We start from the raw sequence: 48,838 nt of genomic DNA, 5'->3' as shown, positions 1-48,838 counted from the left end.
CTCGCTCTTCGCCCGCTTCGCCTCCCGCCAGGACGACTCGCCGCAGATGAAGATGATCGCCGCACTGCGCAACCAGTTCGGCGGCCACGCGGTCGAGAAGAAGTAATCCACAGCCTGGGGGCGGCGATCCCCTGAGCTCCCCGGCCGTCCACAGCTGGGGACAACCCGCGCGGGCCGGCCCCGGCCCGCGCGGACGAGCCAGAAGCACCACATTGGGGAGGTCGGCGAACGACCATGCACGTCACGCATCTGTCGCTGGCCGACTTCCGCTCGTACGCCCGGGCGGAGGTCCCGCTCGAGCAGGGAGTCACCGCGTTCGTCGGGCCCAACGGCCAGGGCAAGACGAACCTCGTCGAGGCGGTCGGCTATCTCGCCACCCTCGGCAGCCACCGCGTCTCCTCCGACGCCCCCCTCGTCCGCATGGGCGCCGAGCGGGCGGTCGTCCGGGCCTCGGTGCAGCAGGGCGAGCGCCGGCAGCTCGTGGAGCTCGAGCTGAACCCCGGCAAGGCCAACCGCGCCCGTATCAACAGATCATCGCAGGTCAGGCCGCGTGACGTGCTCGGCATCGTCCGGACGGTGCTGTTCGCGCCGGAGGACCTCGCGCTGGTCAAGGGCGACCCCGGGGAGCGCCGGCGCTTCCTGGACGAGCTGGTCACCGCCCGTTCCCCGCGGATGGCGGGCGTGCGTTCCGACTACGACCGCGTCCTCAAGCAGCGCAACACGCTGCTGAAGTCGGCCGCGCTGGCCCGCCGCCACGGCGGCCGCTCCATGGACCTGTCCACGCTCGACGTGTGGGACCAGCACCTCGCGCGCGCGGGCGCGGAGCTGCTCGCCCGGCGTCTGGACCTGATCACGGCGCTGCAGCCGCTGGCCGACAAGGCGTACGAGCAGCTGGCGCCCGGCGGCGGCCCGGTCGCCCTGGAGTACCGCCCGTCGTCGCCGGGCGTCGTCGGGCACAGCCGCGAGGAGCTGTACGAACAACTGATCACCGCCCTGGGCGAGGCCCGCAGGCAGGAGATCGAGCGGGGCGTCACCCTGGTCGGACCGCACCGCGACGAGCTGCTGCTCAAGCTCGGCCGGCTGCCCGCGAAGGGCTACGCCTCCCACGGCGAGTCCTGGTCGTACGCGCTGGCCCTGCGCCTGGCCTCGTACGACCTGCTGCGCGCCGAGGGCAACGAGCCGGTGCTGGTCCTCGACGACGTCTTCGCCGAGCTGGACGCGCGGCGTCGGGAGCGGCTCGCGGAGCTGGTCGCCCCGGGCGAGCAGGTCCTGGTGACGGCCGCGGTCGACGACGACGTGCCGGGCGTCCTGGCGGGGGTGCGGTACGCCGTGTCGGACGGGGCGGTGGAGCGCGTATGAGCGAGCAGCCCGACCAGTCGTCCGGACCGCAGCCGCCCAGGACGCCCGAGCCCTCCGGCGTCGACCTCGCCCGGGTCGCCCTGCGGGCGGCCAAGGAGCAGGCCCGCGCGCGCGGGGACGCCGCGCAGCAGAAGAGGCAGGCGCGCCGCGGCGGCCTGCGGTCCGGGGCGCGCGCCGACGGCCGCGACCCGATGGCGCTCGGCGCCGCGATCAACCGCCTGATCACCGAGCGGGGCTGGGAGACCCCGGCCGCCGTCGGCGGCGTCATGGGCCGCTGGCCGCAGATCGTCGGCGACGACCTGGCCCGGCACTGCGTCCCCGAGCGCTACGACGAGGAGGAGCGGGTCCTCAGCGTGCGGTGCGACTCCACGGCCTGGGCGACGAACCTGCGCCTGCTCGCCCCGCAGCTGGTCGCCCGCCTCAACGAGGACCTCGGCCACGGCACGGTCCGCCTGATCAAGGTCCACGGCCCCGGGGGTCCCACGCACCGCTTCGGCCCCCTGCGCGCCCCCGGAAGCACGGGCCCCGGGGACACCTACGGCTGACCTGACCCGCCGGTAGCTACGGGTTGACACCCCGAAGCGCTGAGTGCCGTCTGGAGCCTCTTGGAGCCCCGCTCCGCATATGGGGAGTCGGCCGAGACCGGTTCAGGGCGGCACATGCGGACTCAGGTACCGGCAAACCCCCATCACTGTCAGCGCTACCGGTAGACTGGAAGCTAATCCCGCCCCACTTGTGGGACACACCGAGCAACGCTGACTAAGGCTTACCAACGCAACACGCCGCAGCCGCTCCGGCACCTGCCGGGAGCCTGGTCTGTGCTGTGCCAGAAAGGGCGCTTCGTGGCCGATTCCGGCAACCCCAACGAGAACAATCCGTCCACCGCCGCCGTCGAGACCAGCGGGGGCACCCCCTCGTACGACGCCAGCGCGATCACCGTCCTCGAGGGTCTGGACGCGGTCCGCAAGCGACCGGGCATGTACATCGGTTCGACCGGTGAGCGCGGACTCCACCACCTCGTCTACGAGGTCGTGGACAACTCCGTCGACGAGGCGCTGGCCGGCCACGCCGACACGATCGACGTGACGATCCTCGCCGACGGCGGCGTGCGCGTCGTCGACAACGGCCGCGGTATCCCCGTGGACATGCACCCCGTCGAGAAGAAGCCGGCCGTCGAGGTCGTGCTCACCGTGCTGCACGCGGGCGGCAAGTTCGGCGGCGGCGGCTACGCCGTCTCCGGCGGTCTGCACGGCGTCGGCGTCTCCGTGGTGAACGCGCTGTCCACGAAGGTCGCCGTCGAGATCAAGCGCGACGGGTACCGCTGGACCCAGGAGTACAAGCAGGGCGTCCCCACGGCCCCGCTCGCCAAGCACGAGGAGGTCCGGGAGTCCGGGACCTCCGTCACCTTCTGGGCCGACGCGGAGATCTTCGAGACCACCGAGTACTCCTTCGAGACGCTGTCGCGGCGCTTCCAGGAGATGGCCTTCCTCAACAAGGGCCTGACGATCAAGCTCACGGACGAGCGCGAGTCCGCCAAGGCCACGGCCGTGGCCGACGAGACGGCCGCCGATGAGCAGACCCCCGAGGTCAAGACCGTCACGTACCACTACGAGGGCGGCATCGTCGACTTCGTGAAGTACCTCAACTCCCGCAAGGGCGAGGTCGTCCACCCCACGGTGATCGACATCGAGGCCGAGGACAAGGAGCGGCTGCTCTCCGTCGAGGTCGCGATGCAGTGGAACAACGGCTACAGCGAGGGCGTGTACTCCTTCGCCAACACCATCCACACCCACGAGGGCGGTACGCACGAGGAGGGCTTCCGCGCCGCGCTGACCGGCCTCATCAACCGCTACGCACGCGACAAGAAGCTGCTGCGCGACAAGGACGACAACCTCACCGGCGACGACATCCGCGAGGGCCTGACCGCGATCATCTCGGTCAAGCTCGGCGAGCCGCAGTTCGAGGGCCAGACCAAGACCAAGCTGGGCAACACGGAGGCGAAGACCTTCGTGCAGAAGGTCGTGCACGAGCACCTCACCGACTGGCTGGACCGCAACCCGAACGAGGCCGCGGACATCATCCGCAAGTCGATCCAGGCGGCCACCGCGCGCGTGGCGGCCCGCAAGGCCCGCGACCTCACCCGCCGCAAGGGCCTGCTGGAGACGGCGTCGCTGCCGGGCAAGCTGTCCGACTGCCAGTCGAACGACCCCACCAAGTGCGAGATCTTCATCGTCGAGGGCGACTCCGCCGGCGGCTCGGCCAAGTCCGGCCGCAACCCGGAGTACCAGGCGATCCTCCCCATCCGGGGCAAGATCCTCAACGTCGAGAAGGCGCGGATCGACAAGATCCTGCAGAACCAGGAGATCCAGGCGCTGATCTCCGCCTTCGGCACCGGGGTCCACGAGGACTTCGACATCTCGAAGCTCCGCTATCACAAGATCATCCTGATGGCGGACGCCGACGTCGACGGCCAGCACATCAACACCCTGCTGCTGACCTTCCTGTTCCGCTTCATGCGGCCGCTGGTCGAGGCCGGGCACGTCTTCCTGTCGCGTCCTCCGCTGTACAAGATCAAGTGGGGCCGGGACGACTTCGAGTACGCCTACTCCGACCGTGAGCGCGACGCGCTGATCGAGCTCGGCCGGCAGAACGGCAAGCGCATCCGCGACGACTCGGTCCAGCGCTTCAAGGGCCTCGGCGAGATGAACGCCGAGGAGCTGCGCATCACCACGATGGACGTCGACCACCGCGTCCTCGGGCAGGTCACCCTGGACGACGCCGCGCAGGCCGACGACCTGTTCTCGGTGCTGATGGGCGAGGACGTCGAGGCACGCCGCCAGTTCATCCAGCGCAACGCCAAGGACGTGCGCTTCCTCGACATCTGAGTCGGTCACGGCTGACCGCACCGGAAAGGACCATCACCCGCAATGACCGACGCAAACGTGCCGGGAGCCCCCGTGGCGGAGGGCGACGACGAGTCCGTCCTGCGCATCGAGCCCGTCGGGCTCGAGACGGAGATGCAGCGCTCCTACCTCGACTACGCGATGTCCGTCATCGTGTCCCGGGCCCTGCCCGACGTCCGTGACGGCCTCAAGCCCGTCCACCGCCGTGTGCTGTACGCGATGTACGACGGCGGCTACCGGCCCGAGAAGGGCTTCTACAAGTGCGCCCGTGTCGTCGGCGACGTCATGGGCAACTACCACCCGCACGGCGACTCCTCCATCTACGACGCGCTGGTCCGCCTGGCCCAGCCGTGGTCGATGCGGATGCCGCTGGTGGACTCCAACGGCAACTTCGGCTCCCCGGGCAACGACCCCGCGGCCGCCATGCGCTACACCGAGTGCAAGATGGCGCCGCTGTCGATGGAGATGGTCCGCGACATCGACGAGGAGACCGTCGACTTCACGGACAACTACGACGGCCGCTCCCAGGAGCCCACCGTCCTGCCCTCCCGCTTCCCGAACCTGCTGATCAACGGCTCGGCGGGCATCGCGGTCGGCATGGCGACCAACATCCCGCCGCACAACCTCCGCGAGGTCGCGGCGGGCGCCCAGTGGTACCTGGAGAACCCCGACGCCTCCCACGAGGAGCTGCTCGACGCGCTGATCGAGCGGATCAAGGGCCCCGACTTCCCGACCGGCGCCCTCGTCGTGGGCCGCAAGGGCATCGAGGAGGCGTACCGCACGGGCCGCGGCTCCATCACGATGCGCGCGGTCGTCGCGGTCGAGGAGATCCAGAACCGCCAGTGCCTGGTGGTCACGGAGCTGCCGTACCAGGTCAACCCGGACAACCTCGCGCAGAAGATCGCCGACCTGGTGAAGGACGGCAAGATCGGCGGCATCGCCGACGTCCGCGACGAGACGTCCTCGCGCACCGGCCAGCGCCTGGTCATCGTCCTCAAGCGCGACGCGGTCGCCAAGGTCGTGCTGAACAACCTGTACAAGCACACCGACCTGCAGACCAACTTCGGCGCCAACATGCTGGCGCTGGTCGACGGCGTGCCGCGCACCCTCTCCCTGGACGCGTTCATCCGCCACTGGGTGTCGCACCAGGTCGAGGTCGTCGTCCGGCGCACCCGCTTCCGGCTGCGCAGGGCCGAGGAGCGCGCACACATCCTGCGCGGCCTGCTGAAGGCCCTGGACGCCATCGACGAGGTCATCGCGCTGATCCGGCGCAGCGACACCGTCGAGGTCGCGCGCGAGGGACTGCGGGGCCTGCTGGAGATCGACGACATCCAGGCCAACGCCATCCTGGAGATGCAGCTGCGCCGGCTGGCCGCCCTGGAGCGCCAGAAGATCATCCAGGAGCACGACGAGCTCCAGGCGCGCATCCGCGAGTACAACGAGATCCTCGCCTCGCCCGTGCGCCAGCGCGGCATCATCAGCGAGGAGCTCGCCGCGATCGTCGAGAAGTACGGCGACGACCGCCGCTCCAAGCTGGTGCCCTTCGAGGGCGACATGTCCATCGAGGACCTGATCGCCGAAGAGGACATCGTCGTCACGATCACGCGCGGCGGCTACGTCAAGCGCACGAAGACCGACGACTACCGCTCGCAGAAGCGCGGCGGCAAGGGCGTACGCGGCACGAAGCTCAAGGAAGACGACATCGTCGACCACTTCTTCGTGTCCACGACGCACCACTGGCTGCTGTTCTTCACCAACAAGGGCCGGGTCTACCGTGCCAAGGCGTACGAGCTGCCGGACGCCGGGCGTGACGCGCGTGGACAGCACGTGGCGAACCTGCTGGCCTTCCAGCCGGACGAGGCGATCGCCGAGATCCTCGCCATCCGCGACTACGAGGCGGCGCCCTACCTGGTCCTGGCGACCAAGGGCGGCCTGGTCAAGAAGACCCCGCTGAAGGACTACGACTCGCCGCGCTCCGGCGGTGTCATCGCCATCAACCTGCGGGAGACCGAGGACGGCTCGGACGACGAGCTGATCGGCGCCGAGCTGGTCTCCGCCGAGGACGACCTGCTGCTCATCAGCAAGAAGGCGCAGTCGATCAGGTTCACCGCGACGGACGAGGCGCTGCGCCCGATGGGCCGTGCCACCTCGGGTGTCAAGGGCATGAGTTTCCGTGAGGGCGACGAACTGCTCTCGATGAATGTCGTCCGACCCGGTACGTTCGTGTTCACCGCGACCGACGGCGGCTACGCCAAGCGGACGCCGGTCGACGAGTACCGCGTCCAGGGTCGCGGCGGCCTCGGCATCAAGGCCGCCAAGATCGTGGAGGACCGCGGTTCGCTGGTCGGCGCGCTGGTGGTCGAGGAGACCGACGAGATCCTCGCCATCACGCTGTCGGGCGGTGTGATTCGTACGCGAGTCAACGAGGTCAGGGAGACGGGCCGTGACACCATGGGCGTCCAACTGATCAATCTGGGCAAGCGCGATGCCGTCGTCGGCATCGCACGTAACGCCGAGGCGGGTCGCGAGGCCGAGGAGGTCGACGCCGAGGGCGTCGACTCACCGGACGAGGCGGCCGCGGCCACCGGCACGGACGAGGGCACTCCGTCCCCGGCCGAGTAGCGCGAGGAGTGAGTCATCGTGAGCGGAGCCACGGACGCCGGACCGGCCGGTAGGGACACGGACGGCGGCCGTGGCTCCGCTGCGGGAGGCGACCACTCCCATGACTCTCATGGATCCCAGGGGGGAACTGTGACGGACACCCGAGGTCCGCAGACCCAGCAGTACGAGGGAGCGGCCCAGGGCTCGGCGCTTCCCGGCGAGCGGGAGCCCCGGCAGCAGGCGGGGCAGCCGTACCGCCCGCCGCAGGCCTACGCGACGCAGGAGGAGGCGTCGACGGGCACGGTGCGCCGTCCCCGCACGGGGGCGCGCACGGTGCCGAGGACCCGCAAGGCGCGGCTGCGGGTGGCCAAGGCCGACCCGTGGTCGGTGATGAAGGTCAGCTTCCTGCTCTCCATCGCGCTCGGCATCTGCACGATCGTCGCGGCCGCCGTGCTGTGGATGGTCATGGACGCGATGGGCGTCTTCTCCACGGTGGGCGGCACGATCTCCGAGGCCACGGGCTCCAACGAGTCCAACGGCTTCGACCTGCAGTCGTTCCTGTCCCTGCCGCGCGTGCTGATCTTCACCACGATCATCGCGGTCATCGACGTCGTCCTCGCCACCGCGCTCGCCACGCTGGGCGCGTTCATCTACAACCTGTCCGCGGGTTTCGTGGGCGGGGTCGAGCTGACGCTCGCCGAGGACGAGTAGGCCGGCCGCCGGGCCGTCCGCGAAGGCGTGCGCCGGGCCTCTCCGGAGGCCCGGCGCACGCCTTCGTCGTTCCCCGGACCGGTCCCGGACTCGTCCAGGGCTGGTGAGGGCAACCCCCGTGACCACCGATTTTGGGACTGGCCGCCTCGTGCGCTAATCTTCAGAGGTCAGCGCGCGGGACACACACCGCAGAGCGCGGCGGGGCTATAGCTCAGTTGGTTAGAGCGCATCCCTGATAAGGATGAGGCCACAGGTTCAAATCCTGTTAGCCCCACCAGCGAAAAGACCCCCGGTCCGACAGGGCCGGGGGTCTTTGACATCTACGGCTGACATCAGCCGATCAGTGGATCTTCCAGCAGCTCGGCGAGCATCGCGACGGCCTCCCGCTCGTCGGAGCCGACCACGTGCGTGTAGACGTCCATGGTCATGCTGATCTGGCTGTGCCGGAGGATCGCCTGAGCGACCTTGGGGTGCACCTTCAGGAAGGCGAGCAGGGTCCCGCAGGTGTGCCGGGCGAGCCGGACTGTGATCCGACGCACACCAGCCCGCTTCACCAGCCGGTCGAAGGTCCGGGAGAAGCCCACCGGGTCGATCAGTCCGCCACGCTCGGACGAGAAGACCAGATCCTGGCCCGGCTCCTGGTGCCAGGTGTCACCGACGATCTTCCGCTCCAGCTCCTGAAGCTCCCGCCGCTCCTCCAGAGCCCGGATACAGAACTCGGGCAGGGGGAGCACGGCCTGAGAGGAGTCCGTCTTGAGGTCCTTGAGGACCAGGCCGACGCCCTTGACCCGCTGCACCTGCTTGACCGGCGTGAAATGCCGAGCCTCGAAGTCGATGTCCTGCCAGCGCAGGCCCAGGACCTCACTGCGACGCAGGCCGAGCACCAGGACCAGGACGCAGGCCGCGTACAGGCGGTGCGCACGGACGGACCGCAGGAAGGCGATCGCCTCGCGCGCCGACCAGGCCGTGCCCTTGTCCTTGGCGACCTTGGGCATGTCGACCAGGAGCGCGACGTTGCGCGTCAGCAGTTCCTCACGAACGGCCCGGTTGAGCGCGTTCCGCAGGGTCCGGAGGACCTCGAAGCGCGTGGCCGCCCCGACCTCCTCCCGCCTCAGCACGGCCATGAACGTACGGATCTGTGCCGGTGTGAGCTTGACCAGGGGTTTCTTACCGAGATGCGGCAGCAGGTAGAGCCGGACCTTGGACTCGTACTTCACGTACGTGTTGTGCTCGCGCTCCGGCTCGACGATGTGCTCCAGCCAGTAGGCCAGCCACTCGCCGAGCGTCCACGACCGGGAGGGGACCGGGACGCCGTTGCGCTCCTGGTCCTGGAGCTTGCTCAGCTTCTCGGCCGCCTCGTCCCAGGTCGCGCCATAGACGTACTTCCGGACCCGGTTGCCCTCCGTGTCGGTGACGTACGCGGCCCCGTGATAGCGCCCGTCCTTGCGCTTGGTGATGGTCCCTCCGCCATTCGGCCGGCGCTTCGCCATCAGGCAGCCTCCCCCATCTGGCCGACGATGTAGTCGTGCACCGCGTTGTCGGGGATGCGGCGGCACCCGTCGACCTTGATGGAGACCAGGCGGTGCGTGCGGATCAGGTCGTAGACCTTGGTCCGTCCGACCTTGAGCCGCGCCATGACTTCCGGCACGGTCAGCAGCTCGACAGGTGCAGTGGTCATGCTTCGGCTCCTTCCATGGCCAGCAGGCCGGGTAGTTCCTCGCGAGCGAGTTCGCGGTTGTGCTGGATGTCGCGGCGGATGTTGGCGGCGAGCCAGGACTCGCCGGGGGTGTGGCCGTGCCCGGCGTAGGTCCAGTGGGCGAGGGTGAGCGTGGTCGCCTCTTCGTCGTCGGGGTCGGGCAGGCCGAGGGCTTGGCGTTGCTGGGCGGCGCGGTAGTCGGCGCGGACCTGGCGCAGGGCGCCGAGGGTGGTGGAGTAGCGGCGGGACTTGGTGGAGAAGTGGCCGCGAAAGCCGAGCATGTGGGCCCAGTCGCGGAGCTTGCGGTCCGGGTAGAGCGCGTGCAGGTCCAGGCAGGCGGCGATGAGCCGGGCGGGGTGGTCGGGCACGTCGAGCAGGACCAGGGCCTCTTTGCTGCCGATGCGGCGGTCGACGGTGCCGGTGGTCTCGGCGGCCTTGGTGGCGTACTTGGCGACGTAGGAGGCCACGGCCTGTTCGGTGATCTCCTCGCCGTCTGCGAAGGCGCCGATGGGCTGGACGTCGAGCTGGGTGCCCCAGCCGAGGGTGCGGGCGGGCTGGTCCCCGGCGGCCGGCACGTCGACGGCGACCCGGGCGGCGGCGGCTCGGATGGCGTGGGTGAGCAGGTCGAGGGTGGCCCAGGCCGGGGGCGGGGAGCCGGGGCCTTCGGGGCCGTCGAAGCGGATCACGGCGTGGAAGTGCACGGCCCCGCGCTTCTGGTACTCGGCGACCTTGCCGAAGGACACCCGCGACTGCTCGTGAGCAGCCTTCTGGGTGATCCCGGCCGCTCTGGCGATCTCGCGGCGCAGGTAGATCGTGAAGTAGCGCCACAGCTCGGAGGCGTGGTTGTTCCACAGCACCGCACCCGCGTAGTCATAGGTGGCCGGGTCCAGGGCGGTGCCGAGTTCGGGCGCGTCCTCGGGGTGGCGGGCCCCGCAGGCGCACGGCCGGTTGCCGGGCCGGTTGTGGACCCGCCCGAACGACGGCGCGGTCAGCGTGGCGAAGACTCGCGGGTGATCCCGGATGGTGTCGGGGGTGCCCTTGGCCGGGCCGCCGACCAGTCCGGCGCGGATGAGGTGGTAGGTGTCGCCCGCGTAGGTCCAGGCGCAGGAGGGGCAGCGGGAGGCGCGCCGGTTGCCGCAGGCCACGCGGAGGCGTCCGCCGGGCTCGGTGTCGGTGGAGTAGGAGTGCAGGACGTGCCGGGTCTTCTTGTCCCGGACGACGACGGAGCCTTGCAGGTGGATCGGGTCGGAGCAGCCGCCGGTACGGCGGATCTGCTCCTGGATGCGGTCGAAGCCGTAGGACCCGGCCAGCCTCAGCACGTCGGTGAGGGTGGCCGGGTCCAGGCCCGCCATGGTGGCGGCGTCGTTCACGTGGTCACCGGCCCCAACGGCGCTTCTGCGGGGTGCTGGCGTCCTCGCTGGTCGGCCCGGACAGGTCCTTGGAAGGGCGGCCGCGCCGGGGCAGAGGCGTGTCCTGTCCGTCGTGCAGATTGTGGGCCTTGACGGTCTTCTTCAGGCGGTCGTACTCGCCGTCGATGCCCTCGTAGTGGAGGCGGTCGACGCCGAGGCATCAGACGCTCACCTCCTGCTGGCGCACCAGGCGGGTGCCGGTGCCCTTGCAGGCCGGGCAGGGGACGCGGAGGGTGGCGCGGGTGCCGTCGCGGTGGCGGGTGCCGGTGGTGATCGTGACGGTGGCGAAGCCGTCGCAGTCGCGGCAGATCCGCAGGGTCGGGGCGTGCTGGGGCATGATGGGGCTTCCCTTTCGGGTCCGCTGGATCAGGAATGGGTGCAGGCGCCCGGAGCGGCGGATACTTGGCGGTAGAGGCCACTCCGGGGGCCGTCAGCGTCGGCGGTTGCGGCCGGGGCGTGGGATGGGCGGGATCGAGTCGTAGGACTCCTGACCGGTGCGGAAGTCGCTCAGGTCGGTCACGTCCTTGTCGTTGCCGACCTCGCGCATGATCCGGTTCATGGTCCGGCGGTCGTTGTGCCGGTGGGCGATCGCGTAGTCACGGCCGAGTTCGACCATGCGCTCGTCACGGGCGGGTTCGTCGTTGTTCTTGCGGCTGAAGAGACCCATGTCAGTGCTTCCTTTCCTGGTTGACCATGGAGCGGAGGACGACGGCGCAGACGGCCACGGACGTAGCGGTGATGGCGACGGCCAGGAGCATCGAGACCAGGACGGCGCCGACGACCAGGACCACGGCCCCGCCACCGGCGGCGAGGGCGAGCGCGCTGCCCGGGGTGAGCTGGACGGTGGGCCGGGTCGACACCGCAGCCGCGGGGACCGGGGCCGGAGCGGGTGCGGTGGGTGCCGGCACCTCGGCGGCCGGGGCCGGGGCCGGAGCGGTCGCGGGCGGGGCGGTGGTCTGGGGCGGGTACTTCGGGGTGAACACGGGTGGTGTCCCTTCGGTGGGTTACTTGACGACCGCGCCGATGGCGGGGCCGAGGATGCTGTCGGCGACGAGGTAGCCGCCCAGGAGGAGCACGGCGACCAGCCACCAGGGCGGGCGGACGAGCTTGATGCCGAGGAAGCCGACGACGAGCAGGGCGAGCCAGAGCGGAACGTCCACGAGATCGATCTCCTGTCAGGCCTTGCAGCGGTGGGTACGGGCGGCGAGTTCGGCGGCGGCGCGGCTGTCGTAGTCGGCGGAGAAGCCACAGCGCGGGGCGGTGCAGGCGGCGGTGTGCTTCTCCCGGCCCCGGCCGTCGTAGGAGGTGCCGACCTGGACGGGGCCGATGCGGGTGACGGCGCGGAAGCGGCGGTAGGCGGTCACGGGTGATCTCTCCTTCCTGGTCAGGTGAGCTGGAGTTCGGCGGTGATCGCGTCGGTCATCGGGGCGGGCAGGCCGAGCCGGGCGGACAGGTCAGCCGCGGGCATCGGCGAGCCGGTGGCCGCGCGGTGGGCGTCGGCGAGCTTGCGAGCGTGATCGAGCAGGGCGGCCGGGACCGCCGGAGCGCCAGCCGGGGGCTTCGCCGGTGCCGGAGGCTCAGGGGGAGCCGAGGCCAGTTCCGGCACCGTGGGCGCCGGTTCGGGAGCTGGGGCGGGTTCGTCGGTGCGGTGCATCTCGACTTCCGGCGCGGCCTCTTCCTCCTCCACCACGGGAGCGGGCGGAGCAGGCTTGTCGGCGGGCGAGTGCACCAGGAGCGTTCCGCCGAGGAAGGCCAGGGCGGGCCAGCCTGCGACGAGGATGCGCAGCCAGGCCGGGACGGCGTTCAGGTCCAGGAGTCCGGCGGTGGCGATGTTGGCGCCGAGCGAGGCGGCCAGGGCGATCACGAACCAGGTCCAGGCCGAGCGGTCCCGACGGACCGTGCGCAGCCGACGCCAGGCGGCGACCAGCAGCAGGTCTACGGAGACCGGATAGGCCCAGGCTTTCCAGCCGGTCTGTCCGGCGGCTTCGGCCAGGTCGTGCAGGTGGGCGAAGGACAGGGCTCCGGCGATGACGGCCTGGACCAGGACCGCATCGGGGCGGATCGAGCGGGTCATGAAGGGCACCTCCCTTCGAGGGGTTCAGTCGGTGACGGGGTGGGGCTTGACCAGCGAGGGCCCGGCGGCCGGCACCTCGGCAGGGACGAAGGGCCGGAAGGGCTTCAGGGCGGGCAGGTCCGGGATGAGGTGGGCGAAGGCCCGGCAGACCGCGGCCACTTCTTCGCGGGAGGTTTCCGGGGTGCGGATCTTCGACCAGCCGCCCGAGGAGTCCGCCGCCACCGCGGTGCCGGGGCGTTCCATCGGGATGAGGCTGGCGACCGGCACCGCGTCCGGGGCGATGTCGGCGAGGCCCATTTCGGCGGTCTGCTTGTCGTTGACGCGGTGGACGACGCGGCCGGTGAGCTGGGCGCGGAGCATGGTGGCGCCCTTGCCCAGGTCGGAGCCGAAGCGTTGCCCGCAGATCTCCAGGTAGATGCCGACCGCGCGGGCCATCTGCGACAGCCGGATCAACGCGGTCACGATCTGCTCCCGGCGTTCCTCGTCCTTGCGCGAGGAGATCAGGAACAGCTCGGCGACCTCGTCGACCAGGACCACGACCGGCACCGGACGGGTGCCGGCGGGCAGCTCCCACAGGTCGGAGACGCCGTGGGTCTTGAGCAGGTCGAAGCGGTCTCCCATCTCCGCGACCAGCACCGCCAGCAGGGAGGCGGAGTCGTCCGGGGTGGTGGCCAGCGCCGACAGCCGCGGGGCGTAGGCGCTCTGCTCGACCCCGCGCTTGCAGTCGATGCCGACCAAGGCGACCGGCAGTTGAGCGAGTCCTTTGATGAGGTTGCGCTGGTACATGGACTTGCCCGAGTGGTTCGCGCCGAGGGTGAGCGCCATCGGGGCCTTGCGGTAGTCCCGCTCGAAGGCGGTGCCGTCCTCCCGCAACGCCACCGGCACCACCAGGTCCCGCGGCCGGGCCTTGCGCGGCATCCGCACCCGGCGGAGTACGTCGTAGCCGGTCATGCGCAGCTCGACGTATCCGGGCTTGGTCTCCGCCACGGTGACCGAGTGCACGCCCCAGGCGTGACGCAGCCGCTCCGTGGTGGCGATCAGGTCGGCGGGCTCCAGCCCGGCCGGGAGGCGCAGGGTGACCCGCAGGCCAGTGGAGGTGCCCCGCACCCGGCGGATCTTCGGCGGGACCGGCTGCACCTCACGGCGGGCGACGTTGCGGGTCATGAACGCCCGCAGGCCCGAGGGCTGCACCGTCAGCCCGCACACGTCCATCGTGGAGCGGTAGGAGAGGGTGAAGCGGCCCCAGGTGACCGGCAGTCCGACCAGCGACCAGTACACGCGCGGAGCGCGCACCTTGGCGTAGCCAAGACCACCGGCACCCGCGAGAGCTCCCGTGGCCTCCAGCCACAGCGTCAGGTCCGCCATGATCAGGCCGCCGGAGTGATCGCGGCCGCACGGAACGAGATCCCGTGCCGCTTCTGACCGTTGAACTCGTTCTCCCAGTCCCGTGCCTTGAGGCCGTGGACCTTGACCGGCATGCCCGGCGTCAGACCCTCGGGGTAGCCGTTCTCGGGGACGGTGACCTGGTAGAGGTTGCCCTCCCCCTCGTCCGAGACCAGCAGGCCCACCGTCGACAGACCCACGGCGGGGTTGTCCCGGTCCATGGCCCGCTCACCCGTCTTCTTGTTGGCCATCTTCGGTTCCGGCGCAGTCGCCACGAACACCACGGCAGTCGAAAGGTCGATCTTGAACGACGGCATGAGCACATCCCTCACTCATAGGAGATCGCCCCGTGCGGCCTCTCTAGACATCTTCATTGGAGCGCACTTCTTTAGAGAGGTCGGGAGAGATGTATAGAGATGTTGACGAAGCCGGATTGCGGCTAGATGCACGGGACGGGGGGCCGTGGGTACCCACTAGGCTGTCTAGAGAAGAGAGGAGGGCTCGGAATGGCCAGCACCGACAACGACCGTCGGCCGAAGTACCAGAAGATCGCGGACTCTCTACGTGAGGCGATCCAGTCAGGCGAGTACGGCTCCGGTGATCGGCTTCCGGGAGAGAACGAGCTGATGGCCACCCATGGTGTGGCCCGAATGACAGCCCGTCAGGCCCTGAGCGTGCTCAAGGATGAAGGCATCGCCGAGTCCCGCAAGGGTGCCGGCGTGTTCGTACGAGACTTCCGCCCCCTGAGGCGTCGAGGTATCCAGCGACTCTCCCAGGAGCAGTGGGGAAACGGCCGGTCCATCTGGTCCGCCGACATCGAGAACCGCACTCTTGAGGTGGACCAGGTCAGGGTGTCCGAGGAGGCCGCGCCGGAACACGTCGGACTGGTCCTGGACCTGGCCGACGATGACAGCGTGTGTGTAAGGCGCCGCCGGTTCGTCCTGGATGGGAAGCCCGTCCTGCTCGCCACGAGCTACCTGCCCACTTCCGTGGTGGCGGGCTCAGCGATCACCCAGGAGAACACGGGGCCAGGCGGGACGTACGCCCGACTTGCCGAACTCGGCTACAAGCCCGTGCACTTCCGCGAGGAGATCCGCTCGCGCATGCCCACGAGGGAAGAAGCGGCACAGCTGAGCATCTCCGCGGGCACGCCGGTCATCCTCGTTTGCCGGACCGCGTTCGCGGACGACGGTCGCCCCGTCGAAATCAACGAGATGACCCTGGACGCTGCCTCTTACATCCTGGAGTACGACTTCGACGCGTAGGCCAGCGGAGCTGTTACAGATTTCTCTACCTCATCAAGCCCGGCTCCGCTCCGCTCCGCCGGGGCGTGCTCCCGGCTCCGCCGCCCTCCGCGCTCCTGCCTCCGGCCCGCGCTGCGGGCGCTGCGCCGACGCACGCCCACGAGTGGAAGGGGCCGGGCTATGGGTGGCGAGCACCGCACGATCGAGGCCGCGGTCAGAGCCTGTGCCTCCGGCGGGGGGATCGGCCGGCACCGGGATGGAGGGGCCGCCGTTGCCGAGCGCGGGCACGTTGTGGCGTGCGCGGGGGAGCTCCCATCCCGTCCGCCGTCGACCCAGGCAGAGCCGAGCAGACGCGGCCCAGGGCGTCCAGGTCGTTCGTACAGTGGCGCGCTCCACCTGGACGCCCTGGACCACGCCCGCTCCACGGTGTGTGGGTCGACGGCGGACGGGATGGGAGCGGGGGTGAGTGGTGGGTTGAGGGTGATGGGTGCCGACCGTCGTTCGTACGGACCGTGAAGGATTGTTATTCCATGCGGATCACGCGCCACGCACCGTCCTGCCGGTCCACCAGGAATCTGGTGTAGCCGAAGGGATTGGCGCCCAGGCGTACGGTGTGCTGCGTTCCCCGCTTCTCCGCTCTGGTGTCGTCGTCGGTCAGCTTCATGACCGCCACGGCTTCGCGGTCCGCAGCGGTCAGTGAGTCGGCCAGATCTCGTACGGCGGAGGGGCAGCCATCCTTTCCCTGCTGGGTGGTCAGGGCAGTGGCAGCAGGTTTTGTCAGGAGGTCACAGGCCTCTGCTCCGTCTCCTCGGCCGAGCGCATGCAGCAGCGTGTTGGCGGCATTGGTGGCTGCGTCTTCATCCGCCTGGGCTTCCCGGCCAGACGGTATGACGAACACAGTGAAGGTGATGCCGAACACGACGACCAGGACACCAAGGATGATGAACGTTGCAGCGTGATCGCGGTTGCTCATGGCGCGGAGCCTATGAGGTAGTACAGGTCGTGAGCGCTGTCTTGGCTATGTCAAGGGAGCCATGCGCCGCTGACATCAGTTCCTGACACCAACAGAGACGGACAGCGGCGGTCGACGCCGAATGCCGTTGGACGATCGGTCAAGGCACACAGCAGGTTGCCCGACGTCGCAGCCTCCCCATGATCGACCTGATAAGGATGAGGCCACAGGTTCAAATCCTGTTAGCCCCACCAGTACGAAGGCCCCCGGTCCAGCAGGACCGGGGGCCTTCGGCGTATGCGGCCGTGGGCGGCCGGTGACCGCCGGGCGGCGTCACCGGCCGCCCGGTGCGGGCGACGGCGGGCCCCCGGGCCGGGAGGGCGTCGGGGGCCTGGTCCGATGCTGTCCGGTGTCCGTCCGTTCCTGTCCGCGCGGGGCGCGGTGTACGCAAATCCATCAGGACGACGGGACACCGGGACGACAGGGCGTCGAGGGCGCGCGAGTGCGTGCGCGTGCCGGGTGCCGGGTGCCGTACGGGGACGCCGGGCGCCGTACGGGATGCCGGGAGGCGGGCTCCGGACCTGCCGGGGAGGCGCGGACGCCGGGGACGCCGGCCGGACGCGCGGCGGGTCTGTCCGTCGCCGGGCCTCAGCGCCGCGGAGCGGTGCCCTGGCCGGCCGACGGGATCCGTACGGGCAGGTCGGCCCGCGCGGGGAGGACGTGCGCGTCGGCCGGGCCCGCCGGGACGAACCACCCCTGGGGCTTCGCCGGCGCCGGCAGGATGTGCGCGTCGGCCGGGCCCGCCGGGGCGGGCAGGACGTGCGCGTCGGCGGAGGGCTCCGGAGCGGTGTCCCGGGCGGGGCCGTCCGAAGCGCCCGGGCCGGTGGTCCCGCCGGAACCCTTGGCGGGGGCGCTCGGCGGCGCGGCCTCGGCGGAGCCGTGGGAAGCGCTCGGGGACGCGGCACCGGCCGGTCCCGCGGAACCGGTGGAGCCGGCGGGCGCCTTCGGAGCGGAACCGGCGGGCGTCTTCTCCGCCGTGGCCCCGGTGGAGCCGTGGGAGGCGCTGGGGGACGCGGCGCCGGCGGCGTCCTTGGAACCCTTGGAGCCCTTGGACCCCGCGGACTCCTTGGAGCTCTCGGGGCTCTTGGAGTCCTTGGAGTCCTTGGAGGCGGGCGGCGTGTCCGCGGCCGGGGACCCGCCCGAGTCGGCCACAGTGTCCGCAGCGGCGGCTCCGTCGGAGTCCGTCGGCGCCGGGTCGTGCCGGTCCGCCGGCGGCCGGTGGCGGCAGTTGGGGGAGGAGCCGTGGGCCTCGGCGCGGATGCGCTGCTTCATCGTGGGAGGGAGTGAGTGGGTGGCGGGCCCCGTCCGGTGCGGCATCGGCGCGGCGGCGGCCTCGGGCAGCGCCTTGCCGTCGCGGGCCGGCTCGCACTGCGGCGCGGACCCGGCCGCGGAGGCCGTGGTGATGAGTCCGAGCGCGGTGCACAGCGCGACGAAGGCGGTGACGACCGCGGACCACAGTCTCATGACCTTGTTCTGGGCCATGACCCCTCACTTTCGGTTGGGCGATTTGCGTACTTTCCTCATGATGTGTATGGCCCTCGGGAAGTGGTGGACCGACGCCCGTGGCGCGTCGATGTTCAGATGAACACCACTCGGATGGGGGTAGAGGACCCCGAAAGGCAGCGAAGAGCGGAGGTTGTCACGGTGTGTTGCGAATCGTCACCATGTGCTCGCCGCCGGGGCGCCCGCTTCTACTGCGGTGCGCCGGGCGGGAGTTGCGGCCCGGAGCAGGTCACCGATCGGTATCGGTCGGTGTGTATAGTCGGGCGCCAGAAGTCCCCTACGTCAAGGAAAGACGAGGTCGCGCGGTGAAGAAGCTTCTCCTGGTCGCACTGGCCGCCATCGGCGGGCTCCTCGTGTACCGCCAGATCCAGGCGGATCGCGCCGAGCAGGATCTGTGGACGGAGGCGACTGACTCCGTGCCCACGGGTTCGTGAGGACCGACGACAGACTCGGTAGGGACCCCGGCCGCCCGAGCGGCCGGGGTCCTGCGTTGTCCGGGGGCGCCCGCACGGGGCCCGGCGGGGCGCCTCCCGGCGGGACACTGTCCCGCGAAGGCGCGCGGGGTCGAGGGACCGAAGCGGGGATGGCGCGCCGGACGCCGGGGCAGGATGGTCCGTGCTCCGCGGACACGGACAGGTGCTCCGTGGGCGACGGCGGGGCGCAGGCGGCCCCGGACGGCGGTGCCGTCGCCGGTGACGCCCGCGGTGGCGGCCGGGCCGGCCGGGGTGTACGGCGCGTGGCGCCGACGACGAGGGGGCGGAAGACATGGGGTGGCGGCGCGGCCGTGCGGTCCTGGCCGGAGCGGCGGCGCTGTGCGCGGTCGCCGCGCTCCCGGGCCGTTCCCCTGCGGCGACCCCGCCGGATCCGTACGCATTCGCCACCGGCGCGCCTCGCGTCGACGGCGCCGGCGGCACCGCAGACGCCGTGCCGCTCGACCCCGGCAGGACCTACCGCAGCTCGGTCGGCGGCGACGGGGCGGCCTACTACCGCCTGCGGCTCGACGCCACGTCCACCGCGTACGTCTCCGCCACCGCCGTGCCCGCCCCGGGGACCCGGGTCGCCTTCTCCGACGGCCTCAAGGTGTCCGTCCAGGACGCCGACGGCCACAGCTGCTTCTCCGGGGACTCCGGGCAGGCGCGCTTCGGGCCGACCGAGAGCCCGCGTCCCCTGACGGCCTGGGCCTCGCGCCGGATCGGCCCCGGCGCGTACTCCTGCCAGACCGCGGGGACGTACTACGTCCTCGTCGAGCGCGTCGGCGAGGCGAGCTCCTCGCCGGACGACTGGGATCTGGAGCTGCGGTACGTGTCGGAGCCGGGGCTGCGGGGACCGGTCCCCACACAGGCGCCCGAGACCTGGGACTCCGCGTCGCCCGAGCCGGTCGACGGGACCGCCCGCACGCGCGGGGCGGGCGCGGGCTTCGAGGACGCGAGGGCGCTGGGGCGGGGCGTCTGGAGGACCGACATCGCGCCCGGCCGGACCCTCTTCTACCGCGTCCCGGTCGCCTGGGGGCAGCAGGTGCACGCCACCGCCGAGCTGGCGAGCGCGAGCGGCGGCGACGGCTTCCTCGGCAGCGCCCTGGTCATGTCCCTGTACAACCCGGCGCGCGCCTTCGTGGACGACGCGGGCACCGGCTACGACGGCCGCCAGAAGTCGGCCTCGCTGAAGCCGCTGCCCGCGGTCGCCTACGAGAACCGGTACGCGGCGAGCGACCGGGTCGGCGGGATGCGGTTCGCCGGCTGGTACTACCTGACGGTCCATCTGGCCGAGGCGACCGCCGGGAAGTTCGGCGACGGGCCGTTCGGGCTGACGCTGCGCGTGCGGGTGGACGGCACGGGCCGCACCGGTCCCGCGTACGCGGGGAACGCCGCGCCGCAGGGCGTCTTCGAGGTGACGGAGGAGGACCTGGAGGACGCGTCGGACGGGACCACGGCGTCCGGCGCCGGTGACGGCGGCACGACCACGGCGGACGGCGGTGACGGCGGTGACGGTGCCGCCGGCGGGAGCACCGCGATGAAGCTCGTCGCAGCGAGCGGCATCGGCACGGGGTCGCTGCTGGTGCTGGGGCTCGTGGTGTGGACGGTGGCGGCCCGGCGGCGGACGGGCGGCTGACGGGCGGTCGACGGCCCGTCACCGGCCCTCGGCGGCTCCTCAGATCCGGGTCAGCGCCCAGAAGCCCACGGCGTAGCAGACCAGCGCGAGCAGCAGGACCGGGACCGCGACCTTCGCGGGCGGCCCGGGGCGCCGCCGCACCGCCCGCCCGGCCCGGTGCCGGGCCGCCGGCTGCGGTACGGGCTGCCGCACGGGCGCGGACCGGCGCTCCAGGGCGGTGTACGAGGCGGTGGAACCGTGCGCGGAGAGCCGTCGCGCCTCGGTGGTCGCGGTGGACACGGCGCCCCTGAGCGGGGCGGGGAGCGCGGACGGCGGTCCGGCGGCCCCCGGCTCCGTTCTCGCCTGCGGCGCGGGCGCGTACGGCGGCCGGTGGGCAGGGGATCCGGGACGGGACGGATGCGCGGCGGGGGAGGGACCGGCCGCGGACGGCGCCCCGGCGGAGGAACCGGACGGCTGCGGCGGCGGCAGGTGGAAACTGCCGGTGTCCGACATCGTGGCCGGCGGCGGAGGCGCGGGAGCGGTGCCGGGCCTCGGCGGTACGCCGGTGCCCGCGGTTCCTCCGGCCCCGCCGGGCCCCGAACGCGACGAGGGCCCACCGGCGTCGGCCGACGAGGGCGCACCCGCGGCGCCGGCACCGGGAGCGCGGGGGCCGGACCACGGCACGCCCTGAGCGGGCGGGGACGAGGGCGGGGGCGGAGCGTGCGGCCCGGACGCCTGCATCGGCGCAGGCGGCGCGGCGGCGGGCGGCGCGGACGCCGGGACGGGCGTGTGCGACGACGGCGTGTGCGGCTCGGACGCCGTCGGCATCGGTGCCCGTGGAGCGGGCGTGTGCGGCCCGGACGCCGGCATGGGCACAGGCGTGTGCGGCGCGGGCGTGTGCGACGACGGCGTGTGCGGCTCGGACGTCGGCATCGGCGGGTACGGGGCGGACGCCGGCGGTGCCGGAGGCGCGCTCGGGGGCGAGGGTGTGCCCGGGGACGAGGGCGCGATGGCGGGGCGTACGGCGGCCTGTGCCGTGCCGCCGTCGCGGGCCCGGCGTCCCGGCACCGTCTCGTCCTCGCCTCTGAGCGGCCCTTCGGGGGCGAACCCCGGTGGCAGCGGTCCGAGCTGGTCGAAGATCTCGATCTGCTCGTCGTCGACGCCCGGAGGGGGCAGCAGTTCGACGGCGGACGCGAGCGCCTTGCGTGCGCCCGTGGCGGTGCGGAACCGCGCCCGCGGGTCCGGCTGCAGCAGGGCCGCCACGACCTGCCACAGCGGCTCGGGAACGCCCTGGGGAGCGCCCGGCGTGCCGTGGGAGGCGAAGTGCTCCACGAGGGCCCTGGCGTCGGGTTTGGCGCCCTCCAGCAGGTAGAGGGCGACCAGGCCGACGGCGAACAGGTCGGCGGGGAAGTCCGGTTCGGCGCCCAGCATCTGCTCGGGGGCCAGATAGCCGGGCGTGCCCACCACGTAGTCCGTCTCCGTCAGCCGGGGCTCGCCCAGCCGCGTGGCGATGCCGAAGTCCGACAGGCGCAGCCGGGGGCGCGCGGTGCCGGTGGCCTCCAGCAGGATGTTGGCGGGCTTGATGTCGCGGTGCACGACCCCTTCCGCGTGCACGGCGGCGAGCCCGGACAGGAGCTGGTCGAGCAGGGTGCAGACGTAGGCGGGCGGCAGCGGGCCGTAGTCCCCGACCAGGTGGACCAGCGATCCCCCGGCGACGAGGTCCATGGTGAACAGGACCTTGTCGTCGTCGGCGGCCCAGCTGGCGGGCGCGAGCACGTGCGGGTGGTCGATGCGCAGGGCCTGCTCCCGCACGAAGCGCAGCAGCGCGTGCGCGTCGCTCTGCTGGAGCACCTTGGCCGCCACGTAGCGGCGCCGCCGGTGGTCCCAGGCGCGCCAGACCGCGCCGACCCCCCCGCGTCCGATCGGGTCGACCAGTTCGTACCGTCCGGCGAAGACCTCACCCATGGCCGTGCGTCGCTCCCCAGGTCGTGCGTCGCTCCCCTGCGGCGGCCGGCCTCCCCTCCGGGCGCCCGCCGCGCGGCCCTGCCGGCCCCCGTGTCCCCCGTACGAGCCCTCCGGCGGCCCGGCTCACGACGGGACCGTGGCGGCCGGGCCTCTTCGGCAGCCCGGCCGGCGGATCAGTTCTGGTGGGACTGGTAGTGCGCGACGGCGTCGGAGGTGCGGCCCGCGCCGTACACCCGGAGGAACTCTGCCAGCTCGGGGTGGGTCGGGGCGAGGGTGTCCGCCGCCTCGATGATGTCGCCCGCCGCCGCGACCGAGCGCAGCAGCGACTGGATCTCGCGCACCACGCGCTTGACCGTGGGCGCCCCCGAACTCGCCGTGGTCTGGGTGGTGTTGCTGAGGACCGAGCCTCCCTGCGACTTCTTGATCTCGTCCATGCGCTCCGTCGCCTCGGCTGCGCTCACGCTGCCGTCCGCGACCTGTGCCGCCAGGTCCTGCAGCAGCTGCACCCGCTGGACCACCGCGGGGTTGCCGATCTTCGCGCGCTGGCCGCTCATCAGCTGCGACAGCATGGGGGCGGACAGGCCCAGCACCCCGGCAAGTCGTGCCTGGTTGAGCCCCAGATCGTCGATGAGCCTACGGAAGAGCGCCCCCAACGGCTCCCCGTACCAGTTCCGCTGCAGCTCCCGGGCTCTTGCGGTTGCTTCCTGCTGTGCGGCGTCCATTGCGTCTCCCCATCGCTTCCCCAACTACCGCGGTTCGCTCTAGCGAACCACGTCCCGCATCTTACGGAGAGTGTTCGTCCACCGGGACCCCCATCTTTTTGCGAGATCTCCGGGAGGACCCGGTAGTCTGGTCCGCGGCGCACCTGCGGTCAGGACACCGACCGCAGGAAGCGATCCTCCCGGGGCCTTAGCTCAGTTGGTAGAGCGCTGTCTTTGCATGGCAGATGTCAGGGGTTCGACTCCCCTAGGCTCCACGGCCACGACAGGCGACGTGGGCACGCGGTGAACGCGGGCCGCGTCGCCTTCGTCCTTCTCCGGGGGCGTTCGTCCTCCTCCGGGGGCGAGGGGCGTCGGTCGGCGGCGTCCGGCCGGATCCAGCCGGACGCGCGGGGGCCCGGTGCTGCTCTTCAGGCCGCCCGCGACCGCGCCGTGTCGTCGCGGAGCGTATCGGCGGTCCCGACGCTCCGTAGGCACGGCCGGTGAACTGGATCACAGGAAACGCCAAAGATCTTTGCGTTCGTTTGCGCAAACGATTGCTCGAAGCCTTGCCCCCTCTGCTTCCGCGCGGATGTCCGATGGCGCGTGCGGGTCCTGGGGTGAAGGCGTGAAGGCGTTGTGAGCTGGTGTCGGTGAAGGGGAGTGACCGGAATGTCGCGCAGCGTCAAGGGAGTGCGAGAGCACGTTCCGGTCGCACTGCGTTGCAAACGTCATCGCGAGTAGACGCGGAGGCGTACGGAACCACGGGCGGCCTGTGGCGGCGCCTGCGGGACGAGGTGTGCGGGCCCGTGGGCGCCCCCGCCGTCCCGGACACCGTAGGTCTTCGGCCGGTTCCACGTGAAACATCGCCGTGGGGCGGAGAACCACTCGATTCCTCCGTCCCACGGCGATGTCGGGACATGTGCCGGACGGCCGACGGCCCGCGGGCGTTCTTCGACGGCCACGGGCTTCTTGTCCCCGAGGGCCCCGGACCCTTCCGGGCCGTTGCCGCCTCGGGACCGGTACGTCAGTACGCCGATGCGCGCCAATGCGCGGACGGGTGTCAGCCGCGCTCGTTGGGCTCGGCCGTGGCCTCCGCCTCGGCCTGCTTCGCCTGCACCTCCGGGTCGAGGGCGTCCTCGCCCGCCTCGGTGGTGTCCACGGCGGAGAGTCCTCCCGTCTCCGGGACCTCGGTGGCGGCCGGCGGCTCGACGAGCCAGTCCGGGTTGGCCTGCTTGTCCCACCACTTCCAGGCGGCGTAGGCACCGCCGGCGACGATGCCCAGCACCGCGAGGCCCTTGGCCAGCCGGCCCGCCCGGGCCCTCCGCTGCTGCTTGCGCACCAGCTTCTGGATCTCCTTCGGGGTGACCTGCCCGCGCAGCGCGGCCAGCGCGGCGGCGCTGCGGGACGCGGCCTCCGCGCGCACGGGCTGCGCGGCGGCCACGGCCTGCTCGATCCGCGGCCTGGAGTAGTCGGCCGCCTGCCGGGCCGCCTTGCGCGTACGGACGGCGGCTTCCTGCGCCGCCCGGTCGATCTTCGGCGGGACGTGGGTGCGCGCCTGCTCGATCCGCGGCGCGAGATGCGTGCCGTACTGCAGACGTGCTTGTCCTGCGGCCTGGTGGGCGGCGGCGGTCACCTTCGGGGCGAGCCGGGTGCGTGCCTCGTGCGCGTAGTGTGCGGCCCGTTCCTTGGCCGTGTCGGCGTAGGGCGCCACCACGTCCGCGGCGTGCAGCACGCTCTCCTTCGCCGAGCCGGTCGCGGCGCGCACGCTCTCGATGCGGGTCACGGGATCCTCCTCCTCGGTGGCGTACGTGGGGGCTTGGGGAGATCCCCCGGAACGTCACAGTTCGCCTTACCCCACTTAACGGGATCATGCCTGTCTCCGGTCCCGCGGGCATGTGAGGCCGGGCATCCGGGGCACGGATGCCGACTCCTGCAGGACTCGGGCAACAACGATCAATGCGGTGCAACAGGGGCTCGACGTCGACAATGCCACGGATCGCCGCACGGCGCGCCCGTTTGGCGCGAAGCGAGCCGGAACGGTGGTGGCGGGAGACGGGCGGCGCGGTCCGTGCGAGGATCGGGGGGTTCACAGAGGACAACGGAAGGCACATCGTGGCTGAGCAGCTCTACGCCACCCTGAAGACCAACCACGGCGACATCGAGGTCCGGCTCCTGCCGAACCACGCGCCGAAGACGGTCAAGAACTTCGTCGAGCTCGCCAAGGGCGAGCGCGAGTGGACCAACCCGGCGACGGGCCAGAAGTCCACGGACAAGCTCTACGACGGCACGGTCTTCCACCGGGTGATCAGCGGTTTCATGATCCAGGGCGGTGACCCGCTGGGCAACGGCACCGGTGGTCCCGGCTACCAGTTCGAGGACGAGTTCCACCCGGACCTGGCCTTCGACAAGCCGTACCTGCTGGCCATGGCGAACGCCGGCCCGGGCACCAACGGCTCGCAGTTCTTCATCACGGTCGCCCCGACGGCCTGGCTGACGCGCAAGCACACCATCTTCGGCGAGGTCACCGACGCGGCCAGCCAGAAGGTCGTGGACGCCATCGCCGCCACGCAGACCAACCCGCGCACCGACCGCCCGGTCAACGACGTGGTCATCGAGTCGGTCGTCGTCGAGACCCGCTGACACCGGAGCCCCGGACCGGGGCCCGTTCCCCGCGACGCCCGCCGGCGGTCACCGGCCGCGGCCCGCGGCGGTACCCGCACGCCCGGCGCGCCGCCCGACGAGCGCGGGGCCGAGGCCGGCGGTCACCCAAAGGGAACCGAATCGCCCCGCCCGTCCGTAGAAGGAAGGGCGGGGCGGTGCGCTGGGTACGCGTGTCGCGCGGACCGTCGCACGGACGCCGTACGGAGATCGAGGGGACCCCATGGACCAGGCGCCAGGCAATCCGCAGGGCCCGCACGACGCGCGGGAGCTGCCGACCTGCTACCGGCATCCGGACCGCGAGACGGGGGTCCGCTGCACCCGCTGCGAGCGCCCCGTCTGCCCCGACTGCATGGTCAGCGCCTCGGTCGGCTTCCAGTGCCCCGACTGCGTGCGCGACGGCGGGGGCACCGGGTCCACCGCGCGGGACTCACGGCCGCGCACGCTCGCCGGCGGCACCGTCACCGCCGACCCGCGCCTGGTCACCAAGGTCCTGCTCGGGCTGAACGTCGCGGCGTTCGTCGTCCAGCTCGCCGTGGGCGACCGCTTCACCGACACCTTCGACCTCATCGGCCGGGCCTACGTCCCGCTCCTGGGCTCCGTCGAGGGCGTCGCGGAGGGGCAGTGGTACCGGCTGCTGACGGCGGCGTTCCTGCACGGCGGCTACATGCACCTGCTGTTCAACATGCTCAGCCTGTGGTGGATCGGCGGGCCGCTGGAGGCGGCGCTCGGCCGTGCCCGCTATCTGACGCTCTATCTGCTCTCCGGCCTCGCGGGCAGCGCGCTGTCCTATCTGCTCGCCGCGCCGAACCAGCCGTCGCTGGGCGCCTCCGGGGCGATCTTCGGCCTCTTCGGCGCGACCGCGGTCCTGCTGCGGCGGCTGCGGCAGGACATGCGCCCGGTCGTCGCGCTGCTGGTGATCAACCTGATCATCACCTTCGGCTGGCACGACATCATCGCCTGGCAGGTCCACATCGGCGGCCTCGTCGCGGGCGTGCTGACCGGCTACGCGATGGTGCACCCGCGCCGGGACCGGAGGACCCTGGTCCAGTACGGGGTGTGCGCCCTTGTGCTCGCTGCGGTCGTCGTCACCACCCTGGTCAGAACGTTTCAGCTCACCTGAGCAGGCCGCCGGGCGGGCCGTCGGGGTGACGTTGTCCACAGTAAGTGGCGGATCTTGTGCACACGGTGCGGGAACAGCTGTGCCCCCTGCCACTCACCTGTGTTTCCGCAGGTGGAGCAGGGGGCGAACAGACTTCCGAAAGACGGGTGACCGGCTGGGCCGCCATCGGCGCCCAAATGGTTATCCACAGATCGTCGTTCTTTTCCCCAGTGTGGAAAAGGTTGTGGATAACTCAGTGGATACCCATGGGCAGAGCCGGTGCCGCGGGTGTCCCGGGGAGAACCGTCACTTCCACTGAGTGGAGACGCCGAACCCCGCGGCGATGAAGCCGAAGCCGACAACGATGTTCCAGTTCCCCAGCGAGTCGATGGGGAGCGAGCCGTCGGTCACGTAGAAGACGACGATCCAGGCCAGGCCGATGAGGAACATGGCGAGCATGACCGGCGCGACCCAGGCGCGATTGGTCAGCTTGATGGTGGTGGCCTGCTTCGACGGCGGCGGCGTGTAGTCGGCCTTCTTGCGGATACGTGACTTCGGCACGAGGGTCTCTCCTGTCGATGCGCTGCGTGGCCGCGCAGGGAACGGGGGCGGGCTCCGGGGCAGCGTACAAGGGGAGTCTCAGCGCTCCCCCGGGCGTCCGTTAGCGTAGTGCTTCCGCGGCGCCGAAGGAGATAAGGGTACGTTGAGCAATTCTGCCGACTCGCCCCAGGCGGGCTCCAGTCCTGTCCGCACCCGGCGTTTCCGCCCCGTGCGGATCCTCACGGTGGCCGTCTTCGCGCTGGCCGGGCTGATCTTCTTCACGAGCTTCAACACCGCCAAGGGCACCAACATCCGCACCGACACGTCCCTGCTGAAGCTCTCCGACCTCATCCACGAGCGCAGCCACAAGAACGGCACGCTCGACGAGAGCAACGCGGCGCTGCGCGACGACATAGAGGCCCTCGCCGGACGCGACAACGGCAGCACGGAGGCCGAGGCCGCCGAACTGGCCGCGCTGGAGAAGAACGCCGGCACCGAGGAGCTCAAGGGCGAGGCCCTCACGGTCACGCTCGACGACGCCCCGCCGGACGCCACCGCCAAGCTGCCCGGCTACCCCGAGCCGCAGCCCGACTACCTGGTCATCCACCAGCAGGACCTGCAGGCCGTGGTGAACGCGCTGTGGCAGGGCGGCGCCGAGGGCATCCGGGTCATGGACCAGCGGCTGATCTCCACCAGCGCCGTGCGCTGCGTCGGCAACACCCTGATCCTCCAGGGCCGCGTCTACTCGCCTCCCTACAAGATCACCGCAATCGGCGACCAGGAGAAGCTGCGGAAGGCGCTGACCGCGTCCCCGGCGATCCAGAACTACATGCTCTACGTCAACGTCTACGGCCTCGGCTGGAAGGTCGAGGACGAGGGGACCGTCACCCTGCCCGGTTACACCGGCACCGTGGACCTCCACTACGCCGAACCCGTGGAGTGAGGACCCCGGCCGGCCCGGGAGCGGCGGTGTTCCACGTGAAACATCGCCGCGCGCCGGCCCGGAACGCGCCCGTACGCACCGGAACCGGGCGAAGCGGAGGAGGCCCGGCCGGGCGGCCCGGCGCGGGGGCGCAGTTCATTGCCTCACAGCTTGCGGAGGCCGGGAAACCGGAGGCCCCGCGCCGTTAGTCTGGAGACCTGCGGCGTGATACCGGTGCCGTGGTGCGACGGAAGGGACGGCATGTACGGCTGGATCTGGCGGCATCTGCCGGGCAACGCGTGGGTGAGGGCGCTGATCTCACTCGTGCTGGTGCTCGCCGTGGTCTACGTCCTCTTCCAGTACGTCTTTCCCTGGGCGGAGCCGCTGCTGCCCTTCAACGATGTGACGGTGGACGACCAGTGAGCGCACGCATTCTCGTCGTGGACAACTACGACAGCTTCGTCTTCAACCTGGTGCAGTACCTGTACCAGTTGGGCGCCGAGTGCGAGGTACGGCGCAACGACGAGGTGACGACGGACCACGCGCAGGAGGGCTTCGACGGAGTCCTGCTGTCCCCGGGCCCGGGCGCCCCCGAGCAGGCGGGCGTGTGCGTCGACATGGTGCGGCACTGCGCGGCGACCGGCGTCCCGGTCTTCGGCGTCTGCCTGGGCATGCAGTCGATGCAGGTCGCCTACGGCGGCGTGGTCGGCCGGGCGCCCCAGCTGCTGCACGGCAAGACCTCCCTCGTCGACCACGGGGGCAAGGGCGTCTTCGCCGGGCTGCCGTCCCCGTTCACCGCGACCCGCTACCACTCGCTGGCCGCCGAGCCGCCCACCGTCCCGGACGAGCTGGAGGTCACCGCCCGTACGCAGGACGGGATCATCATGGGGCTCAGGCACCGCGAGCTTCCCGTGGAGGGTGTGCAGTTCCACCCGGAGTCGGTGCTGACGGAGCACGGCCACCGGATGCTCGCCAACTGGCTCACGGAGTGCGGCGACCGGGAGGCCGTGGACAGGTCGGCGGGGCTCGCCCCGGTGGTGGGCAGGGCCACGGCGTGACCGCACTGCGCCCCGAGCGCGAGTCCGGCTCCGCCTACGGAGACCAAGGAGAACAGGGCACCCCGTACGGGCAGCAGCCGTACGGGGTGCCCGGCGCGTTCGAGGCGGCGGTCGAGCGGCTCGCCGACCCCCTGACCGACCCGCTCCCGGCCCCGGGGACGCCCGCCGGGACCGCGCCGTGGAGCGGACCGTCCCGGCCGCCGGCGCCCGGCCCGGACCCGTCGCCGACGGCTCACCACGACGGCCCCGAGGGCCCGGGCTCCCACCGCGCCGTAGGAGCCACGCACCACGCGCACGGCCCGGGGGCTCCCACCGGGCAGGACGGACCGGGCGGTTCCGGGAGCCCGGGAGGCCGCCACCGCGCCGGAGACGGCGGACACGGGACGCCCGGGCACGGCCCCGGGCAGACGCCCGAGCCGGTCCCGCAGCGGCAGGAGACGGCTCCGTACCGGCCGGACACGGCCCCGCCCCCGGCCGCCGCGCGGTCGTCCGCGGCCGCGCGGCCCCTGCCCGCGTACGAGGACCCCTACGCCGCGCCGTCGTCGCCGTACGACGCGTCCCCGCCGCCGGCGGCCGGACCGGTCCTCCCGCCGGCCGGCCCCATGCCGCCCCTGGCGGGCCCCATGCCGCCCCTGGCGGGCCCTGTGCCGCCGGCCGACGACGAGACGGTCGCCCTGCGGACGGCCGACGTCTCCCGCGCGGTGGACGGCGTCTCCTCCGGCACGGCGGCTGCTCCGAGGAGCTCGGACGGGTCCGGCGGGACGGACGCGCCCGGCGGCACGCCCGTGCCGGGCGGCCGGGCGGCCCGCCGCAGGGCCGCCAGGAAGCGCGGGCGCCGGGGCGGCCCGGCCGGCTCCGCGGAGCGGTCCGCGGCCGGGGAGGGCCCAGGGACGCCGTCCGCCCCGCTGTCCCGCGTGGAGGCCCGCCGCGCGGCCCGTGCGCGCCGTCCCGGCGCCGCCGTCGTCCTGAGCCGGGCGATAGGCGAGGTCTTCATCACCACCGGCGTGCTGATGCTGCTGTTCGTCACCTACCAGCTGTGGTGGACGAACGTCCGGGCGCACGCGCAGGCCGGCAACGAGGCGCACAGCCTCCAGGACGACTGGGCGAACGGCAAGGGCAAGCCGGACGCCTTCGAGCCGGGCCAGGGCTTCGCCCTCCTGCACATACCCGAGCTGGACGTGGTCGTGCCGATCGCCGAGGGCGTCAGCAACAAGGGCGTCCTGGACCGCGGCATGGTCGGCCACTACGGCGGCGAGGGCCTCAAGACGGCCATGCCGGACGCCAAGACCGGCAACTTCGGCCTCGCGGGCCACCGCAACACCCACGGCGAACCGTTCCGCTACATCAACCGCCTGAAGCCGGGCGACCCGATCGTCGTCGAGACCCAGGACACGTACTACGTCTACAAGATGGCGTCGATCCTGCCGGTGACGTCGCCGAGCAACATCAGCGTCCTGGACCCGATCCCCAAGGGGTCGGGCTTCACCGAGGCGGGCCGCTACATCACGCTCACCACCTGCACTCCCGAGTTCACCAGCAAGTACCGGATGATCGTCTGGGGCAGGATGACCGAGGAACGGCCGCGCAGCGAGGGCAAGCCGGCCGCTCTGGTCGAATGACCCACGGGACGGACGGCACCGGCGGGGGCGGAGCGGACCGGGCCGGCCGGCCGGACGAAGCACACGGAACACACGACGGGGCGGATGCAGTGACAGCGACGACCGAGGACGACGCGCGCACGGAGGAGGCGGCGCCCGCGCGGAGACGCCGCGCCATGGGGCCGGTGGCGACGGCGGTCGCCGTCTTCGGGGAGCTCCTCATCACGGCGGGCCTGGTGCTCGGCCTGTTCGTCGTCTACTCGCTGTGGTGGACGAACGTCATCGCCGACCGCGAGGCGGACAGGCAGGGCGACAGGGTCCGTGACAACTGGGCGCAGGACGACGGCCGGGACCCGGTCGGCCTGGACACCAAGGACGGCATCGGCTTCCTGCACGTCCCGGCGATGGGGAACGGCGAGGTGCTGGTCAAGAAGGGCACCTCCACCAAGATCCTCAACGGCGGTGTGGCGGGCTACTACACGGACCCGGTGAAGTCGGCGCTGCCCGAGGACGAGAAGGGCAACTTCTCGCTGGCCGCGCACCGCGACGGGCACGGCGCCAAGTTCCACGGCATCGACAAGCTGAGGAAGGGCGACCCGATCGTCTTCGAGACGAAGGACGAGTGGTACGTCTACAAGGTCTACGACATCCTCCCGGAGACCTCGAAGTACAACGTGGACGTCCTCGACGCCGTCCCGAAGGAGTCGGGGAGGAGGAAGGCGGGCCGCTACATCACGCTGACCACCTGCACGCCCGTCTTCACCTCCCGCTACCGCTACGTCGTCTGGGGCGAGCTGGAGCGCGTGGAGAAGGTCGACGCGGAGCGCACCCCGCCGAAGGAACTGCGCTGAGGCACCGCGCGGCCGGCGCGTCCCCGCGACCGAGCTGAGGTCGCCGGACCCCGCGTACCCACGGCCGCGCTGAGGCTCCGGAACCCCGCACACCCCGCCACCTGCGTCGGAACCACGGGCCGTCGGCGCACCCGGTGACTGCGCCGAAGTCCGGCCCCGGCGCGCTCCACCACGGCGAAGCCCCGGTCGCCTCCCCGAGGGGAGGCGACCGGGGCTTCGTCATGCCCGGTGGGGAAGGAGCCGGTCAGTCCTCGCCGCGGCCCGTGAGCCCGCCGAAGAAGCCGCCGCCGTTGTCGTTCCCGCCGCTGTCCCCGCCGTTGTCACCGCCCGCGGTGGTCAGGTTGACCGCGGTGCCCTTGGCGACCTGGTTGCTGCCGCCGGGGTCGGTGGCGATGACGATGGCGTTGTCGTCCTGGGGGCCGTTGATCGAACCGACCTTCAGCCCCGCGCCCTCGATCGTCTTCCTGGCGTCCTTGAGGCGCTGGGTCCTGACCTCCGGGACCGCGACCTTCTCCGGGGCCTTGGCGACCTGGATGGACACGGGAGTGTTCTTGTCCACCTTGGACCCGGCCTCCGGGGAGGTCGTGATGACCTTGCCCGCCTCGACGGAGTCGCTCTCCACGTCGGTGCAGTTGCCGACCAGACCGTTGGCCTCCATCAGGGCCCTGGCCTCGTCGCAGCTCTTGCCCGCGACGTCCGGGACGGTGGACTGCGACTTGGCCTTGGCGACCGTGAGGGTGATGGTGGAGCCCTTCTCCACCTCCTCGCCCTTGATCGGGTCCTGGTCGAGAACCGTGTTCTCCTCCTCCGTGGACTCCCGCGTCTCCGTCTCGACCTTGAACTGGTAGTCGTCGCCCTCGAGCTTGGACTTGGCCTCGTCGGCGTCCAGGCCGATCACGCTCGGGACCGTGACCTTCGGCGCGCCCGTGGAGACGACCAGGTCGATCGTGTCGCCCTTCTGGACCTCGCTGTCCGCCTCCGGGCTCTGCGAACAGACACTGCCCTTCGGAGTGTCCTCGCAGGGTTCCTTCTTGACCGACACCTTCAGGTCGACGTTCTCGGCCCTGAGCCGGGCCTCCTCCAGTGTCTGGTCGACGAGGTTCGGCGCCTTGAGCGTGTCGTCGCCCGCGCCGCCGTTGCCGCCGGGGAACGCCCACATGCCGATCAGGATCGCGCCGACCAGGACGAGCACACCGGCGACGACCAGCAGGATCGTCGAGGTGTTGTTCTTCTTCTGGCGGCGCCGGTCCGGGCGGTCGTCGTAGCCGTAGCCGCCGTCGTTCTGGTTCATCGGCGGCAGCATGGTCGTGGCCTGCGCGTCCGTGGACCGCATGGCCTGCGTGGCCTGGTCGTCCGGGTAGCCGCCGTAGCCGACCGAGCCCATGGCGGCGGTGGCGGCGGCGACGGGCTGGCCGTCGAGGCAGGCCTCGATGTCGGCGCGCATCTCGTCCGCGGACTGGTAGCGGTAGTCCGGGTCCTTGGTGAGCGCCTTCAGGACGATCGCGTCCATCGCGGGCGTGATCTCCGGGTCGAAGACGCTCGGCGGCTGCGGCTCCTCCCGTACGTGCTGGTAGGCGACGGCCACCGGGGAGTCGCCCACGAACGGCGGACGCACGGTCAGCAGCTCGTACAGCAGGCAGCCGGTGGAGTACAGGTCGGAGCGCGCGTCGACCTGCTCGCCCTTGGCCTGCTCCGGGGAGAGGTACTGGGCGGTGCCGATGACGGCGGCGGTCTGCGTCATCGTCATGCCGGCGTCGCCCATCGCACGGGCGATGCCGAAGTCCATGACCTTGACCTGGCCGCCCCGCGTCAGCATGACGTTGGCCGGCTTGATGTCGCGGTGGACGATGCCGTTGCGGTGCGAGTACTCCAGGGCCTGGAGGATGCCGATGGTCATCTCCATGGCCCGCTCGGGCAGCAGCTTGCGCCCGGAGTGCAGCAGCTCGCGCAGGGTGGACCCGTCGACGTACTCCATCACGATGTACGGGATGGACGTGCCGTCGATGTAGTCCTCGCCGGTGTCGTACACGGCGACGATCGCGGGATGGTTGAGCGAGGCGGCCGACTGGGCCTCCCGGCGGAACCGGGCCTGGAACGACGGGTCGCGCGCGAGGTCCGCCCGCAGCGTCTTCACCGCCACCGTGCGCCCCAGCCGGGAGTCATGCGCGAGGTATACCTCCGCCATGCCACCACGGCCGAGCACCTGGCCCAGCTCGTACCGGCCGCCGAGGCGACGCGGCTCTTCCATAGCTACCTACCAGCCCTCTCCGTCGATCCCGACCGCACCCGTGTGTGGTCCGGCGGTGTGCTGCCCGGGGCATACCGTACCCGGCCAGCTGTCTACGACCTGCCCGAGCCCGTCACCCGATACAGGACCGGTATCGCAACGTGCACCGATGTGAAGGCGACGTGACAGGGTTCACTGCTTGCTGTCGACGACCGCCTTCATCACGGCCTGCGCGATCGGCGCGGCCAGGCCGCCACCGGAGATGTCGTCGCGGTTGGCGCTGCCGTCCTCGACCACCACGGCCACGGCCACGGGCGAGCTGCCGTCCTTGAGCTTGGCGTACGAGATGAACCAGGCGTACGGCTTCTCGCTGTTGTCGACGCCGTGCTGCGCGGTGCCGGTCTTGCCGCCGACGGTCACCCCGGGGATCTGCGCCCGGGTGCCGGTGCCGTCCTGGACCACCGTCTCCATGATCGACTGCAGCTTCTGCGCGTTGTCCTCGGAGAGCGGCTTGCTCATCTCCTCGGGCTCGGTCTGCTCGATCACGTCCAGGCTCGGGGCCTGGAGCTTGTCGACCATGTACGGCTTCATCAGCGTGCCGTCGTTGGCGACGGCCGAGGCGACCATGGCCATCTGCAGCGGCGTCGCGGCGGTCTCGAACTGACCGATGGAGCTGAGCGCGGTCTGCGGCTTGTCCATCTCGTCGGGGAAGACGGAGGCGTTGGAGCGCACCGGCGTGAACTGCTCGGAGTTGAAGCCGAACTTCTCGGCCTCCTCCTTCATCTTGTCCTTGCCGAGGTCGGCGCCGATCTTGCCGAAGACGGTGTTGCAGGACACCTTCAGCGCGTCGCGCAGGGAGGCGTCCTTGCAGGGGATGTTGCCCTCGTTCTTCAGTTCGGTCCGGGTGTCCGGCAGGGTGTACGGCAGCGGCGAGTCGGTCTTCGCGTCGACGTCGTCGACCAGGCCGTTCTCCAGGGCGGCGGCCGCGGTGACGACCTTGAAGGTGGATCCCGGCGGGTAGGTCTCCCGCAGCGCCCGGTTGAGCATCGGGTCGTCCGGGTTCTCCTTCTTCTGCAGCTTCGCCCAGGCCTTGCTGTCGGTCTCGGTGGAGTTGCCGGCGAAGGTCGACGGGTCGTACGACGGCGTGGAGGCGAGCGCCAGGATCGCGCCGGTGGACGGGTCGATGGCGGCGACGGCGCCCTTCTTGTCGCCCAGCCCCTCGAAGGCCGCCTTCTGCGCGGCGGCGCTGAGGGTGGTGACGACGTTGCCGCCCGCCTGCTTCTTGCCGGTGATCATGTCGAGGGTGCGGCGGAAGAAGAGCCGGTCGTCGTTGCCGGTGAGGATGCCGTCCTCGATGGACTCCAGCTGGGTCGCCCCGAACGCCTGCGAGGCGTAGCCGGTGACGGGCGCCCACATCTCGCCGTTCTTGTACGTGCGCTTGTAGTCGAAGTCGCTGCCCTCGGTCTTGGCGGACCCGGTGATCGACTTGCCGTCGACGATGATGTCGCCGCGGGGCTGGGCGTACCGCTCGATCGCCACCCGGCGGTTGGCCTTGTCCTCCTTCAGCTCGGTCGCCATGACGTACTGGAGCCAGTTGTCGCGGACGAGCAGGGCGAGGACGAGGAGCCCGCAGAAGATCGCGATCCGGCGCAGGGGCTTGTTCACGGTCGGACCACCTGGGTCATCTCGGCGTCGGGGTTGGGGGCGGGGGAGGGCGCCGGGCGGCGTGCGGTGTCGCTGATCCGGATCAGGATGCCGATCAGCGCCCAGTTGGCGATGACGGACGAACCGCCGTACGCGACGAAGGGCAGGGTCATACCGGTCAGCGGGATGAGGTTCATGACACCGCCGGCGACGACGAAGACCTGCAGCGCGAAGGCGCCGGACAGGCCCACGGCGAGCAGCTTGCCGAAGGGGTCGCGGGCGGCCAGCGCCGTGCGCACGCCGCGCTCGACGATCAGGCCGTAGATCAGCAGGATCGCCATGACGCCGGCCAGGCCCAGCTCCTCGCCGAAGGTGGCGAGGATGAAGTCGGAGTTGGCGGCGAAGCCGATGAGGTCGGAGTTGCCCTGGCCGAGCCCGGTGCCGAGGACGCCGCCGGAGCCGAACGCCCACAGCGCCTCCATGGACTGCTCGGAGTGGCCGACGACGCCCTGCTTGCTCTTCAGGTACTCGCCCATCGGGTCGAGCCACGCCTGGACGCGCTGCTGCACGTGCGGCTCGAAGGAGGCGACGCCGACGGCGCCGGCCGCCGACATCAGCAGACCGAACACGATCCAGCTGGTGCGCTCGGTGGCGACGTACAGCATCACGACGAACATGCCGAAGAACAGCAGCGACGTACCGAGGTCGGTCTCGAAGACGAGGATGAGGATCGACATCGCCCAGACCATGAGGATCGGGCCCAGGTCGCGGCCGCGCGGCAGGTACAGGCCCATGAAGCGGCGGCTGGCCAGGGCCAGCGCGTCCCGCTTCACCATGAGGTAGCCCGCGAAGAACACCGCGATGACGATCTTCGCGAACTCACCGGGCTGGATCGTGCCGAGTCCGGGGATCTTGATCCAGATCTTGGCGCCGAAGACGTCGGCGCCGAGGCCCGGCACCAGCGGCAGCAGCAGCAGGACCAGCGCGGCGAACATCGAGATGTACGTGTAGCGCTGCAGGACGCGGTGGTCCTTCAGAAGCAGCAGCACGCCGACGAACAGGGCCACGCCCAGCGCGGAGTACAGCAGCTGGCGGGGCGCCGCCTCCACGAACGTGGACCGGACCTGGAGCCGCTCCGACTGGTCCAGGCGCCAGATGACCACCAGTCCGAGGCCGTTGAGCAGCGTCGCGAGCGGCAGCAGCAGCGGATCCGCGTACGGCGCGAACTTCCGCACCACGAGGTGGCCGACGCCGGCCAGCAGCCCGAGTCCCAGGCCGTAGCCGAGCAGGCCCGGGGGGACCTGGTCGTTGAGGGCCAGGCCCACGTTGGCGTAGGCGAACACCGGGATGACCACGGCGAACACCAGCAGCGCCAGCTCGGTGTTGCGCCGGCTCGGCGCGCCGATCGCGCCGATCGTGGACGTGTGGTGCGTCGACGGGTTGGTAGTACTGCTCATCGTGTGACAGGGCCCCTCACGGCTTGCTTACTGCTTACCGCACAGCGAGACCAGCTTCTGCTCTTCCTCGGAGAGGCTGGGGCCTGGTGTGGGTGTGGGTGCGGTGGTGGACTTGGACGGGGACGACGAGGGTGCCGGCGACTCCGTGGCCGCGGGGGTCGCGGTCACGGCCGACGCCGCTGTGGCCTTGGACGTCAGGGAGGTCCGGGTGGTTCCCGTGGTGCCGCCGGCCTCGCCCTCGCCGGTCTTGGCGCTGCTCTCCGCCTCGGCCCGGCGTCGCTCGGCGTTCTTCCTGCACGCGGACGCCTGCGTGGCCAGCTCGTCGATCTTCGACCGGGCGTCGTCCAGATTGCCCTCCGCGATCGTCGCCTTGACCTGGTCCTGCTGGTAGGGCGGCAGGTACTTGAGTTCGATCTCGGGGTGGTCCTTCTCCACCTTCGACAGCGAGACCCAGGCGAGGTCCTGGCTGATGCCGCGGTAGAGGGCGACGTGCTCCCCCTTGGTGCCGACGTAGTACTGCGTCTGCGTCCAGCGGTAGCCGCCGTACAGGCCGCCGCCGACGACGGCGAGGGCCAGCACGCCGTAGAAAGATCTCTTGAACCACCTGCGGCCCTTGCGCGGCTTGACGAAGTCGTCGTCGCCGTAGTCGCCGAAGCTGCCCGTGGGCACGTACCCGGTGGTGTCGCCGCTGCCGGGCGGGCCGAACTCGCCGCCTCCCCCGGGCTGCTGCCGGCCGAGGCTCGCGGCGCGGCCCGCGGGGGTCTGCATCGCGCCGTTGTCCTGCGGCTGGTTCTGGTTCTCGGCGACCGCGCCGACGACGACCGGGGTGTCGGACAGATGTCCGGCGAGGGTGTCGCCGCTGTCGATGTCGAGGACGTCGGCGACGATGACGGTGATGTTGTCGGGGCCGCCGCCGCGCAGCGCGAGCTGGATCAGCTCCTGCACGGTCTCCTGCGGGCCCTGGTAGCTGGCGAGGGTGTCCTCCATCGTCTGGTGGGACACCACGCCGGACAGGCCGTCGGAGCAGATCAGGTAGCGGTCGCCGGCGCGGACCTCGCGGATGGAGAGGTCGGGCTCGACGTGGTCGCCGCTGCCCAGCGCGCGCATCAGCAGGGAGCGCTGCGGGTGGGTGGTGGCCTCCTCCTCGGTGATCCGGCCCTCGTCCACCAGCCGCTGCACCCAGGTGTGGTCCTGCGTGATCTGGGTGAGGACGCCGTCCCGGAGCAGGTACGCGCGCGAGTCGCCGACGTGCACCAGGCCGAGCCGCTGACCGGTCCACAGCAGGGCGGTGAGCGTGGTGCCCATGCCCTCCAGCTGCGGGTCCTCCTCGACCATCAGGCGCAGCTGGTCGTTGGCGCGCTGCACGGCGGTGCCGAGGGAGGTGAGGATGTCGGAGCCCGGCACGTCGTCGTCGAGCGCGACGATGGTCGAGATCACCTCGGAGCTGGCGACCTCGCCGGCGGCCTGGCCGCCCATCCCGTCGGCGATCGCGAGCAGCCGGGGCCCGGCGTAGCCGGAGTCCTCGTTGCCCTCGCGGATCATGCCTTTGTGCGATCCGGCGGCGAAGCGCAGTGACAGACTCATGCGCACCTCGCCCGTCGGCTCCGGGTACATCCGCACGGTGCCCACCCTCCGGTCGGGAGCGCGCCGGTGCCCTGGGTGTGGACCGCCGCTGCGTGCTCGCTCCGCTCGCGCTTATTCATGACGTGGCACTACTTCCGCAGCTCGATGACGGTCTTGCCGATGCGGATCGGCGCACCCAGCGGGATCGGCGTGGGGGTCGTCAGTCGGTTCCGGTCGAGGTACGTGCCGTTGGTGGACCCGAGGTCCTCGACGATCCACTGGCCGTCACGGTCCGGGTAGATCCTGGCGTGCCGGCTGGAGGCGTAGTCGTCGTCCAGCACGATCGTGGAGTCGTGCGCACGGCCCAGCGTGATGGTCTGGCCCTGCAGCGCGACGGTGGTGCCGGTGAGGGTGCCCTCGGAGACGACCAGCTTGGTGGGCGCGCCGCGGCGCTGCCGCCCGCCGCCCCCGCCGTGCTGCTGGCGCTGCTGCGGGGGCGCGGCCTGGCGGGAGGCCTGCTGCGCCCGTCCGCTGTCCCGGCGCGAGCCGCGCTGTGTGACGCGCGTACCGAACAGGTCGCTGCGGATGACCTGCACGGCCACGATCACGAACAGCCACAGTACGGCCAGGAAACCCAGCCGCATGACCGTGAGGGTCAGCTCTGACATTGCCCCCGCTTCACCCTTCGGCTTGCCGGTAAATGATGGTGGTGCTGCCCACGACGATCCGCGAGCCGTCGCGGAGCGTAGCGCGGGTGGTGTGCTGCCCGTCCACCACGATGCCGTTGGTGGATCCGAGATCCTGGATCGTCGAGGGCGTTCCGGTCCGGATCTCGCAGTGCCGGCGGGACACGCCGGGGTCGTCGATCCGCACGTCGGCTTCGGTGCTGCGGCCCAGCACCAGCGTCGGGCGGGAGATCTGATGGCGGGTGCCGTTGATCTCGATCCAGTGGCGTACGCGCCCGCCGGGCAGCGGACCCGCGCCCGGCCGCTGCCCGGCGGGCGCGACGGCGGGGCGCCCGGGCGGAGGCGCGGACGGCATGGGGGGAGCGCCCGCGGGACCGACGGGCGCCGCCTGCGGCGGGTAGCCGTAGCCGCCGCGTCCGGGCTGCGGTCCCGCGGGCGGGCCCTCGGGCGTCTGCGAGGTGGAGGAGGCGAGCGTACGGCTGCGCACCCGGTACAGGCCGGTGTCGAGGTCGTCCGCCTTCTCCAGGTGGACCTTGATGGGGCCCATGAAGGTGTAGCGCTGCTGCTTGGCGTAGTCGCGCACCATGCCGGCCAGCTCGTCGCCGAGCTGCCCGGAGTAGGGGCTCAGGCGCTCGAAGTCCGGCGCGCTCAGCTCCACGATGAAGTCATTGGGTACGACGGTCCGGTCGCGGTTCCAGATCGTCGCGTTGTTGTCGCACTCCCGCTGGAGCGCCCCCGCGATCTCGACGGGCTGGACCTCGGACTTGAACACCTTGGCGAAGGTGCCGTTGACCAGACCTTCGAGACGCTGCTCGAATCGCTTCAGGACTCCCATGGGGCACCTCCTCCTTCGTCGTCGTCCTGGTACTGCTTACTGATCGTATCCACGCGCCGGGAAATCGGCTGGTTCCCCCTGTCGGCACGGTCGACGAGTGTCGACGGCTTGCGAAGTCCCCTCCCGAAGTTCCCTCCGGAACCGCTCTTCGAACTCCCCGGGGGTACTCCCATGGGGAGGATCGTAGAGGCGGTTTCACCACAGTGTCCCGCACCCGGCTGTGCACCCCGCACTCCTCCTGGGGAGATGGCCGGGACCGGTACGAGGTTGATACGTGAAGCGGTACCGGGCGTGACGTGAGCCGGGGGACGGAGCGCGTGGTGCGCGGCGCGGGACGGGACGGGGCGGGGCGGCCCGGGGACGCCGCCGGACGCGGGGCGGAGCCCGGGCGCGACGACGCGGACGTCATACGGAGGGGACGGCGGGGCCGGAGGCGGCGGACCGGGGTCGAGCTGCGCGGTCGCAGGGGGAGTGAGCTGCGCGGTCGTGCGGGGACGAGCCGCACGGCTGCGGCCCGGTGCGCCGGGCGCGGCGTACGGGGGGACGGGGCAGGGCCCCGCGGTCCCGGCGCACCTGGGGGAGGCGGCCGGGTCCGCACGGCCGGCTCCGGCTGTTCCTGGCCGCGCCGGGCCGCTCCGGAGCGGCCCGGGTCCGCCCCCGGGGAAAGGGATGTGAATCCACCCTCCGCAGCGTGCTAATGTTCTGCATGTCGGAAGGCGCCAGCACCACCAGGTGAGGGAAACGGACGACACACCCAATGCGCGGGTGGCGGAATAGGCAGACGCGCTGGATTCAGGTTCCAGTGCCCGCAAGGGCGTGGGGGTTCAACTCCCCCCTCGCGCACCACTGGAGACGGGTCTCCGTCGGAACGAAAGTTCCGGCGGGGGCCCGTCTTTCGTTGTGCGTCCTCGTTGTGTTGCGTGCGTGCGTGCGTGCGTGCGGCAGGCGGGCTTGTGCGCGTGGTGGGCGGGTGCGTGCCCATAGTGGGCGGGCGTGTGCGCACGGCCCGGGTCCGGAAGGCCGGGGTGCGGGACCCCGCGAGGCTCCGGGCGGGTTTCCGGAGCGGTTCCGGAACCTCCGAGGCTTCCGGAGCGTCGTCGGCGGGGCTTCAGCCGGTCGGCCGACGGTGATACATCTCACGTGGTCGGAGCGATTCTTCCGGCAGGTTGAACGATCAAGTCGGCATGTTTCATGGGCGGTTGAGCGCTGTGCGCGTTCTCGGAGCGTCCGGGGCGGATGTGCCGGAAAGGGTGGCCCCCGGCGCTCTCTCCGCGGGAGAGGAGTACCAGGGGCCTTGTCGCTCTGCGTGTCTCCTTCTGCGCGAGGCGTGCTGATCACTGCGCGTCGCGCGCGGCTGGTCGCTCACCGCTGGTCGCTCACTGCTTGCTGCGTGCCGCCCGCCGTGTGTCGTGTGCCGCGTGTCGGTCGTGCGGGGAGGGAGCGGTCGCCGGGTCGTGCGGCGGATGTCAGGCGGCGAGGCGCTCGGCGAGGGCCTTGGCCTTGGCCGCCGCCTCCTCCAGGGCCTTGGTCCGGGACGCCTCGAAGAGCGGGACGAGCTCGGACATCGCCGGGTTGTGCGGCGCCATCGTGAGCTCCGGGACGATGAAGTCGACCTCCAGGCCGAGACCGTCCGCGAGCACGGCCCGGAGGAGGTTCTGCACGTACTCGTAGCCCTCGCGCGGGGTGCCCGGCGCGTAGGAGCCGCCGCGGCTGGCGACCACGGTCACCGGGGTGCCCTTGGCGGACGCGTTCTCGCCGGCGGTGCGGCCCATGACGATCACATTGTCGAGCCAGGCCTTCAGCGTGGACGGGATCGTGAAGTTGTACATGGGGGCACCGATCAGGACGGCGTCCGCCCGCTCCAGCTCCTCGATGAGCTTCAGTCGCTCGGCGAAGGCCTCCGCCTGCGCGGGCGTGTGCGTGGCCGGGTCGGAGAAGGCGGCGGTGTGCGCGTCCGCGGTGATGTGCGGAACCGGGTCCACCGCGAGGTCGCGGTAGATGACCGTGCCGCCGGGGTGCTGCTCCTCCCAGGTCCTGCGGAAGGCCTCCGTCACGGCGCGGGAGGCGGAGGCGGAACCGGGGAAAACGGACGAGTCCAGGTGCAGCAGGGTGGCCATGGGGATCTCCTGTGGGGCGGTTCGGTCGGTGGGGTGGTGGTGCGCGAGCCGTCGGGCGGTGGCGCGCGCAGCCGTCGCCGCGGCTCCCGGGGAGTGGATCCAAGGGGCTGCGGTTTCTTACTTAACTATGGATAGCACAGTCACTTACTTTTTCTCACCCTCTCCTGGTGGTTCCGTAACCGGCCAGTACTCTTGAGGCATGCCGGTCCGGGGAAGTCATGACGCAGAGGCCTGTGCGCAGGTCGGTGACGGCATCACGCGCGTCTTCCAGCTGCTCGGGAAGCGCTGGACCGGCCTGATCGTGGCCGTCCTGCTGCCGCGCCCCGTCTACTTCGCCGATCTGCGCCGGGCGATCCCGGGCATCAGCGAGCGCATGCTGTCGGACCGCCTCGCCGAGCTCGCCGCCGCCGGTCTGGTGGTGCGCGAGGTGGACGAGGGGCCGCCGCTGCGGGTCTCCTACCGGCTGACCGAATCCGGCGCCGCGCTCGGCCCGTCCCTGAAGGAACTCTCCCGGTGGGCCGAGGAGCACCTGCCGGAAGAGGGCTCCTGCCCGGAACAGCTGCGGAAGTAGGCACGGCCGGGACCGGCGGCGGGGCGGCACGCGGGCCGACCCGTCCGGTGGGCCGTCGGGTTCATCGGCTCGGTGAGGCCGTCGGGCCGATCGGTTCGGTTCGCCGGACCTGCCGAACTGACCGATTCGGTTCGCTGGATTTGTCGAACCGGACTGATTCGGTTCGTCGGACCCGACAGCCCTCACCGGACCCCTCGGACCCGTCGGACCGGCCGGTCCGGTGAGGGCTGTCGATGAGTCCTGGGCTGCCGGTGAGTGGGGCCGCTGAGGTGCGTGATGAACCGGTGAGGCCGTGCGTTGTCCACAAGCGCGGAGTTGTCCACAGCCCCTCACGCGCCCCCATCGCCGACTGTACGGTCGTCGGCAGTTGATGTGCGCACGGGTTGCGCACGGGCGGGTTGCGCACGGGCAGGGGGAGGCCGGTCGACATGGTCGAGACACAGACGGGAACCGCGGACCGGGAGCGGCAGGACCGGGCGCGGGAGCGGGTGGGGGAAGGCGAGCGGGCGCCGGCGACGCGGACGCCGCGGTCGGCGGCGCACGCCCTGAGGCTCTCCGGTGTGCGGGGCTTCGCGGCCTGGCCCGCGGAAGGATCGCCCAAGGCGGAGGGCAAGGCGCTGCGGGACCGCGTGCCCCGCAGCGCCCACGCCGACTTCCGCCCGGCCGACGACCGCCCCTCCGCCGTGGCCGCCGTCGAGGAGTCCAACCGGGGGCGGCTCCCCGACCTCATGCCGATACGGGTCGGCAGGATGGCGGCCACACCGTTCGCCTTCCTGCGCGGATCGGCCGGACTCATGGCGTACGACCTCGCCCGCACCCCCGTGACGGGCATGGGCGCGCAGATCTGCGGTGACGCGCACGCGGGGAACTTCGGTCTGTACGGGGACGCCCGCGGCGGACTGGTCATCGACCTCAACGACTTCGACGAGACCGTGCACGGCCCCTGGGAGTGGGACCTCAAGCGGCTCGCCGCCTCCCTCGTCCTGGCCGGCCGGGAGGCGGGGGCCGACGAGGACACCTGCCGGGCGGCGGCGCACGGCGCGGTGGGCGCCTACCGGCGCACCATGCGGCTGCTCGCCAAGCTCCCCGCCCTGGACGCCTGGAACGCGATCGCGGACGAGGAACTGGTCTCGCACACCGACGCCCACGACCTGATAGGCACCCTGGAGCGGGTTTCGGAGAAGGCGCGCGCCAACACCAGCGGGAGGTTCGCGGCCAAGTCGACCGAGGAGGCCGGGGACGGCGGCCGCCGGTTCGTCGACGCGCCGCCGGTCCTGCGCCGTATACCCGACGCCGAGGCGGCGGCCGTGGCCGCCTCGCTGGAGGAGTACCTCACCACGCTGTCCGAGGACCGGCTCCCGCTGCTCGCGCGGTACGCGGTGCACGACGTCGCGTTCCGCGTGGTCGGCACCGGCAGCGTGGGCACGCGCTCGTACGTCGTGCTGCTGCTCGACCACCGGGGCGAGGCGCTGATCCTGCAGGTCAAGGAGGCGCGGGCCTCGGCACTGGTGCCGCACCTGCCGACCGCGGGCTTCGCGGCCCCGGAGCCCACGCACGAAGGGCGCCGCGTCGTGCTCGGCCAGAAGCACATGCAGGTGGTCAGCGACATGCTGCTCGGCTGGACCACGGTGGACGGACTGCCGTACCAGGTGCGCCAGTTCCGCAACCGCAAGGGCAGCGTCGACCCGGCGGCCCTGGCCGCGGACCAGATCGACGACTACGGACGGATGACGGGCGCGCTGCTCGCCCGCGCCCACTCCCACAGCGCCGACCCGCGGCTCATCGCCGGTTACTGCGGCAAGAACGACCAGCTGGACGAGGCGATCGCCGCGTTCGCCGTCGCGTACGCGGACCGCACGGAGGCGGACCACGCGGAACTGGTGGCCGCGGTGCGGGCGGGGAGGGTCGCGGGGGAGATGGGGGTCTGAGGACGGGGACGGGGGGAGGGGAGGGAGGGGAGGGAGGGGGCGGGGGAGGCCCCCCGAGAGGCACTTGTGACTCAGGTGCCCACAGCGGCAGGAGCAGTTCAGCGATGCTTCCGAGTACCCGCCCGTGCCGTGGCCTACGCTGGACGGGTGACGACCCCGGAAGCTGAGCAGCCCCCGTCCGCTCCCCCCGGCGAGCCCTCCGGTGAGCCGCTCGCCGAGCAGGCCCGTACCGATGGGGCCCCGGCCGAGACCGTCGACGAGAAGCCCGCCGGCGCGACGGCGACGGCCACGGCCACGGCTGCCGAGGGCGCGACGGCCGGCGGGGCCGCGGGCCCGGCCGGCGCCGCGAGCGCTGCGGAGTCCCGGAGCGAGAGCCCGGAGGCGGAGAGTCCGGACGCCGCGCGGGCCGGAGACCGGCCGGAGCCGGCCGTGGAGGGCGACTTTGCGGCCGACGGCGTCGGCGGTGTCGGCGGCGCGAGCGACACGGGGGGTGAGGGCGACGCGGGGGACGCCGCGCAGGACCGGCCCGAGGAGCGGCTCGAGCGGGCGGTGCGCGCGGCCGAGCAGGCGTTGATCGAGTTCGAGATCGCGGTCGAGACCTTCCGGGTCGAGGTGGAGAACTTCTCCCGTCTGCACCACCAGAAGCTCGGTCCGATGTACGCGCGGCTCGACGAGCTGGACGCGCAGATCGCCGAGGCGCGTGCGGCGCGCACGGGCGACCCGGAGGACCTGCGCAAGGCGGAGGAGGCGCGGGCCCGCGTGCTGCCGATGCCGGGAGTGGAGGAGCTGTTCCACGGCTGGATCGACTCGGACGGGCTCTCCCCCGAGGCGTCGGCGATGCTGACGGAGCAGCCGGTGCGGCCCCCGCAGCGGGTGCGGCCCAGTGACGAGGCCCGCAAGCTGTACCGCGAGCTGGCCCGCAAGGCCCACCCCGATCTCGCGCAGGACGACGGTGAGCGCAAGCGGCGCGACGAGTTCATCGCCCGGGTCAACGCCGCGTACGGCCGTGGGGACGAGGCACTGCTGCGGGAGCTGGCCGAGGAGTGGGCCGCCGGCCCTGTCGCCGAGGAGTGGCGCCCGAGCCGCAGCGAGGAGCTCTACGCCCGCCTCGAATGGCTGGCCCAGCGCAAGGAACTGCTCACCCTCGTCGCCCGTGACCTGGAGGAGAGCGCGATCGGCGCGATGCTGCGGCTCGCTCCGGACGACCCCGACCGCCTGCTGGAGGAGATCGCCGAGCAGCTCCTCGCCCAGGTGAGTGAGCGCGAGGCGGAGCTGGCCGGGCTGCTGGGCTGAAGGACGGGACGGGACGGGCGGGACGGGCGGGACGGCAGGTCGGGTAGCGTCGGGGACATGCATTTCGGATCTGGTGTGCCCACGGTCGGGGTCGAGGACCTCGCGGACGGAGACTTCCTGCTGGACGTCCGGGAGGACGACGAGTGGGAGGCGGGTCACGCGGAGGGTGCGCTGCACATTCCGATGAGTGACTTCGTGGCGCGGTACGGCGAGTTGACCGAGGCGGCGCCGCAGGACGGCAAGGTGCACGTGATCTGCCGGTCCGGCGGCCGTTCCGCGCAGGTGACGACGTACCTCGTGCAGCAGGGCATCGACGCGGTGAACGTCGACGGCGGCATGCAGAGCTGGGCCGCCGCCGGGCGTCCGGTCGTGGACGCCGAGGGGCAGCAGGGCTTCGTGCTGTAGCCCTCCCCCGCGTCCTCGCGCGTCCGGCGCACGTCCGGTGCGCGCGAGGCGCGTCCGGGAGGTCGCGCGGCACAGCCTCCGGCGAGGAGTTCGGACGCATCCGTCCGTCGTCCGCCCCGTGCCCGTACTGTCCGCGGGCCCGCAGTCCCTCGTCCGTCCCCGATTCAGCCGTCCTTCGTCCTTCCGTCGTCCGTCCGCAGTCCGTCCTTCCCCGTCCGTGTACGCCGGCTGTTCGCCCTGCGAGCACCGGCGTCGGCGTCGTCGCTGCCGCCGGTCATGGTCCGCCTCGGCGGGCGCGTTGTCCCGACCGGTCGTTCGGCTCATCGGGGTCCGCGCCGCCCGGGGGCCGTAAGGTGTCCACCGCTGTGGGTACCCTCGTGGCCGCTGTGCCGGTCGAGGGCTGTGCCCGGTGCACCGGTCTGAGTACCGTTCCGTGCGAACGTCGCGGCCGGCCCGGAGCGCGCGGGTGGTACGCCGCCCGCCCTGACCGCGCACGCCACGGCGGACCGGAACGAGAGCGGCGATCGGTGATCGGGGCGGAATGGACGCGTACGACAAGGGCTCGGAGGGCCGTCAGGACCGGGACTCCCGCCGGATTCCGGAATCCCGTCGGGGCCCGGACCCGCACCGCCCCCAGGATTCCCGCCCCGATCCGGAGACCCCGGCCTCCTCGGTGCCGGCCCCTTCCGCCGCCCCGGCCTGCGCGTCGCCGCCTCCCATACCTCCGCCGCCGTCGTCCTCCCCCCTGTCCGCGCCTTCTCCGCGTCCGCTGCTCGGCGGCGGCTCCGCGGGTCCTGAGGCGACGGACCGCCCCTCGGGCATCGCGGCCCTCTCCCCCCGTTACCGGGTCGTCGCCGCCCTCGCCCTCGCGGTCGTCGCCGTCACCGCGTGCGTGCACCTGGGAATGGTGTTCCTGCACCTCGCACCGTCGAACACGGTCAGCAAGCAGCACGGGAAGACGATCGACGACTGGATCTATCCCGAGTTCGAGCAGAACTGGAAGCTCTTCGCTCCGAACCCGTTGCAGCAGAACATCGCGGTCCAGGTCAGAGCCGAGGTGCGGACCGCGGACGGCGACGTCCGGACGACCGGCTGGTACGACCTCTCGGCGCAGGACGGCGAGGCCGTGGACGGCAATCCGCTGCCGAGCCACACCCAGCAGAACGAACTGCGCCGCGCCTGGGACTTCTACACGGCCACGCACGACGACGAGAACCGCCCGAACGGTGTGCGCGGCACCCTCTCCGAGAGCTACCTGCGCCGCATCACGGTGATGCGCCTCGACCGCGAGGACGCGGGGGGCCGCGGCGCGGTGGTCGACCGGGTGCAGGTCCGTTCCCGTACGACCAACGTGCCGCCGCCGAAGTGGAGCGACGAGAAGGTGTCCGACCAGCCCACGTACCGCCTGCTGCCCTGGTGGGAGGTGACCTCGGCCGACCGCCCCGCGGGTACGGGGGCCGAGGACGGAGCGGATGCCGCCGCCGCTGTCGGCGGCGGTGCGGAGGCCGACGCGACCGGGACGGATTCCCCGGCGGGTGCCCGGACGGATCCCCTGGCGGACCACCCGGCGGCGCGGACGGCGCGGACGGAGGCGACCGGCTCATGAACTCCTCCGGTCACGACATCCCCACGACGGCCGCAACAGCCACGACGGACGCGACAGCCACGACGACCACGACGGCCAAGGCGGCCGCGACAGCCACGGCGTCCCGCGCCGCCCACTACGGCCGCGTGGTCGGGCAGGGCGTCGCCCGTGTCACCGGGGCGTCCCTGGGGCCCTACCAGACCGCGGTGATCCGTATCGCCTTCTCGGCGACCTGGCTGCTTTTCCTGCTGCGGGAGTTCCCCCACCGGCAGGAGCTGTACGGGCCCGACAGCCCCTGGAGCTGGGACGACGCGCAGCAGCTCATCGCCGTCAACCACGCGTTCACCGTCCTGATGTGGTCCGACAGCCAGGTGTGGTTCGAGTGCGTCTACGGGCTCGCCGTCCTGGCGAGCGTCCTGCTGATGCTGGGCTGGCGCACGCGCACCGCGTCGGTCCTCTTCATGATCGGCGTGCTCTCGCTGCAGAACCGCAGCGTCTTCATGGGGGACGGCGGCGACAACGTCATCCACCTGATGGCGATCTACCTCGTCCTCACGCGCTGCGGCCAGGTCTGGTCGCTGGACGCACGGCGGGAGCGCGTGCGCGGCGAACGAGGCGGGGACCCGGGTCCGGACCGGGTCGGCCCGGTCCTCTGGGCGGTGCTCGGCTTCGCCCTGGCGGTGGTCACCCTCGCGGGCGGGCTCGGCGACGGCTGGGGCTGGCCGGCGGTGTTCTGGGGACTGTGGGCGGCACAGGGGCTGTGGTGGCTGGCGAACCGCCGGACGCCGCACGGGGAGTTCCGCATCCTCCTCGACGTCGTCGCCAACCTCGCGCACAACGCGGCCCTCCTCGTGATCATGGCCGAGGCATGCCTGATCTACGCGACCGCGGGCTGGTACAAGATCCAGGGTTCGCGCTGGCAGGACGGCACAGCGGTCCACTACCCGCTCCACCTCGACTACTTCTCGCCCTGGCCGGCGCTGTCCGGCCTGCTGGCCGCGCACGGCACGATGGTGATGCTCGTGACGTACGGGACGGTCATCGCCCAGGTGGCCTTCCCGTTCACGCTGCTCAACCGGCGGGCGAAGAACGTCCTGCTGGTGGTGATGATGATCGAGCACGCGGCGATCGCCGTCCTCCTCGGGCTGC

The 48,838-nt window shown here is 71.7% G+C and carries 45 protein-coding genes, 3 tRNA genes and 1 pseudogene (1 of these 49 cut by a window edge); 25 read left to right on the top strand and 24 right to left on the bottom strand.

Features of this window, described 5'->3' with window-relative positions; all coding sequences use genetic code 11:
- From IE271_RS26735 to IE271_RS26705, 7 genes and pseudogenes are all read left to right on the top strand, one after another.
- Nucleotides 1-106, top strand: a pseudogene (locus tag IE271_RS26735) (6-phosphogluconate dehydrogenase); the annotation flags it as partial.
- A gap of 128 nt (nt 107-234) precedes the next feature.
- A complete protein-coding gene (gene recF / locus IE271_RS26730) occupies nt 235-1,359 on the top strand; it encodes a DNA replication/repair protein RecF (RefSeq protein WP_190192988.1) in 1,125 nt (374 codons plus the stop codon).
- A complete protein-coding gene (locus IE271_RS26725; protein ID WP_190192987.1) occupies nt 1,356-1,904 on the top strand; it encodes a DciA family protein in 549 nt (182 codons plus the stop codon). Before recF ends, IE271_RS26725 begins: the two co-directional genes overlap by 4 nt.
- 273 nt (nt 1,905-2,177) lie before the next feature.
- Entirely contained in the window at nt 2,178-4,244 is a 2,067-nt protein-coding gene (gene gyrB, locus IE271_RS26720) for a DNA topoisomerase (ATP-hydrolyzing) subunit B (RefSeq protein ID WP_190192986.1), read from the top strand.
- 42 nt (nt 4,245-4,286) lie between these two features.
- Nucleotides 4,287-6,884 carry a DNA gyrase subunit A gene (gyrA, locus tag IE271_RS26715; protein ID WP_190192985.1) on the top strand — a complete coding sequence of 866 codons (2,598 nt, stop codon included), beginning with the start codon at nt 4,287-4,289 and terminating at the stop codon, nt 6,882-6,884.
- A gap of 18 nt (nt 6,885-6,902) precedes the next feature.
- A complete protein-coding gene (locus IE271_RS26710) occupies nt 6,903-7,574 on the top strand; it encodes a DUF3566 domain-containing protein (protein ID WP_190192984.1) in 672 nt (223 codons plus the stop codon).
- 200 nt (nt 7,575-7,774) lie between these two features.
- Nucleotides 7,775-7,851, top strand: a tRNA-Ile gene (locus tag IE271_RS26705).
- Nucleotides 7,852-7,906: 55 nt separating this feature from the next.
- Here IE271_RS26705 and IE271_RS26700 read toward each other — a convergent pair.
- The 11 genes from IE271_RS26700 to IE271_RS26650 all read right to left on the bottom strand — a co-directional run bounded on the left by IE271_RS26700 (nt 7,907) and on the right by IE271_RS26650 (nt 14,453).
- Nucleotides 7,907-9,064, bottom strand: a complete 1,158-nt coding sequence (locus tag IE271_RS26700; protein ID WP_190192983.1) for a tyrosine-type recombinase/integrase — start codon at nt 9,062-9,064, stop codon at nt 7,907-7,909.
- Nucleotides 9,064-9,252, bottom strand: a complete 189-nt coding sequence (locus IE271_RS26695; protein WP_190192982.1) for a helix-turn-helix domain-containing protein — start codon at nt 9,250-9,252, stop codon at nt 9,064-9,066. The genes IE271_RS26700 and IE271_RS26695 overlap by 1 nt, the downstream gene beginning before the upstream one ends.
- Complete coding sequence (repSA, locus tag IE271_RS26690; RefSeq protein WP_308435217.1) at nt 9,249-10,640, bottom strand: replication initiator protein RepSA; 1,392 nt, start codon at nt 10,638-10,640, stop codon at nt 9,249-9,251. The genes IE271_RS26695 and repSA overlap by 4 nt, the downstream gene beginning before the upstream one ends.
- 199 nt (nt 10,641-10,839) lie before the next feature.
- Nucleotides 10,840-11,016 (bottom strand): hypothetical protein, encoded by a 177-nt coding sequence (locus IE271_RS26685; protein ID WP_190192981.1) that lies wholly within the window; start codon nt 11,014-11,016, stop codon nt 10,840-10,842.
- 93 nt (nt 11,017-11,109) lie between these two features.
- Nucleotides 11,110-11,346: a hypothetical protein gene (locus tag IE271_RS26680; protein WP_190192980.1), complete on the bottom strand. Its 237-nt coding sequence runs from the start codon at nt 11,344-11,346 to the stop codon at nt 11,110-11,112.
- Nucleotide 11,347: 1 nt separating this feature from the next.
- Nucleotides 11,348-11,662 carry a SpdD protein gene (locus tag IE271_RS26675; protein ID WP_190192979.1) on the bottom strand — a complete coding sequence of 105 codons (315 nt, stop codon included), beginning with the start codon at nt 11,660-11,662 and terminating at the stop codon, nt 11,348-11,350.
- Between the two features lie 21 nt (nt 11,663-11,683).
- Complete coding sequence (locus tag IE271_RS26670) at nt 11,684-11,839, bottom strand: hypothetical protein (RefSeq protein WP_190192978.1); 156 nt, start codon at nt 11,837-11,839, stop codon at nt 11,684-11,686.
- Between the two features lie 15 nt (nt 11,840-11,854).
- Nucleotides 11,855-12,043, bottom strand: coding sequence for a mobile element transfer protein (locus IE271_RS26665; RefSeq protein ID WP_190192977.1), 189 nt, complete (start codon nt 12,041-12,043; stop codon nt 11,855-11,857).
- A gap of 20 nt (nt 12,044-12,063) precedes the next feature.
- Entirely contained in the window at nt 12,064-12,753 is a 690-nt protein-coding gene (locus tag IE271_RS26660; RefSeq protein WP_190192976.1) for a DUF2637 domain-containing protein, read from the bottom strand.
- Between the two features lie 24 nt (nt 12,754-12,777).
- Nucleotides 12,778-14,118, bottom strand: a complete 1,341-nt coding sequence (locus IE271_RS26655) for an FtsK/SpoIIIE domain-containing protein (RefSeq protein ID WP_190192975.1) — start codon at nt 14,116-14,118, stop codon at nt 12,778-12,780.
- Between the two features lie 2 nt (nt 14,119-14,120).
- Nucleotides 14,121-14,453, bottom strand: coding sequence for an SCO3933 family regulatory protein (locus IE271_RS26650; protein ID WP_190192974.1), 333 nt, complete (start codon nt 14,451-14,453; stop codon nt 14,121-14,123).
- A gap of 189 nt (nt 14,454-14,642) precedes the next feature.
- On the opposite strand from IE271_RS26650, the gene IE271_RS26645 reads away from it, so the two are divergent.
- Nucleotides 14,643-15,401, top strand: coding sequence for a GntR family transcriptional regulator (locus IE271_RS26645; RefSeq protein ID WP_190192973.1), 759 nt, complete (start codon nt 14,643-14,645; stop codon nt 15,399-15,401).
- 502 nt (nt 15,402-15,903) lie between these two features.
- Here the strand turns inward: IE271_RS26645 and IE271_RS26640 are convergent.
- Both IE271_RS26640 and IE271_RS26635 read right to left on the bottom strand, forming a co-directional pair.
- Nucleotides 15,904-16,353, bottom strand: coding sequence for a hypothetical protein (locus IE271_RS26640; protein ID WP_190192972.1), 450 nt, complete (start codon nt 16,351-16,353; stop codon nt 15,904-15,906).
- 627 nt (nt 16,354-16,980) lie between these two features.
- Nucleotides 16,981-17,874 carry a DUF6344 domain-containing protein gene (locus tag IE271_RS26635; RefSeq protein WP_190192971.1) on the bottom strand — a complete coding sequence of 298 codons (894 nt, stop codon included), beginning with the start codon at nt 17,872-17,874 and terminating at the stop codon, nt 16,981-16,983.
- 326 nt (nt 17,875-18,200) lie between these two features.
- Between IE271_RS26635 and IE271_RS42315 the strand changes: the two genes are divergently transcribed.
- Complete coding sequence (locus IE271_RS42315; protein WP_003999697.1) at nt 18,201-18,329, top strand: DLW-39 family protein; 129 nt, start codon at nt 18,201-18,203, stop codon at nt 18,327-18,329.
- Between the two features lie 331 nt (nt 18,330-18,660).
- Nucleotides 18,661-20,004: a hypothetical protein gene (locus IE271_RS26625; protein ID WP_190192970.1), complete on the top strand. Its 1,344-nt coding sequence runs from the start codon at nt 18,661-18,663 to the stop codon at nt 20,002-20,004.
- A 39-nt stretch (nt 20,005-20,043) separates the two neighbouring features.
- Here the strand turns inward: IE271_RS26625 and IE271_RS26620 are convergent, their stop codons facing one another.
- Entirely contained in the window at nt 20,044-21,948 is a 1,905-nt protein-coding gene (locus tag IE271_RS26620) for a serine/threonine-protein kinase (RefSeq protein WP_190192969.1), read from the bottom strand.
- A 173-nt stretch (nt 21,949-22,121) separates the two neighbouring features.
- Complete coding sequence (locus IE271_RS26615) at nt 22,122-22,670, bottom strand: helix-turn-helix domain-containing protein (RefSeq protein WP_190192968.1); 549 nt, start codon at nt 22,668-22,670, stop codon at nt 22,122-22,124.
- 181 nt (nt 22,671-22,851) lie between these two features.
- Between IE271_RS26615 and IE271_RS26610 the strand changes: the two genes are divergently transcribed.
- Nucleotides 22,852-22,924, top strand: a tRNA-Ala gene (locus IE271_RS26610).
- Nucleotides 22,925-23,709: 785 nt separating this feature from the next.
- Here IE271_RS26610 and IE271_RS26605 read toward each other — a convergent pair.
- Nucleotides 23,710-24,432, bottom strand: coding sequence for a DUF5324 family protein (locus IE271_RS26605; protein WP_190192967.1), 723 nt, complete (start codon nt 24,430-24,432; stop codon nt 23,710-23,712).
- A 329-nt stretch (nt 24,433-24,761) separates the two neighbouring features.
- On the opposite strand from IE271_RS26605, the gene IE271_RS26600 reads away from it, so the two are divergent.
- Together IE271_RS26600 and IE271_RS26595 are read left to right on the top strand one after the other, a co-directional pair.
- Nucleotides 24,762-25,289, top strand: a complete 528-nt coding sequence (locus IE271_RS26600) for a peptidylprolyl isomerase (RefSeq protein ID WP_190192966.1) — start codon at nt 24,762-24,764, stop codon at nt 25,287-25,289.
- 241 nt (nt 25,290-25,530) lie between these two features.
- The gene (locus IE271_RS26595) at nt 25,531-26,430 is read left to right on the top strand and encodes a rhomboid family intramembrane serine protease (RefSeq protein ID WP_190192965.1); all 900 of its coding nucleotides are present in this window, start codon (nt 25,531-25,533) and stop codon (nt 26,428-26,430) included.
- Nucleotides 26,431-26,715: 285 nt separating this feature from the next.
- On the opposite strand, the gene crgA is transcribed toward IE271_RS26595, so the two are convergent.
- Nucleotides 26,716-26,970: a cell division protein CrgA gene (gene crgA / locus IE271_RS26590; RefSeq protein ID WP_190192964.1), complete on the bottom strand. Its 255-nt coding sequence runs from the start codon at nt 26,968-26,970 to the stop codon at nt 26,716-26,718.
- 142 nt (nt 26,971-27,112) lie between these two features.
- On the opposite strand from crgA, the gene IE271_RS26585 reads away from it, so the two are divergent.
- The 5 genes from IE271_RS26585 to IE271_RS26565 all read left to right on the top strand — a co-directional run bounded on the left by IE271_RS26585 (nt 27,113) and on the right by IE271_RS26565 (nt 31,378).
- Entirely contained in the window at nt 27,113-27,892 is a 780-nt protein-coding gene (locus tag IE271_RS26585) for a DUF881 domain-containing protein (protein ID WP_190192963.1), read from the top strand.
- Nucleotides 27,893-28,132: 240 nt separating this feature from the next.
- The gene (locus IE271_RS26580; protein ID WP_190192962.1) at nt 28,133-28,294 is read left to right on the top strand and encodes a hypothetical protein; all 162 of its coding nucleotides are present in this window, start codon (nt 28,133-28,135) and stop codon (nt 28,292-28,294) included.
- Nucleotides 28,291-28,929 (top strand): aminodeoxychorismate/anthranilate synthase component II, encoded by a 639-nt coding sequence (locus tag IE271_RS26575; RefSeq protein WP_190192961.1) that lies wholly within the window; start codon nt 28,291-28,293, stop codon nt 28,927-28,929. Before IE271_RS26580 ends, IE271_RS26575 begins: the two co-directional genes overlap by 4 nt.
- 506 nt (nt 28,930-29,435) lie before the next feature.
- Nucleotides 29,436-30,548: a class E sortase gene (locus IE271_RS26570; RefSeq protein WP_229919576.1), complete on the top strand. Its 1,113-nt coding sequence runs from the start codon at nt 29,436-29,438 to the stop codon at nt 30,546-30,548.
- 89 nt (nt 30,549-30,637) lie between these two features.
- On the top strand, nt 30,638-31,378 hold the full coding sequence (locus IE271_RS26565) for a class E sortase (protein ID WP_229919573.1): 741 nt from the start codon (nt 30,638-30,640) through the stop codon (nt 31,376-31,378).
- A 244-nt stretch (nt 31,379-31,622) separates the two neighbouring features.
- On the opposite strand, the gene pknB is transcribed toward IE271_RS26565, so the two are convergent.
- The 6 genes from pknB to IE271_RS26535 all read right to left on the bottom strand — a co-directional run bounded on the left by pknB (nt 31,623) and on the right by IE271_RS26535 (nt 39,790).
- A complete protein-coding gene (pknB, locus tag IE271_RS26560) occupies nt 31,623-33,626 on the bottom strand; it encodes a Stk1 family PASTA domain-containing Ser/Thr kinase (RefSeq protein WP_190192958.1) in 2,004 nt (667 codons plus the stop codon).
- A 171-nt stretch (nt 33,627-33,797) separates the two neighbouring features.
- On the bottom strand, nt 33,798-35,270 hold the full coding sequence (locus IE271_RS26555; protein ID WP_190192957.1) for a peptidoglycan D,D-transpeptidase FtsI family protein: 1,473 nt from the start codon (nt 35,268-35,270) through the stop codon (nt 33,798-33,800).
- Nucleotides 35,267-36,706, bottom strand: coding sequence for an FtsW/RodA/SpoVE family cell cycle protein (locus IE271_RS26550; RefSeq protein WP_190192956.1), 1,440 nt, complete (start codon nt 36,704-36,706; stop codon nt 35,267-35,269). Before IE271_RS26550 ends, IE271_RS26555 begins: the two co-directional genes overlap by 4 nt.
- 27 nt (nt 36,707-36,733) lie before the next feature.
- A complete protein-coding gene (locus tag IE271_RS26545; protein WP_229919572.1) occupies nt 36,734-38,290 on the bottom strand; it encodes a Stp1/IreP family PP2C-type Ser/Thr phosphatase in 1,557 nt (518 codons plus the stop codon).
- A 128-nt stretch (nt 38,291-38,418) separates the two neighbouring features.
- Nucleotides 38,419-38,937, bottom strand: a complete 519-nt coding sequence (locus IE271_RS26540; protein ID WP_190192955.1) for an FHA domain-containing protein FhaB/FipA — start codon at nt 38,935-38,937, stop codon at nt 38,419-38,421.
- Nucleotides 38,938-38,947: 10 nt separating this feature from the next.
- Nucleotides 38,948-39,790: an FHA domain-containing protein gene (locus IE271_RS26535; protein ID WP_190192954.1), complete on the bottom strand. Its 843-nt coding sequence runs from the start codon at nt 39,788-39,790 to the stop codon at nt 38,948-38,950.
- Nucleotides 39,791-40,549: 759 nt separating this feature from the next.
- Here IE271_RS26535 and IE271_RS26530 point away from each other — a divergent pair.
- A tRNA-Leu gene (locus IE271_RS26530) sits at nt 40,550-40,636 on the top strand.
- Between the two features lie 620 nt (nt 40,637-41,256).
- On the opposite strand, the gene IE271_RS26525 is transcribed toward IE271_RS26530, so the two are convergent.
- Nucleotides 41,257-41,907 (bottom strand): FMN-dependent NADH-azoreductase, encoded by a 651-nt coding sequence (locus IE271_RS26525; protein WP_190192953.1) that lies wholly within the window; start codon nt 41,905-41,907, stop codon nt 41,257-41,259.
- A gap of 199 nt (nt 41,908-42,106) precedes the next feature.
- On the opposite strand from IE271_RS26525, the gene IE271_RS26520 reads away from it, so the two are divergent.
- The 6 genes from IE271_RS26520 to IE271_RS26495 all read left to right on the top strand — a co-directional run.
- A complete protein-coding gene (locus IE271_RS26520) occupies nt 42,107-42,478 on the top strand; it encodes a winged helix-turn-helix transcriptional regulator (protein ID WP_190192952.1) in 372 nt (123 codons plus the stop codon).
- Nucleotides 42,479-42,906: 428 nt separating this feature from the next.
- Nucleotides 42,907-44,406 (top strand): DUF2252 domain-containing protein, encoded by a 1,500-nt coding sequence (locus IE271_RS26515; RefSeq protein ID WP_190192951.1) that lies wholly within the window; start codon nt 42,907-42,909, stop codon nt 44,404-44,406.
- Between the two features lie 147 nt (nt 44,407-44,553).
- Nucleotides 44,554-45,699, top strand: coding sequence for a J domain-containing protein (locus IE271_RS26510; RefSeq protein WP_373308841.1), 1,146 nt, complete (start codon nt 44,554-44,556; stop codon nt 45,697-45,699).
- Between the two features lie 75 nt (nt 45,700-45,774).
- Nucleotides 45,775-46,104, top strand: coding sequence for a rhodanese-like domain-containing protein (locus tag IE271_RS26505; RefSeq protein ID WP_190192992.1), 330 nt, complete (start codon nt 45,775-45,777; stop codon nt 46,102-46,104).
- A gap of 541 nt (nt 46,105-46,645) precedes the next feature.
- Nucleotides 46,646-47,710, top strand: coding sequence for a DUF5819 family protein (locus tag IE271_RS26500; protein ID WP_229919571.1), 1,065 nt, complete (start codon nt 46,646-46,648; stop codon nt 47,708-47,710).
- Nucleotides 47,707-48,838, top strand: the 5' portion of a protein-coding gene (locus IE271_RS26495) for an HTTM domain-containing protein (protein WP_190192950.1). It continues 239 nt past the right edge of the window; 1,132 of the gene's 1,371 nt are visible here — the first part of the coding sequence; it begins with the start codon at nt 47,707-47,709; its stop codon lies beyond the right edge, outside the window. The genes IE271_RS26500 and IE271_RS26495 overlap by 4 nt, the downstream gene beginning before the upstream one ends.

The organism is Streptomyces minutiscleroticus, from assembly GCF_014650875.1.
Lineage (GTDB): Bacteria > Actinomycetota > Actinomycetes > Streptomycetales > Streptomycetaceae > Streptomyces > Streptomyces minutiscleroticus.
The sequence above is the reverse complement of the archived record's forward strand: the minus strand, read 5'-3'. Positions and strand labels throughout refer to the sequence as shown.

Bases quoted from the DNA above. Each gene is read 5' to 3' on its own strand.
- recF (WP_190192988.1), top strand. From the start codon at position 235: ATGCACGTCACGCATCTGTCGCTGGCCGACTTCCGCTCGTACGCCCGG.
- IE271_RS26725 (WP_190192987.1), top strand. From the start codon at position 1,356: ATGAGCGAGCAGCCCGACCAGTCGTCCGGACCGCAGCCGCCCAGGACG.
- gyrA (WP_190192985.1), top strand. From the start codon at position 4,287: ATGACCGACGCAAACGTGCCGGGAGCCCCCGTGGCGGAGGGCGACGAC.
- IE271_RS26700 (WP_190192983.1), bottom strand. From the start codon at position 9,064: ATGGCGAAGCGCCGGCCGAATGGCGGAGGGACCATCACCAAGCGCAAG.
- IE271_RS26695 (WP_190192982.1), bottom strand. From the start codon at position 9,252: ATGACCACTGCACCTGTCGAGCTGCTGACCGTGCCGGAAGTCATGGCG.
- IE271_RS26685 (WP_190192981.1), bottom strand. From the start codon at position 11,016: ATGCCCCAGCACGCCCCGACCCTGCGGATCTGCCGCGACTGCGACGGC.
- IE271_RS26680 (WP_190192980.1), bottom strand. From the start codon at position 11,346: ATGGGTCTCTTCAGCCGCAAGAACAACGACGAACCCGCCCGTGACGAG.
- IE271_RS26660 (WP_190192976.1), bottom strand. From the start codon at position 12,753: ATGACCCGCTCGATCCGCCCCGATGCGGTCCTGGTCCAGGCCGTCATC.
- IE271_RS26655 (WP_190192975.1), bottom strand. From the start codon at position 14,118: ATGGCGGACCTGACGCTGTGGCTGGAGGCCACGGGAGCTCTCGCGGGT.
- IE271_RS26650 (WP_190192974.1), bottom strand. From the start codon at position 14,453: ATGCCGTCGTTCAAGATCGACCTTTCGACTGCCGTGGTGTTCGTGGCG.
- IE271_RS26645 (WP_190192973.1), top strand. From the start codon at position 14,643: ATGGCCAGCACCGACAACGACCGTCGGCCGAAGTACCAGAAGATCGCG.
- IE271_RS26640 (WP_190192972.1), bottom strand. From the start codon at position 16,353: ATGAGCAACCGCGATCACGCTGCAACGTTCATCATCCTTGGTGTCCTG.
- IE271_RS26635 (WP_190192971.1), bottom strand. From the start codon at position 17,874: ATGGCCCAGAACAAGGTCATGAGACTGTGGTCCGCGGTCGTCACCGCC.
- IE271_RS26625 (WP_190192970.1), top strand. From the start codon at position 18,661: ATGGGGTGGCGGCGCGGCCGTGCGGTCCTGGCCGGAGCGGCGGCGCTG.
- IE271_RS26620 (WP_190192969.1), bottom strand. From the start codon at position 21,948: ATGGGTGAGGTCTTCGCCGGACGGTACGAACTGGTCGACCCGATCGGA.
- IE271_RS26615 (WP_190192968.1), bottom strand. From the start codon at position 22,670: ATGGACGCCGCACAGCAGGAAGCAACCGCAAGAGCCCGGGAGCTGCAG.
- IE271_RS26595 (WP_190192965.1), top strand. From the start codon at position 25,531: ATGGACCAGGCGCCAGGCAATCCGCAGGGCCCGCACGACGCGCGGGAG.
- IE271_RS26580 (WP_190192962.1), top strand. From the start codon at position 28,133: ATGTACGGCTGGATCTGGCGGCATCTGCCGGGCAACGCGTGGGTGAGG.
- pknB (WP_190192958.1), bottom strand. From the start codon at position 33,626: ATGGAAGAGCCGCGTCGCCTCGGCGGCCGGTACGAGCTGGGCCAGGTG.
- IE271_RS26550 (WP_190192956.1), bottom strand. From the start codon at position 36,706: ATGAGCAGTACTACCAACCCGTCGACGCACCACACGTCCACGATCGGC.
- IE271_RS26545 (WP_229919572.1), bottom strand. From the start codon at position 38,290: ATGAGTCTGTCACTGCGCTTCGCCGCCGGATCGCACAAAGGCATGATC.
- IE271_RS26540 (WP_190192955.1), bottom strand. From the start codon at position 38,937: ATGTCAGAGCTGACCCTCACGGTCATGCGGCTGGGTTTCCTGGCCGTA.
- IE271_RS26535 (WP_190192954.1), bottom strand. From the start codon at position 39,790: ATGGGAGTCCTGAAGCGATTCGAGCAGCGTCTCGAAGGTCTGGTCAAC.
- IE271_RS26525 (WP_190192953.1), bottom strand. From the start codon at position 41,907: ATGGCCACCCTGCTGCACCTGGACTCGTCCGTTTTCCCCGGTTCCGCC.
- IE271_RS26520 (WP_190192952.1), top strand. From the start codon at position 42,107: ATGCCGGTCCGGGGAAGTCATGACGCAGAGGCCTGTGCGCAGGTCGGT.
- IE271_RS26515 (WP_190192951.1), top strand. From the start codon at position 42,907: ATGGTCGAGACACAGACGGGAACCGCGGACCGGGAGCGGCAGGACCGG.
- IE271_RS26500 (WP_229919571.1), top strand. From the start codon at position 46,646: ATGGACGCGTACGACAAGGGCTCGGAGGGCCGTCAGGACCGGGACTCC.